Source organism: Clostridium sp. (assembly GCF_050717535.1).
In the GTDB taxonomy this organism is placed as follows: Bacteria; Bacillota; Clostridia; order Clostridiales; family Clostridiaceae; genus Clostridium_AD.
Genome location: NZ_JBOITM010000077.1, coordinates 1 through 57,671 on the forward strand (window position 1 = coordinate 1; position 57,671 = coordinate 57,671).

Genomic DNA, 57,671 nt, shown 5'->3' on the forward strand with positions numbered 1-57,671 from the left:
AGTTTCTATATCTGAGACATATTTATTAAAACATTAATTTCTATTGAACCGCCGTGTACCGAACGGTATGCATGGTGGTGTGAGAGGTCGCTAAATAAATTAATTATTTAGCTCCTACTCGATTGCAATAGAAAGTTTATTACTTGGAGCTACTTCTATATGTATTGGACTTATATTTGGAGTAATCTTATCTAAACTATTTTTTATGCTACTTGCAAAATCCATATCTTTAAATGTAGAAATACCTTTCAAAATTTCATTAAAGGCTGTCTTTATAGTACTATTAGTATTCTCATGTATTTTTGTAATACTAGGTTATAAAAAATATAGAGTAGTAAAGAAAAGTAAACTTATAGATATGATTAATGCTACAAAGAAAAAAGAAGATTTACCAAAGTTCAGATATTTTAAGGGGATTTTAGGAGTACTATTAATTTTAGCTGGCTATTTAGTTGGCATTATGATTAAGAGATGGGAGCTAGATTTGCTGTTTTCATCTATGACAGCACTATTATGTGTTTCGATAGGAACGTACTTTTTCTTTGGAAGTTTCATGTCCATAGTTTTTAATAAGATGATAAAAAATAAAAATATGGTATATAAGAATGTTATGTTAGTAAGTATTTCTAACGTGTACTTTAGATTAAAGGGGAATTATCGTAATCTAGCTATGACAGCAATGTTATGTGCAGCAGCTATAACAGCCTTTGGAGTAAGCTTATCCTTTGAAAAAGTTGCACAAAAGGAAATTATTAAAGAATCTCCATATAGTTTTAGCTATGAAAGTAATGATGAAAAATTAAAAGAAAAAGTAGTGGGAATAATTAATGAATCTAATCATGAGTTAATTGGAATTAATGAAAATAAATTTATCTTAGGAAAGATTGATTATATAAACTATCCTAGCAAAGTAGATTATAATAATGAAGCAATAATAATAAGCTATTCAACATTAAAAAAGAATTTAGAGTTTCTAAATTATAAAGTAACACATAATATTAAGCCTAAGGGATGCGAGGCTGTTTTTATAATAAGTGCAACAACATTAGCATCTCCATTGAATGTCGAGGAAGAAGAAATAAAAATAAAAAATAGAGAGTATGTAATTAAAAACCAAGAAGATATACCTTTTACTGGTATTATAGACAAATTAGGAATGAAAAATATATATATTTTAGAAGATGATGAATATGAAAAGGTTAAGGAAGAATTTAATGAAACATCTTTAAATTGTGTTCAAATAAGTAAAGAGAAAGAGGCAGACCAATTAATATCAAATATAAGGGAAGTCATGTCAAAGGAGAAGGTATATCCACATATTAATAAATACACATGGGATTATTATGCAGTAGAAATATTTCATTTTTTAGGGCTAATAATGTCTGTAATATTTATACTTTCAACCTTTAGTACAATTTATTTTAAAATATTAAAGGATGCATTCATGGATAAAGAGCAGTACAAAACATTGAAAAAAATAGGCATGAGTAAAGCGGAAGTTAAAAAATCTGTATATGCACAAGTTGGAATTTCATTTATTTTACCTGGTATTGTAGGGATACTCCATAGTATTATTGCAATTAAGATGCTAGAACAAATAATGAATTTTTCATTTAATACTCAGTTAATAATTGCACTATGTTTATATTCAATAACAATGATTTTATTCTATTTTTTCATAAGTAATAATTATGTGAATATGGTCTATGAGGAAGGTGATAATAATGCTTAAAAAGATACTTATGATATTAAAAAAAATTATTATTGTGATATTAGCATTGTTAGTAATTATATCTATAGTAGGTCAAGTTCGAAAACATTTAGAAAAGGACTATGTTAATCCTTTAGGTACACTAGTTAAGGTTGATGGTAAAAAAATGCATGTATATTCTGAGGGAGAAGGAAAGAAAACAATTGTTTTATTGCCAGGGTTAGGAAGTATTGCACCTTCAATTGATTTTAAACCTTTAATTAAAGAATTGAAAAAGGACTTTAAAGTAGTCGTTATTGAACCCTTTGGTTATGGGTTTAGCGATGAAACTTCAAAGGAGCGTAGTGTAGAAAATATTGTTGCTGAAACCAGGGCTGCATTGAAGGAAGCGAATATAGCTGCACCATACATACTTATGCCTCACTCTGTATCAGGCATATACGCTCAGTATTATGCAGCAGTTTATCCGAAAGAAGTTGAAGCGATAATTATGATGGATACAACATTAGTTAAAGCATGTCTAGAAGAAGCGGATAAAATTGATTTATCCATGGGTAAAAAGTTTTATATGGCAGCTACTGTAGGAAATTTTTTAGGTATTGATAGGATATACTATAATAATATTTATAAAGATGAAGCTTGTTTTACAAAAGAGGATAAAAATGATTTAGTAAAAATGGGTGTTCAAAATACATTTAACAAAACTATGAAAAATGAAGTTAATATGATATTAAAGAATTGTGAAACAGCGAATAAAACTAAAATGTCAAATGATTTGCCAATATTTAAATTTATTGCAATTAGATCTATGAAAGATATACCTAATGAAAAATATACAAATATAATGAATGAGAATTTAGATGAATTTAAGGAATATACTAATTTTAGCTACTCTGCGCTAGAAGGTAGACATTATATTTTTTATACGAAATCAAAAGAGATTGGAAAAGAAACTCGAAATTTCTTAGGCAAGTATGATAATTAATATTCAACACTATCGCAAATATACAAATCAAAGAAAAAACGTCCAGGTAGATCTAAATATCTTTTATCAGTAATGGCACAAATTTATGATGCCACTGATAATAAATTGGATGTAAGATTGGTTTTTGTTCGTGACCGTAATGATAAAAAGAAATGTATTGGCTTCATTTGTACTGATTTAAGATTAACAGAAGAACAGATTATTGCGCTTTATGGAAAAAGATGGAGTATTGAGGTTTTCTTTAAAAAATGTAAATCCTATTTAAATCTTGGAAAAGAATTTCAAGGTCTTTATTATGATTCAATGATTGCACATACTACAATTGTGATGACCAGATATGTTATGCTAGCTGTAGAAAATAGAAATAATAAGGATGAACGTACCATGGGTGAACTGTTTTTTCTTATCCATGATGAACTTCAGGATGTAAATTTCTCAGAGGTTCTAAGAGGTATTCTCGATATTTTAAAAGAAGTTCTACAGGATCTATTATTTTTAACTGACGATCAAATAGATAGTTTTATTGATAATTTCATTTCAAAACTACCTAAACATTTTACTAAGAAATTTAGTGCTAAAAAAGTAGCTTAAAAGCAAATGTTAATGCTATTTTAAGCTACACAAGCTTTTATTTATAAGGTTTTGCAGGCGCTTTTTTCCTGCGAAGTATGAGTACTTTATATAAAAACTCAAATTAATTTGTTGACATATATAGATTATCTATATATAATAGTATTAACAATAATTATATAGATTATCTATATATAATAATATTTTAAAAAAATATTGCTAATACATAAAAGAGGTGAATCAAATGTCAGCTGATAATCGTTTATATTCTGGAGATATGACTATGCTTATTTTAAAATTACTCCAAAAAAAGGATATGTATGGCTACGAAATGATTGAAACTTTAAAGAATAGTTCAAATAATATGTTTGAATTTAAGGCAGGCACATTGTACCCTTTGCTACACACTTTAGTAAAACAAGAACGTTTAAATTATTATGAAAAAGAAGTTAATGGAAAGGTTCGTAAATATTATAGCTTAACATTACAAGGAAAAAAATTATTACAGGATAATACTTCTTTATGGGAAAAATATGTTGAAACCATGACCTCTGTGCTAGAACTGGGAGTGGATTAATATGAAATCAGAGGAATATTTACGTATCTTAACTAAAAATATCTCTAACAGAAAAATAAGAAAGGAAACTTGTGTGGAAATAAAAAATCATATTGATGACCAAAAAGAAGCCTATATTAAAATGGGATATTCTAATGAAGATGCAGAAAAAGATGCTGTTAAAGACATGGGCGATCCCAAGGTTACTGGTAAGATGTTAAACTCTGTACACCCTGTAACTATTGATTGGATTCAAGTTATCGCATTAATTATAATAACGCTATCCTTGCAATTAGGAAAAACTTTAATAGGATTCAATGGCTCATATTTTTTATCTATGGCATCAATTGACATTTTAAGAATCCTAGGTATATTTTTATCAATATATGCCATAATATGGGTGGGTATTGAAAAATATTTGGATCTTCCCTTTTTTTATGGCAGAAGTCAACGTGGAGGTTCGGGTACTAATGCTGTATTTATATGTTCATTAGGAATCGTAATGATGTCTCATTCTTTTTTACAGACTACAATCTTAATATGTATTTTTGCTTTAATAATAAGTATTGAACGTTACATTATTGAATTCAAAAGAATAAAGAAGGAGCAAAAGTTTTTTGGTCAACAAGGAATAGCTTCTAAGGATTTTAATTATAAAGGTGCAGGATTGTTTAACAATACCATTAAGACAGTCTACACTCAAAATGAATCAATAAAAAAGGGTGATCCACTTATTATAGTCCTTATAGATGGATTCAATCTAATTGTTAAAAAAGTAGAACCTTTATAATAAAAAATAAAACTTTCTATGATGAAAAATAACAACTCATAGAAAGTTTTTGGTGGTAATTGTTAAGTCGTTTTTCATAAGAAGATTGGTAGTAATGCACCTAGAATGATAGCAACCATTCCTGTTCTATCCATTGAAATACCTCCTCTTCTCATTTACCTACAAGTTAATCCTAATTATACCATAGTACCTATAAAATAAATGGTATGATAGTAATTTACAAAAGTTGTATGGCTTTTATCATTTAAAAATGAAAGGCTTTTTGCATGGAACATATGTTATATTTCTATTACTTTGTAAAAGGAGAGGATTAATTTGAAAACGATTGGTTTAATAGGTGGAATGAGTTAACTAATATTATGGTTAATTCTGCTGAAAAATTAATACAAGAGGGAATGAAAAAGGTTGGATTACTTGGAACTAAATTTACTATGGAACAAGATTTTTATAAAAAAGTGTTAAGAATAGTTATTCCGCGCTAAGCAAGCTTCTTTCTAAAAGTAATTGTTGCAAAGATTTCATTTTTAATTTATTATGTTATTTAGTAATGATAATAGTCAATATCATTATTAAATAACATGTAAAGAGAGGTAATTAAAATGGCTTTTGTAAATATGAGCGAATTAGCTTTAACGGATTTTAAAAAGTTTCTTCAAGAAAACAATGTAACTTCACATGAGATAAGAATTAATTTAACAGGTAATGGCTGAAGTGGCCCTGTGTTTAATCTTGTTCTGGATGAACAAAAAGAAGACGATAATGTTGAGAAATTTGGAGATATTAAATTAGTGGTAAAAAAGAGTGTTAATGATGAATTTGGTAGTTTAGTAATAAAATGTGGTGAGGAAAATGGTTTAGGTGGTTTTTCTATCGAACTAGAAAATAAACAAGATGGAGAATGTGCTAGTTGCAGTAGCTGTAGTTAAAAATTTAGTTAACACCTAATATAAAAATATTGGCAAACATAATTTTTAAAAGGATTTAAACACTTGATAAGTAAATGTATCAAGTGTTTTTTTATTTTATAATTGTTGCAAAACTTTAATTTATTGTCATTACTAATTAAAATGTAGAGATTTAAGGTGTTAATTAATGATAAGCAATCTTTAAAAGGTTACATTTAAAATTTAAAAAACAAGAAACCAAAGGGATTGTTTAGTTACACTTTTTAGAGGATTTACTAACAATCGATACCTTTTCTTGCAAGAACACCTTTAGTATAATAATGTTTGATTTCCTTCATTTCTGTGACTAAATCTGCCACATCAATTAATTCCTGTGGTGCATATCTTCCAGTTATTATAAGTTCTAAGCTTTCGGGCTTGCTTTTTATTAAGTTAAGGACACTATCTAAATCTATCAATTTAAAATATAAGGCTATAGTAAGTTCATCTAATATAACTAGATCATATTTATTGTCTCTTATTATATCTTTCACCTTGTTAAGTCCTTCCTTAGCAAGCTTTATATCTTTTTCTGTTGGTGCAGTCTCTATAAAACAATTTTCTCCATACTGAACAATATCTATATTGTCAAAATGTTTCTGAATTTCAACCTCGCTATATTTCATACCTTTTACAAATTGGCCTATAAAAACTTTATTACCACTGCAAACCGATCTTAAGGCTACTCCGAAAGCTGCAGTTGTTTTTCCTTTCCCATTTCCTGTATATATATGTACATATCCTTTCAAAATCATCACTCCTCGTAAATTTAAGTTATCTGATACATTTTAATATGTTTATGCATTTTGCCTAAACATATAGTTTAATCTCTAAATAAGGCTACCATTATATTTTACCATATCTGGTGTTAAATGCACAGTTTATGGTTTCAAAAGGACTTTTCATGTCACTAAAAGGACTGTTGATGCGTTTACTATTGTATTTTATTTTGTCTTTATGTAAGATTGTAACAACAATGGGATAACACTTAAGGAGTTAGAGAATAGTAAATATTGAGGGGATGCAACTATGGAAACCGAGGTAGAAAAGTCAACGATAAATCCAATAAGAAAGCATAAGAAAATTGTTTTAGGTATTATAATTTCTATTTGTACTTTGCTTATTATATACTTTGGGATGGCAATATATTTCATGAATCATTTTTATTTTGGTTCTGAAATAAATAGTATTAATGTTTCAGGTAAAATTGTAGAGGATGTAAATGAACAAATGGCATCTGAGATTCAAAAATATCAGCTAAATATAAAAGAACGAGGCGGTATAAATGAACAAATTAGAGGAGGAAAAATCGGCTTAAGGTATGATGTTAATGGAGGTTTTAGGGAGTTTAAAGATAAACAGAATCCTTATAAATGGATTTCAGCAGTTTTTAATGCAAAAGATTCTAAGATGATAGCAGGAGTTAAATATGATAAAAATTTATTAAAAGAACAAGTGAACAAGCTTTCTTGCTTTGATAGTAGTAAGGGAATTGAACCTAAAAATGCTGGTTATAAGTATACAAGTACAAATAAAGGTTACGTGATTGTCAAAGAAGTCATTGGAAACAAGGGTAACAAAGACATTTTATATAATGATGTTATAGATGCAGTGAGCATGGGCGAAACAAGAATAGATTTGGAGTCAATTAATTACTATGTTAAGCCACAATATACTTCGCAATCTCCAAAGGTCGTTGCCACAAGGAATATGCTTAATAAATATGTATCTTCAAAGATTACCTATACCTTTGGGAAAAATAAAGAAATTTTAGATGGTTCTACTATAAATAAGTGGTTTAAAGTTGATGAGAATAGTAAAATAACATTAAATGAAAAAAAAGTTGAAACCTATATGGAAGTGCTCGCTAGTGAATATAATACGGTTGCTAAGACGAGAAATTTTGCTTCATCATCAGGACAGGTAATTAATATTGATGGTGGTACTTATGGCTGGGCCATTAATAAGGCTAAGGAAATCCAAGATTTAATTTCGATGATAAAGGAAGGAAAATCTATAGCAAAAGAACCTGCATATTATCAAACCGCATTATATCATGGTACTGATGATATTGGAAATACCTATGTGGAAATAGATCTTTCAGAGCAACACTTATGGTTTTATAAAAATGGAGAGCTAATAACACAAGGAGATGTTGTAACAGGTAATGATGGATCCGATAAGACTAGAACACCAACTGGTATTTATCAGATCAATTATAAAGAACGAAATGCAACCCTTAAAGGTGAAGGCTATGCTTCTCCGGTGAATTTTTGGCTGCCGTTTAATGGAGGAATAGGAATTCATGATGCAAGCTGGCAACCTAAATTTGGAGGAGATAGATATAAGACAAATGGATCACATGGTTGCGTAAATTCACCATACAATGTAGCGAAAATAGTATATGAAAATATAGAGGCAGGTACTCCAGTAGTTTGTTATTAGCAGATAGATTTATTTAATTTTAGTATAATAGGTCATTTTTAAGGTATATAAATCTTAAAAATGGCTTTATTCAATCTGCAGAAGAGAACAAATTCTTGATTTGCTTATTATTGTTTAATTATAAATTAATGTTATAATTTGTATATGAGTTGCTTAGAAGTCGTTGTAATTTATATTGATATAGAAATTACTTTCTATATCAATGTATCTTTTTATAAGTTTAATACTAAAGATTATTGATAAATTGTGAGTGTGGAAGTGATAAAAATAATAAGACGGATAGAAAGAGATGAGATTAAAGTATGTGTACAAATAATCAGAAAAAGTTTTGCAACGGTAGCACAAGAATTTAATCTTACAAAAGAGAATTGTCCCGGGAATGCAAGTTTTATGGAAGCTGGAAAATTATACAAGCAGTATGATGAAGGTAGACCAATGTTTGCTTACCTGGATAATGGTATCATTGTAGGTTATTTTTCGCTTAGTAAGAATAATGGTGGAAGTTTTGGACTGAATAATATTGCTGTATTGGTAGAATATCGTTATAAAGGTTATGGCAGAGAAATGATTATTTTTGCAATGGAAAAGGTCAGAGAAATGGGAAGTAATAAAATGACTATTGGAGTAATTGAAGAAAGTACAAAATTAAGGAACTGGTACAGTGGTTTAGGATTTATACATACAGGCACAAGAAAATATAAACATTTGCCCTTCACTGTGGGCTTTATGAAAATTAGACTTTAGCAATAAACTTTTTGAAATTGTTTTATTAACGATGAAAGAATATAAAGATTTTGTTGCATTAGGTTTAAATATGGGTGCTATAGACATAATTGGTGATGATGGGTTAATAAAAGCTGATAAAATTGTACGTTCTGCAGGTGATTATGTTTTTAAAAAGAAATGAATAAAAAGGTATAGGGTTGTCTTTAGTATAAAAGGTGAATCATAAGGACATAATTTTAAGGCTATTACTTTGAAGGGAATGATGACCTTATGATGTTCAATAAAGTAGAAATATGTGGAGTTAATACTTCAAAATTACCTGTAATGAAAGAAAAAGAAAAGAAAGATTTACTACTTAGGATAAAAAACGGTGAGTATGGGTGTAGAGACAAATTTATTGAAGGAAACTTAAGGCTAGTTTTAAGTGTAATAAAACGTTTTAATAATAGGGGTGTAGATGTAGACGATTTATTTCAGGTAGGATGTATTGGTTTAATGAAGTCTATTGATAATTTTGATTTAAGTCTAAATCTTAGGTTTTCGACATATGCAGTTCCCATGATTATTGGGGAAATTAGAAGATACTTAAGGGATGATAATTCTATAAGAGTTAGTAGGTCACTTAGGGATATTGCATATAAAGCCTTACAAGTTAGAGATAGGCTGGTAAATCAAGACAATAAAGAGCCTACTATATCTCAGATTGCAAAAGAACTTGAAATACCGCGTGAGGACGTGGTATTAGCACTAGATGCTATACAAAATCCTGTATCTTTATTTCAACCAATTTATCACGATGGTGGAGACGAAATTTATGTGATGGACCAAATAAGAGATACTAAAAATTCAGATGATAGTTGGATTGAAGATATATCAATTAAAGAGGGATTAAAAAAATTAAAAGATAGAGAAAAGACAATTTTAAACATGAGGTTCTTCGATGGAAAAACACAAATGGAAGTAGCTGATGAAATAGGAATATCACAAGCACAGGTGTCTAGAGTTGAAAAAAATGCCTTAAAACATATGAGAAAGTATATATAGGTCCTGTAGTAGGACCTTTTCTCATAGAGTTATTTTAGAATTTTACCTTAATAATTATTAGTTAACAGAATAAAATTGCATATGATACCTAAATCTCTTTAACATAACTTACTAATTTTATATTATTTTAATAATATAGACTTAAATTACTATGAGTATTTTTTATAATAATGCACAAGATAATAGCATAAAAGAAAATCATAATTAAATAAAAGAGGAGGTAATTTATATGGCAAACAGAACATTAGTACCACAAGCAAGAGAAGGACTAAACAAATTTAAAATGGAAGCAGCTAGTGATGTTGGAGTAACTTTAAAAGATGGATACAATGGAGAATTAACTTCTAGAGAAGCAGGTTCAATTGGCGGACAAATGGTTAAAAAAATGGTAGAAACTTACGAAAACAATTTATAATTAAAAGGGAGCAATTAGCTCCCTTTTTCCATTTTACAAATTAATAAAATATAAATTTTCAAGACGGGATCTTTGTGATACATTATGAATAGTATATTATATAGCTTGCGAATAAAGTAAGCATCAATTAATAGCTACTCTCTTTAAGAGAGTAGCTATTTTATTAGTGCTAGCTTTTATTTTTACCATCTTGGATATTTTTGTACTGCAGAAATCAATTACTAGCGCTACAGCAGTAACATCACTAGCAAAGACAGCGGATGTTATTACGGACAAATCCTATACGGACGAAAATATTAATATTACCATTGAAATGGTTCGTAAATATGATTCAACCATTTACGTTGCAGAGATTCAGGTTGATTTTTTAAATTAAAACTTTTTTTACGACAATTTTTACTTTAGTATAAGTATATAAAGTTAAAGGCATTATAATATAGAATAATTAATAAAGGAGAGGATTTTTATGAGTCAAAATAAAACCATAGCTGAAAACAATCAAAATATTATACCAAGTAGTGGAAATGGTCTGACCCAAAATACGACCGTAAAACAAAAGGATCAAAGCCTTGTTGCTAATAGTTTAGATAGTAAAAATGCTAAAAATGGATTTAAGGTTAATGGAAATGCTGGCATACAAGCTGCTAACCAAGGAACTAGAAACAAAAATTAGATAAATTAAATTACTTAAAAATTTTAAAATGTGAAAATGCAAAAACACAGTAGAATTATACTTTCCTTACTGTGTTTTTGCATATATTTATAAGATACTGAATTACTATAAATGATCAAATTTCATAACATATTTTGGAATTAAAAAAATGATAACAAAAATATGCATTTTAGCCATACTAAGGTATTATATTACTGTGAAGAAATATAATTTAAGGATGGATAAAAATGCCTACAGAAAATAATATACCATATGCTAAATCAATTAACAACTTTATTATAGAGATTAGAATAGTTTAATTAATTGTAAAAATAAAAAGACACCCATGGATGTGTTTTTTTACTTATATGTTTCATTTAAAGTGAATAACAGGACTGCTGATTGATAAAGTCTTAAACACATATCCTTGCTGCTTTAAGTTTTTAATTATTACTGGTAAAGCTTCCACGGTAGTAGTCTTTGGTTTTGAATCGTGAAATAAAATTACAATAGAATGCATGCCCTTAGACTCTCTCATAACATTTTCTATAATAATATCTTTACTTTCTGTCAATTTATCTGAATCTCCCGAATAAACATTCCAATCTATATATTGGTAGCCATTTTTTATTTGTTCTTTGGTTAATTTGTTCATTATATCTTTGCCACCATAGTTATTACTTATTGTATTGTTTGACCCTCCAGGAAATCTTATAAGTGTGGGTTTCGGAATACCAATACCTTCTAAAAAAGAATTCAATTTATCTACGTCTTGATTATAGGCGGTGATAGATGAATATTCTGTTTTGTAATCATGTGAATAAGTATGATTACCTATAACATTTCCTTGATTTATAATTTGTTTGTATACCTCATCGTATCCAGGGTGTCCATTAACGAAAAATGTTGCCAGAATATCGTTATCCTTTAAAATTTTCAGTACTTTGGAAGTGTTTTCGGAAGGACCGTCATCGAAGGTAAGATAGACTTCCTTTTCTTTTACCTTTATTATATTATTAGATTTAGGCTTGGTTGTTCCTAAGAATATATCGATAGTTTTATTCAAATCATTAGTTTTTGTTTTTGATTTGATTATTGAGAATTTATGATCCTTGGCTATAATCTCTAATTGTTTATTTTTATTAATCTCATAAGTAAGTGAAGGTTTAAGATTCTTTATTTCTCCTTTTGATCTATATAATATTAAACTTAATATGATTAGAGCAGTAATGGGAATTAATATAATTATAATTTTTTTTATAATGACCGCCCCCGTATGCAATAAGATACTATATCCTATGTAATTTTAAATCTTGATAAAGTTAGTATATTCAATAACTCTTATTTATGTTCAGGTAATTAAAGACTATTAGTTTATTAATTACCATACACATAAACTTATGCTTTAACACATATAGATACTAGAGGTGTTTATATATGTATAGAACTGTGGTGTGTAAAATATGTGATAATAATAAAGTATTCATTGAAAAAGTTGAACAACAACTATATATGGAGTGCTCAAAATGTAAAAATATAGTAATGAAAGCAGTTTGCTTAGAATCTTGGAATGAAAAAGTTAATAATACATACAAACTTAGAATCAACATGAAGGATGGCAGTTTAATGGAGGCAGATTTAATAGAAAGTGAAGATAATAAGGATAAGTCTAAAACTTTAATGGAAGTAAAAACAAAAATTCATTTAATGTATGTAAAAGAATATGAATTCATAAGGCAGCTTGGAGAAGATGAGTATATAGAAATAAGTAATTTAAATTCATACAAATAAAAAGGAGTCCTGGGGCATCCTTTTTTTGCTTGTGTATAAAATATTGCTATGTAGACTAATCTATAGATATAGGTATTATAATGCCACTAGGTGTACAATAGGGTATATAATAATTTTAAAAGAGGTGATTTAATTGGTTGATATAGCACTACTTGGATGTGGGGGTGGAATGCCTATTCCTGAAAGATATCTGTCTTCACTGCTTATAAATTATAAAGGTAGAAAGATATTGCTAGATTGTGGTGAAGGTACCCAGGTATCCATGAAAATACTGGGTTGGGGCTTTAAGTCAATAGATATAATTTGTATAACTCATGGACATGCGGATCACATTGTGGGACTCCCAGGTATTCTTGCAACTATTGGTAATAGTGGTAGAACTGAACCTATTACAATAATTGGTCCCCAAGGAATTAACGATATTGTGAAGGGGCTGAGAGTTGCAGCACCTTATCTTCCTTATGGAATTAATATTTTAGAGAACCCACAAGGACCATTGAAAATAGAAATTCCAATAAACTCTATAGATAAATCATTAGGAAAATTTAATGATTTAATAATTTCAACACTAGAACTTGATCACTCAACTAATTGTTTGGGTTATAGTTTTTATTTTAGGAGAAGACCAAAATTCGATATTGAAAGTGCAATTAAAAATGAAATTCCTAAAAAATTTTGGAGTAAGCTTCAAAAGAATGAGACTATAACTTATCATGAAAAAACATATTTTCCTGCCATGGTGTTGGGAAAAGAAAGAACAGGAATAAAGCTGAGTTTTACCACGGATACAAGACCAATTCCTGAAATAGAAAATTTTGTTAGTGGAAGTGACTTGTTTATTTGTGAAGGTACCTATGGTAATGATAATGATATTGAAAAAGCCATAAAGAATAAACATATGACCTTTAGAGAGGCAGCACAGGTTGCTTTGAATGGTAAGGTGCAAGAACTCCTACTTACTCATTTTAGCCCATCATTGCATATACCTGAAGAATATAGTGATATAGCAGAGAGTGTTTTTAAAAATACGATTATCGGATATGATAGATTTGTTAAGACTATGTCTTTTGTAGATTAGGAAAAATAAAAATTAGAGGGTATCATATATGTTGTAACTGACAGGCATAAGTACATTTATAAATGTTATATGGAGAATGGAGATGTTAAAATGTTAAATACAAAAATTAAACAGCACTTGCTTAGGGAAGGAGTTCATGAGGATGCTGTAAAATCCTTAGATGAAAAAGGTAAGTGTCTATTTGATATAAATAGTACAAGAGACGTATGTTTTGAGTTTATCGATGAGGGTGTTAAATTTAGCTGCGAACAGTGTGTTTTGGATAATAGTTTGTATCTAATAAAAATTCTGCATTAGAGATAGTAAGCTATTAAAGAGTTATTAATAATATATCAGAAAAAATCTCCCACTTGTAAAAAAAAATGGAGTGTTTTTTTGATATATTATTAGAAAAATTATTTTTCAACTTTAAGGCCTTCTATTTCCAATAGTAGCTTTTGAGTGGGCGTCCTATTGCCTGCAAAACCTACGAAGTTTCCATTTTTACCAATAACTCTATGACATGGTACAATAATAGGCAATTGATTGTTTTTATTTGCTTGCCCAACTGCTCTTACAGCTTTAGGATTTCCTATGGCCTCTGCAATCTGCAAATAATTTCGTGTTTCACCGTAAGGAATATCTTGAAGAGCCTTCCATACCTTTTTTCTGAAGGGTGTGCCTTCTATTGATAGGGGTATGTTGAAGTTTTTTCTTTTTCCTTTGAAATATTCATCTAACTGAACTATAACTTCTTTGCATAGCTCAACATCTTTCTTAATAAATTCATGTTTGTTCTTGTATTCTATCCAATCTTCTTCAAAAATATCTACTTTCTTAACACCAATTTCATCCACAACCACATGAATTAAACCAATAGGGGAATCATAAGTATCATAACCGATTTTCATAAAATCACTCCTCAATTAAATGATGCTCTATATAATTAAAAGGTAACATAAGATTTCTATCCTGTCCATATTATGTTTTTATATGATATATCAAATAAATTATATTTTGAGTTATTTGTATTTTCTTTTTATCTTAAATATGATAAAATGAGAACAAACGTTTGGGGGATGATGAAATGGATGTAATGAGAAAGCTTGAAATATTATCTAATTCAGCAAAGTATGATGCTTCTTGTTCTTCTAGTGGCTCCAATAGAAAGAACACAAAGGGCGGCATAGGAAATGCAGCAACAACGGGTATTTGCCATTCTTGGTCACAGGATGGTAGATGCATTTCACTACTCAAAATTTTGTATACTAATAAATGCATATATGATTGTAAATATTGTATTAATAGAGCCAGCAATGATTTAGAGAGAACTAGTTTCACACCTAAAGAAGTAGTAGACTTAACTATGAATTTCTATAGAAGAAATTATATAGAAGGATTGTTCTTAAGTTCTGGGGTAGAGAGAAGTCCGGATTACACAATGGAAAACCTAGTTAAAATTATAAAAGATTTAAGGCTGATTCATAAATTTAACGGATACATTCATGTAAAGGCTATTCCAGGTGCTGATCCAAAGTTCATTTATGAGGCGGGCTTGTACGCAGATAGACTGAGTGTAAATATAGAATTACCATCAGAAAAAAGCTTAAAGCTTTTAGCACCTCAAAAGAGTAAGGAAGCTATATTAAAACCAATGGGACTTATTACCCAAAGCATAATAGAGTCCGCTGAATATAAGAAAAAAGGATTTAAGGCCCCAAAGTTTACCCCTGGGGGACAAAGTACGCAGATTATGGTTGGTGCAACTAATGAAAGTGATTTACGGGTAATTAGTCTTACAGAAGGGTTATATAATACTTTTGGACTTAAGAGAGTGTACTATTCTGCTTATGTTCCAGTGGTATCAAATATAAATTTACCAGCCATTCAAACTACCCCTCCACTTTTAAAAGAGCATAGAATGTATCAGGCGGACTGGTTATTGAGGTATTATGGATTTAAGGCCAATGAATTATTAGATAAACAAAATCCTAATTTTGATGTAGATCTAGATCCTAAAGCGTTTTGGGCATTAAATAATTTAGACAAATTCCCAGTGGAGGTAAATAATGCTTCCTATGAGACATTACTCAGAGTTCCAGGTATAGGAGTAACATCAGCTTTAAGAATTGTAAGAGCTAGAAGACTTTGTAATCTTTCTTATGATAATCTGAAGAAAATAGGAATTGTGCTTAAAAGAGCTAGATACTTTTTAACCTGTAGTGGAAAATTTTATGGAGATAAGGATATGGAAAGAGAAAGACTTAAAAGCTATTTATTAGATTATGAAAGTTTTGATGAGCCGGAGCAACTAAGTTCATTTACCCAAAGGAGTGATTTGTTTGGTTAGATATATTTATGATGGAAGCTTTGATGGATTTTTGACGGTTATATATAATTGCTATTATGATAGAATTCCTGAAAGCATAGAGTCTGAAAATAGCTATAACATAAACATTTTATATGAGGATATAATGATAGAAACTGATACAGTAAAATCAAATAAAGTATATGTGGCTATATTGGCGAAAATTTCAGAAGATGCACTAATTCATGTGTATCGAGCATTTTTATCTGAGGCACAGGGAATAGAATTAAAATTATTTAAATATATACAAATAGGTTTTAAGATAGGTAGTAAAGTAAATGATTTGCTAACTGATGAAACTGTAAATGAAGTACAAAAATATTCTAGAAAAGTGGGATTTGAAGCACATAGATTTTTAGGATTAGTTAGATTTCAAGAATTCAATAACATCTTGTATGCTTCAATTGAACCTACTTATAATATTCTTGAGTTAATAGGAAATCACTTTAAAGCAAGACTCGCAAATGAAAAATGGGTAATCCATGATGTAAAGAGAAAAATCGGCATAGTTTATGAAAATAATGAATGGATACTTAGGGATTTAAAATTTGAGAAAATGGAAAGTCATGAGGAAAAAGAGTTGTTCTATCAAAATCTTTGGAAGGCCTTTCATAAAAGTATTGCCATAAAGGAAAGAACAAATGAAAGACTTCAGATGCAGCTTATGCCTAAAAAATATTGGAACAATTTAACTGAGATGAAATAATGTCTTAAAATGTTGCTAAACATGATATAATACTTATATGCGCATTTGTTAGAAAATTGTTGATTTAAGAAAGGAACGATAAATATGAAAAAATTAATAGAACACGAAGAAATTGAAACTCCTAGTATAAGTATTGAAAGAAAAAAACGCAAGATGGAAGAAGTTTACAAAACGTTAGAAAAACTAGGTGCTGTTAGTAAAGAGACAGCTAAGACCAGTAAAGAAATTAACAGCAACCTTCCTAAAGAGCCTGTTGTTAATCAAGTAGATTATGTGAAAAAAAACAAGAAAGCTCAATTAAATACACCTTCATTTGTAGGTTCACTGGCAGGGGTTATGTCTAAGGCTAAAATACTTGGAAAAGTATATAGAATTGAAAAGGAAAATCAAGAAGCTAAATGGTACATATTAGGTAAAATAAAAATGATTAATGATATAGATCCAAGAGATATGTAATATTTATAGTCTGTAATAATCACTGTAAACATGCGGAAGGAGAATTTATTATGAAGATATTAGTAATAAACTGTGGTAGTTCCTCTCTAAAATACCAACTTATTAATATGCAAGATGAAAAATCTTTAGCACAAGGACTGATTGAAAGGATTGGTAGTGAAGGCTCTGTTTTGACTCAAAAGGTAGATGGAAGAGAAAAATATATTGTAAAACAAAGTATACAAGATCATAAAGATGCAATTAAATTAGTTCTTTCAACTCTTATAGATGAAACTAATGGAGTAATTAAAAGTGTAGAGGAGATATCTGCAGTAGGTCACAGAGTGGTTCATGGTGGAGAATATTATTCTAAATCTGTATTGATTGATGAAAAAGTAATGAAGGCTATAGAAGATTGCTCAAAACTCGCACCACTTCATAATCCACCAAACATTACCGGAATTAACAGTTGTAAGGCACTTATGCCAAGCACTCCAATGGTGGCAGTGTTTGACACGGCCTTTCATCATAACATGCCAAAATATGCATATATTTATGCACTACCATATGAATTATATGAGAAGCATAAAATAAGAAAATACGGATTTCACGGAACTTCACATAAATATGTGTCCCAGGTAGCTGCACAAATGATGAACAAAGATATTAAAGATTTAAAAATTATTTCCTGTCATTTAGGAAATGGAGCAAGTATCGCTGCGATTAAAGGAGGTATATCCATTGATACAAGTATGGGATTTACACCTCTTGCAGGTATTGCTATGGGCACAAGATCTGGAAATATTGATCCATCAATTATAACTTTTATGATGGAAGAATTATCTTTGTCTCCAGAACAAGTAACAGAAATACTTAATAAAAAATCAGGGGTACTGGGTGTTTCTGGAATAAGCAGTGATTTTAGAGATCTTTGGGAAGCGGCTAAGGACAGTGAAAGAGCACGACTTGCTTTAGACGTTTTTCATTATGAGGTTAAAAGGTTCATCTGTTCTTATGCAGGAGTCCTAGGTGGTGTAGATTGTATTATATTTACTGCAGGTGTTGGAGAAAACTCAGCGAAATCTAGAGAAGCCTGCTGCAAAGGATTAGAATTTTTAGGGGTTAAAATAGATCAAGAAAAAAATAATGTTATAGGCAAGGTGGCAGAAATAAGTACATCAAATTCAAAAGTAAAAGTTTTTGTTATACCTACCAATGAAGAGTTAATGATAGCGAGAGATACAAGGGAAGTTGTTAATTCATAATGTATAAGGCACATTTAAACAAATAATAAATCAGTAAGCTAGTCTGTTTTTTCGAATTTGTCTTATTTAAAGAAGCCTCTACAATTATCATCAGTTGTAGAGGCTTCCTTGATTTTTTTTATTTATTTTTCTAAAATTCTTCAGTTTCTAATTTGAATCCTTCTATTGTAATATCTTCATCGATTTCAATAAGGAGACAGCGTTTACCGTCTTTATTTTTAACTTGTTTAACAGAATTAAGATCTTTAGGGGTTAACGTAATATTTGCCATTTCACTAGTAATCTTAATAGATTTTGAATTGAATTCAGGTACAATATTATTTATTTTAAAATTATATTTGCTACCACAAGTTTCTTCAAAAACAGTTTCAATATCGCATGCAATCTCTGCACCACAATTATTAAGAATATTTTTAATATCTTCAATTCCAAGAGTAGGAGATTCACCTTCTTCAGCTTGCTCAGAAAGTTCGTGTATATTAACATAAATGTCTTGCATAAGTTCGGGTTTTATTTTGTCTCCAATTATGGATTTTAATATATCACCGAAGCAGTTTTTTTCATCTTCAGCAGTGAATTTAAAGCCACAATTAAGAACATTCTCAATGAAGGTGGAGTTTAACTCTTTAGGTTTTGAGGCATAATATAAAATTTTATTAACGTCCGTATACCCACTGGTAAGACTAGGAAACATAAATCCTTCTAATGGAGAATTAAGATTAATAACTGAATCTAAAGTTGAATTTGCTTTAAATTCTTTATCAGTATAGTCAAATTTTAGAGTTCTTTTTGGAACATCTATTTTATTTACACTTGAAAGAATGAAATTAAAAGCTTGAACTGCATCATCTATGCTTTCATCTGCAGACATATTTCTATGGCTAGAACCTAGCCAATATTCAGCTTTAATAAAAGTAATAACCACATCAGTTTCATATTTATAATTAGTTGCAATTTTTTTAATGAATTTATTAAGGGAGTCTTGAATTTCGTTTTTATCATCTGATTTCAGAGCGGCTCCTAAGATTTTTTGAGTGCTATTATCTTCTTCTATATTTTCAAATTCCAAATCAAAAATTTTAGTGTCAATAGCACCAGTAAGAACTTTCTTGAAATTAGCTAGAAAAAGCTCTTTTTTATCCATATCCATTCTATCAAAATAATCAAATTCTGAATGAATAACTGGCTCAAAATCAATTTGTACATTATCTTTTTTTAAATAAACACTATAAATTTCTTGAATTTTCAACATTCCACTATCCAATTTAAATTCTTTTCGTATGTCTGTCAATTCTTTTTTATTCATGGTTAAACCTCTTTTCATTGTTATTTTATTTTAGGCACATTTAAGAAAATATACTTAAAATTGCTGACTCCATATTTTCTTTAATATGTTTAAAATTATAACACAAAATTAGGTAATGAAATTACAAATTTCCTGTATTGATTAATAATAACTATTGACAAAGTATTATTAGCATGTTATATTATAAATATAATAAGCGCAACTTATCATATATTTAGTAAAATCTTTAAACAAAGCTTGATACCCCCAACAAATTGAAAATAAGAGAGTGGGGTGAGGTCATAAAAATATATAAAAACTATGAGTAAACTAAGAATTAAATGATGATTGCCATTGCAATCGGCTAAGAAGCCATTAAAGTAATTACTTAGAAATACAAGAGATAGCATACCGTAATAATTTAAGTTTAAGTTCGTAACTCAATACTGATTTAATGATTAAGATAAAAAACGGAAATATAGTTTAAGGAGAAAAATATTGTTAAATATATTAAAAAAAAGTAGAAGTTAGAATCTAATTCGCTGTGAATTAAGAATTCTAACTTCTATTTGTTTTATATTATTTTATTTTAATAATTATCAGTAAACCAGTTAATTAATTTTTTAGCTATGCTTATACTGTCAGGAGTTACTGGCATTTTGGTAGAGCTATACCAATCAGCATGTTCAATTTCTTTTCCATCTACTTGTATTTCTCCACTTGCATACTCGGCAGTAAATCCTATCATTAAAGAATTAGGGAAAGGCCAAGGTTGATTTCCAAAATATTTTATATTTTTTACAGTAATTCCAGTTTCCTCACGAACTTCACGAACAACACAATCCTCAAAAGTCTCTCCAACTTCTACAAATCCAGCAACAACACTATATAAATCCACAGCAGATTGAGTGTTATGAGCAAGGAGCAATTTACCTTCTCGTACAACGGCTACAATTATGGCTGGTGAAATTCTAGGGTAATTTACAAGTCCACATTTGGGACATTTTTTAGCCCTTTCTTCCGATAAATTCACTGCGAATGTACCACATCTTCCACAATATTTATGATCATTATTAAAGTTTACTATTTGGATAGCTCTACCTCCTATCCAAAACATCTCATCAGATAAATGATGAGTTAGTGCTTTAAACTTGCTGAAATACATATTGTTTGGGATAATAGCTTCTTTTGACAATTCTCCACAAAAGCAATTTTTGCCATTTATAGACCCGAAATATTGAATATTATTTAGTTCTAAATTTTTCAGATCTTTAATAGCGGGTATTATGGCTTTATTGTCTACAGATTTAACTAATAGCTCATCCTTGCAAAACAAAAAATACATATCTTCCTTTGACTCAGGCAAAATTGCAGCTACTGCTGGTATAAAGTTTGTGATATTTTCCTCGTTATGCATTAGTATCATATCTCCAATCTAAAGTTTTATATTTTGAATTAATAGTGTGTTTGTTTTTATTTACATTTTATTAATTGCATATAATTATATCATATATGCAAAGTCTTTAATATTCTAAAATTTATATTCAATTTATAATTATGGGGTTCTTTTAGAATTGTATATATGTTAAAATTAGATATATGTTAAAATGTAATGATAAAATTATTTAACAAAATTATAGAGTGATTTTAAGCCGTTTTTGTATAATTCAAGGAGGTATTATTATGGGTCTTAAACAATTGCCTAGTATTCCATATTGTAGTCTAGGTATTATGGCATTAGAAAGTAGTTCAGAATTGGGGAATAGAATTAATGAAATTTTAATGAAAAAACGCAATGATTATATGAATGGATCTATAAATCCAGTCATGGGTGGCGATGGATCTTTCCTTATAAATATGACTGATACTAGATTTTCAAATGGTGAAGGGAAGATTATTATAGAGGATACGGTTAGAGGAAAAGATATATTCATATTATGCGATGTAGGAAACTATAATTGTACCTACACAATGTATGGCTTTGAGAACCACAAAAGTCCAGATGATCATTTTCAAGATATAAAAAGAGTTTTATCTGCATTAGGTGGAAAAGCAAGGAGAATAACTGTAATAATGCCATTACTCTATGCAAGTAGACAACATAGAAGAAAACGTAGAGAATCACTTGATTGTGCCATAGCACTTCAAGAATTAGAAAGATTAGGGGTTAATGATATTATAACCTTTGATGTTCATGATCCGAATGTTCAGAATGCAATACCACTTATATCCTTTGATAATTTATATCCCACTTATGAAATAGTTAAAACTATTTTAGAAGAAGAACCTGAACTATTAGTTGATAAAGCAAAGGTGCTGGTAATAAGTCCAGATACCGGTGCAATGGATAGAGCAGTTTATTACTCTAGTGTGATTGGTCTTGATATTGGACTATTTTATAAAAGGAGAGATCATTCAAAAGTAGTAAATGGTAAAAATCCAATAGTCCAGCATGAATATATGGGCAGAGAGGTTGAAGGGCAGGATGTGTTAATAGTTGACGATATGATAGCATCTGGTGAATCAATTTTTGATATAGTATTGGAACTTAAAAAACGAAAAGCAAAAAGAATATTTGTTACTGCAACTTTTGCATTGTTTACTGAAGGTATTGAAAAATTCAATAAATTTTATGAAGAAGGTTTAATTGAAAGAATATATTCAACAAATTTAACTTATATTCCCAAAGAAGTTAAGGAAGCTAAATGGTTTCGTGAAGTTGATATGTCCGGATTTATAGCTAGTGTAATAAATAACATGAATTATGATAAATCTATAGCTCCACTAATGGATGCTACTAAGGGTATAAAAGATTTATTGAGCAAAAGATCATTATAAGTAGTTGTAATTTACAAAATTAATAGAGTAGTACATATATAAAGACTATCATGGTAAAATAATTATTTTACTATGATAGTCTTTATACTTGTTCAAAATATCATACTAGCTTTGAATCTTAGATATAAAAATTTTAATTTAAACTTAGTTTACATACTAATTATTATGTAAACTAAGTTTAAATGTAAACCTGCAGAAAATTATTATTTAATATTAAAAAAACAATATATGTGATATATTGAAATAGAAAACATAGCATATTATATTAATAATTAAAAATTAAGTGACATATGTCATTTTTTTATGTAATTAATTTTGATATAATAAATCATGTTTTAATAACATTACTTAATTTACTATATTTTATGAAATCAATATAAGTATAAGGAGGGTTCAATATGATACCAACAGCACATATTGAAGTAAAAGAAGAAGGGGTTATAGCAAAAACAGTATTAATGCCAGGAGATCCATTGCGTGCAAAATTTATTGCAGAAACATTTTTACAAAATGTAGAAATGTTTAATAATGTACGAAATATATTTGGATACACAGGTACATACAAGGGACGTAGAATTTCTGTAATGGCTAGTGGTATGGGGATGCCTAGTATTGGTATCTATTCTTACGAATTATTTAATTTTTATGGGGTAGAAAATATTATTCGCATTGGTTCATGTGGTTCTTATACCGCTGATTTAAATTTATATGATGTAATCCTCTGTACTGATGCTTGGAGTGAATCTACATACGCAAAAGTTCAAAGTGGCTATGAATATGATACAATTGCTGCATCACTTACTTTAAATAATAAATTAGAGAAAATCGCAAATGATTTAGAAATTAAAGTTCATAAACTTAGAGTCCATTCATCTGATGTATTTTATCGTGAAAATTTTGAGGACTACAAAGATATTTATGAAAAGCATGGTTGTTCTTCAGTAGAAATGGAATCATTTGCACTATTTCATAATGCAAATATATTGGGTAAGAAAGCAGCTTGTTTATTAACAGTTTCAGATAATTTAGTAACTCATGAATTAACTACTTCTGAAGAAAGACAAGAATCTTTTACTAGTATGATGAAAATAGCATTAGAAATGGCAGAATAGTCAACTGCCAGCTACCTTAAAGGGTAGTGGCTTTACACTTAAATTTATAAAAATAAAATTTTTGTTTTTACAAACTAATAAGAGGTCAGATTTTTAGATTATATCTAAAAATCTGACCTCTTATTTTTGATAATATAAACTACTAAATACTTCTAAGTCGTGTTATACTTGTATAAAAGGGAAATTATGTAAATAAAGGAGTGCTGGGATGTGATAAATAAAGGATTATATAAAGAAAAAGAGATTCATGAATCTGTGGATCTGTGTGATTGTGATGGAAAAATAAATGAGGAAAGCATTGGTTGGTCTAGAAATCCAGTGTTTAATTGCAATATTAAAGGCTCGTGGTTACGAAAGAAGAAATGGAATTATTGGTCTATAACAAATAATGAATGCCTTTTCTCAGTTACTATATCTAACATTGACTATCTAGGTATGGCATTTGTATATTTTCTAGATTTTAAAACAAAAGAGTTTGTTGAAAAAACAATTATGACTCCTTTGGGTAGGGGATATTCAATGCCCAATAGAGTATCAGAGACTGTAACATTTAAAAATTCTAAAATAGAATTATATTTTATAGGGGAAGAAAAGGGTACTCAAATTGTTGCAAAATGTAATGATTTTATGGGCAAATTAATGGAGGCTAATTTTAATGTAATTTACCCTAAAGGGCATGAGACTTTAAATGTTGTAGTACCATTTAGTAAAAATTCATTTCAATTTACCTCAAAACATGAATCTCTTCCCGTGGACGGAATGCTGAAAATTGGTGAAAAGGTATATTCTTTTGATTCAGATAATACATTTGCTTGCCTTGATTTTGGAAGAGGTATATGGCCGTATAGTGTTAGATGGAACTGGGCTAATGCTTCAGGAATGATAAAAGATAAACGAATAGGGTTTAATCTAGGTGGAAAGTGGACAGATGGGACAGGCATGACAGAAAACTGCATTATTGTTGATGGTAAAATAACAAAACTCAGTGAAGATGTACTATTTGAATATGATAGCAAAAATTTTATGAAATCATGGATTATTAAGACATCTATTACAAATAGAATAAACCTTACATTTGTACCTTTTTATGAAAGAATAGCAAAATCAAATCTTGTTGTTTTAAAATCAGAAGTGCATCAAATGATTGGCCATTTTTCAGGTAGTATTGATACAGATGTCGGAGAGTGCATTATTATAGATTCTCTTATAGGTTGCTGTGAGGAACATCTTGGTAAATGGTAATAAATCAAATTTTTCATTAATATTTAGAAAAAATTAACAAGTATATTTAATATTAAATTGGTTATCATAATAGTGTAGGGTACAAAACAACTGAGCCAATGCTTATATGTTCATTCAATGAATATATAAACCAGCCAAAGTTTCATTACAAATTTCAAATATTAATTTATATTGAAACAGAGGGCGATTTTATACGGTTGGGAAAAGCCGTAATATAGTCGATATAGTAAAACATTTATTATATTATAGTTCCAACCTATCGTATAAAGTCAAGCGAAGATCACATTGGGTGTTGTAATGAGTTTATATAGCCAAGAGGTTATATATAGTTGTGTAAATATCTTCTATGGTCGAACGAAACATCATCAGTGGTAGTGATTTGTTTAATTAGGGTCGAAAGATGTTAACTATATAATAAATTATCTATGTTGGTGCTAGGTAAGTTGTTTTGTACCCCCATATTAAAAATTTTATGATGAATTTAAATACTAAAAGGAGTAGCAATTATTGCTACTCCTTTTTTCAAGCTAAGTTGTCATCACCTGATAAATGGCATGTGTTTTATCCAAATTAAATTCTTACACGTTTACTTTTCGTTTTAAACTTAAGACTTTATAGGCTTCAATAATTAGTACTATTGCAAGAATGAATAACAAAACTGCAAAAGAGTCAAGAATAAAATTCTTATTTTCACTGAATATATGTTACTTAATTAGTGGGAATAATGCTGAAAGTGATACTGCAAACATAAAATCATAGGAATTACAGACATAATAGTTTTCTGAAACTTCCTATATTAATTTAGTAGGTTTATATATAATATATTAAATTGAAATAGAAAATATGAATAAATATTAGGTACTACCTACATGGCAAGTGACTAAATCAATAAAACTTATAAATAATTGTAATTTTATTGATATATATATAGTCTTTGACGGAGATTGGAGATATATTATATAGTATGATATAATATATCTAGAGTAGGAACTATTCTAAGTAAGGAGTGCATTATGAGAAAAGTTTATAAAGACCCAAAAACTTTAGCAACAGCTTTAAGAGATTTAGTAGATTTTTATTTAGATGGTGTAATTACATATGAAAAACTAAAAGAAAAAATAAATATTTTAATTGATGCAAATGAGGAAAGGCTTTACAAGAATGGCAATATGTCTTTAAAAATATCTAATATAATAGGCAATTCTGGGGTAGCAATTATTAATAAGGTATTTACAGAAAGACAAAGTTAATTAAATAAAAGCAATGTTAACCGTACATCATATAGAGTGTGCGGTTTTTATTTACAGAATAATAATTTTCTTGTATATATTCCTAGAAAATTATATAATGTATTAAATGTTAAAATGTTTAAATAGTAAGGAGTGATAAAATGGCTAAGAATAAACCAGCTTTTCCGTCAAGTAACAATAAATCCTCAAATGATCAGGAATCTAAGGGAGATAACAAAACACCTTTGCCAACAGCAAAAAAAGCCATAAGGGGTAACTCTAGGGGTCAATAAATAATAGTAAAGATTTAAAAAGAGCAGTAGTAACTGACTTTATGTAAGTTACTACTGCTCTTATTTTTTAGTCATTATTTCTAATTAGACTTGTCTGCCATCCACCTTTTCTATATAGGTAATATCCGTATAGACATATAATTAAATTACTAGAGCTCATGGAAATCCATATGCCTGTCGAACCCACCGATGTAAAATATTTAAAAAGCAATATCATAGGAAGTCTTACAAACCATAATCTACTTATCTCCATATTCATGGAGTATTTTGTATGACCAGAGCCTTGAAATATTCCTTGGAATACACTAAATATACCCATTAATGGCATTGAAAAAGAAATGTATATTAAATATATGATTGCCTGAGCTATAACGTCATTATCGTCCTTAGAACGTATAAAAAAATTTACAATTGGCTTGTCTTGCCAAATCAACACAATACATCCTACAATTGAAAGGCTTATGGTAAGTTTTAAGGCCTTGGTGAAGGCTTCTTTAACGCGATCTAATTGACCTGAGCCAAGATTTTGCCCTACAATAGCTGTTAATGAAGCACCTATACCCATTGCCGGTTGCATAATAAGTGATGTAATTCTATTTACCATACCAAAGGCAGCAAGCGTTGAGGTGCCATAGGATACAATAAAACCATTAAGTATTATAAAACCAAGAGCAGAACCAGTTTGTCCAATAGCGGATGGTATGGCAATCTTAAATAGTTTCTTTAATATGTGTTTATCAAAAGTAAAATTTTTAAAGTTGGGTTTTATTTTTGAAGCGGATTTATGAAGTATGTACAATCCAGCGCTTGCAAGAAGAACTTTTGATATAATAGTAGCTACAGGAGCGCCTGCAATACCCATATTAAATTTAAATATAAATATAGGGTCTAATATAGCATTTATAATAACACTTATAGAACTTAATATAGTAGGTGTTAGAGTATTCCCTTGTGCACTCATAATTGCATTAAAACAAAAGAATAAAAATGTAAATGGCATGTCTAAAAATGTAATTTTTAAAAAAATTTCGCTATAATAAGCTAAATCGCCTTTGGCGCCCATTAGATTAATTATAATTGGGCTTAAGAAATATCCTACAAGGGAAAAGCAAATTGCGCACACAACAGAAATTGCAATAAGCTGAGACGCATAATTGGAGGCTTTATCGTATTTTGATGCACCAATAAATTGAGATAAAATTGCTGTTCCTGCAATAAATAATCCAATTCCTATAGAAATGAATAGAAACATAACTGGCCATACAAAAGATATTGCTGCAAACTGTATTGAACCTAGTTTACTTACCCAAATTCCATCAATTAAACTGTATAGAGTCTGAATTAAATTACTAAGCATTATTGGTGCTGCCAAGGTTATTATTACTTTATACATTGGACCTTGCAGTATAAGATTCTTCCTTTCGTTCATATCCATAAATTAATCCCCCATTTTAGTAAAAAATGATATAATAGTAACGACATTATATATCATATGGTTTTTAAAATAAAGTATGAAGAGTGAAATGATTAATTTATTTACACTATAATTTAAAATAAAGAGAGGTTTTATTAATTTTACGTAGAATACTTTACGTGGACTACTTTAAGACAAATACTTAGGTAGAGAAGATGGATTAATATACAATAATTTTGTTTTTTTTAGAGGAGGAAATTTATGAATTTCAAGATAAGAAGTAATAAAAGTAAGATATTGAGCATTTTTCTTGCGACAATTTTAGTTATGACAGAGTTGTTTTTGTTCGTGCCGAACGTGCAAACGTTTGCCCTAAGTGGCAAAACAAAGGTAATTATTCATTATGCTAAAACCCCAAGCAGTAATTTAAAATGGAATATGTGGTTATGGCCTGATAAAAAAGATGGAAGTGTGTTTGATTTTACTGGCAAGGATGAATTTGGTCAAGTTTGTGAAGCTGAGTTTGATGGAGACCTTAATAAAATAGGATTTAGTGTGCGCACAGACGAATGGAAAAAAGACATTACGGATGATAGATTTATTGAAAAATTCAATAAGGGTGTTGGGGAAGTTTGGCTTAAAGGAGGCGACTCTAAAGTGTACTATTCTGCAGCTGAAGCAGCTGGTAAAAAGGCTACACAGGTTTCTGGGGTGCCTGGAATTATTTTAGGTAAAACAGCTAAATTCACTAGCGCAAAATTAGATGAAATGACTAGTATAAGCATAGAAACTAATTTGGCATTCCCATTTAGCACAAGCGGAGATGAAGGAATTATAGTTAAGGGCGATGGCAAGATTTTACCCGTGAAAAAGGTTACAAGCGATGAAGTAATTGATGGGACTACAACAATTGCCAAAATAGAGCTAAGTGAAAATGTGAACCTAGGACAAAAACTTACAGTATCTAAGGTAGGTTTTGCAGAAAAAGAAGTAGTGCTTGGGGATGTAATGAAAAGTGCTAGTTTTGATAAAATGTTTTATTATGAAGGAAATGATTTAGGTAATACTTATTCTAAAAATAAAACAAGCTTTAGGGTATGGGCACCAACTGCAACAGAAGTAAAGCTTGTAGCATATAAAAATTGGAATGATAAGATTGGTATTGACACAATTATGAAAAAAGGCGAAAAAGGAACATGGACTTTTGATTTAGATGGAGATCAAAAGAATTTATTTTATACATATAAAGTTAACATTGGTGGAGTATGGAACGAGGCTGTAGATCCTTATGCTCGTTCCGTAGCTGCAAATGGAGATAAGGGTGCTGTAATCGACTTAACAGAATCAAATCCTGTAGTATGGAAGCCAAGTGAAAAGCCTAATTTTACAAATTTAAATGATGCAATTATATATGAACTACATGTAAGAGATTTTTCTATAGACAAAAACAGTGGCATGCTAAATAAGGGTAAGTTTCTAGCATTTACAGAGAAAGGAACAAAGGGGACTGATGGTACGCCTACAGGTGTTGATTATTTAAAGGATTTAGGTGTAACACACGTAGAACTTATGCCAATATTTGATTATGCTAGTGTGGATGAAACTTCAAGTAAGATACAATATAACTGGGGGTACGATCCTAAAAACTACAATTCACCTGAAGGAAGTTATTCAACTGATCCATATCACCCAGATGCGAGAGTTAAGGAATTGAAGCGTGCAATACAATCTCTTCATGACAATGGAATGAGGGTAAATATGGACGTGGTTTATAATCATATGTACAGTAGTGTTAATTCTAATTTCAATAAATTAGTACCAGGATATTTTTTTAGATACAATGAAGATGGTTCTGATTCAAATGAAAGTGGTTGTGGAAATACAATAGCTTCAGAGAATTCAATGGCAAGAAAGTTTATTGTTGATTCCGTGATGTATTGGGCAAAAGAATATAATTTAGATGGATTTAGATTTGATCTCATGGGTCTTATTGATATAAAGACAATGAATGAAGTTAGAAAAAGCCTAAGTAGTTTAAATCCATCCATACTTGTTATTGGAGAGGGGTGGAATATGGAAACTACTCTTTTAGAAGATACAAGTGCAACGCAGAAAAATGCCAGTAAAATGCCTCAAATATCAATTTTTAACGATACTATTAGAGATGGAATAAAAGGTAGTGTATTCGATGCAAAAGCTAAGGGTTTTGTTAATGGAAAGGCTAATGAAGAGATAGACATAAAAAAAGGAATAGTGGGAGGAATAGATTACTCAAGTGATATAACCACTTGGGGGAAAATAGCCCCAGTTCAATCTATTACTTATGTTGAATCCCACGATAATAACACATTATGGGATAAACTCCTTCTAACTAACCCAAAAGATACTGCTGAAACAAGATTAAAAATGCACAAAATGGCAGATTCAATGATTCTTACTTCACAAGGAATCCCGTTTTTCCAAGCGGGACAGGAATTTTTAAGAACAAAAGGTGGAAATAACAACTCCTATAAGTCCAATGATACTGTAAATAAAATTGATTGGGCATTAAAATCTAAAAACATTGACACTGTTAATTATTTCAAAGGTTTAATAAAATTAAGAGAGGCACATCCTGCCTTCAGAATGACTACGGCGGACATGATTAAGCAAAATTTGAAATTTTTAATAGTTCCTGAAAATGTGGTTGCATATGACATAGCCCACAATGCTAATATGGATACATGGTCTGACATCGTAGTTGCCTTCAATGCAAATAAAAAAGATGTAGTAGTTAAATTATCTAAAAAAGCCACTTGGAATATTGTAGTGAATGGAGAAAAAGCAGGAGTTAAAACTATAAAACAATTTAAAGGCGATAAATTAGTAGTTCCTGCATTAAGTACTATTGTAATTTATGATGCACAAGAAAATATATTTATGACATTAAGCTTTTGGATTTATACTATATTAATTTTAGCTGGAATTGCAAGCATAATATGGTTTATAAGGAACAGAAAAAAAGCATAGGATTATAACACATTGTTTTTTTTACAAGGTCTTTATATTAAAATATAAGGACCTTGTAATAGTTTATTCATTATCAAGGAGATGCTAAAATGTTAAAAATATTACTTTTTATATCAATTTTAATTATTATAGCTATTTTTATTATAGGGTGGCATTTTTCTAGTATAATTATACATCCTAAGGTTGCAAAGTATAATTATACTTATGATTATGAAGTGGAAAAAGGGGAGATTGAAGTAAAAACATTAAATGACTTGGAAAAACAAGAAGTATATATAGATTCTCAGTATGGCTATAAAATTCACGGATTTTTCTTTCCTAATAAAGATTCAAAAAAAATCATAATCTTGTGTCATGGAATAACCTGGAGTTTATATGGTTCTGTTAAATATATGGATATTTTTTTAAAAAGAGGTTTTGCTGTCTTTATTTATGATCATAGAAATCATGGCCTAAGTGGAGGAGGGGACACTTCTTTTGGGTATTATGAAAAGTTTGATCTGAGAAAATGTACAGATTGGCTATATAACAAATTAGGAAGTGATATAACGGTAGGTTTGCATGGCGAGTCTATGGGGGCTGGTACAGTTCTTCAAAATATTGCAATAGACCCACGAATTAAGTTTTGTATAGATGACTGTGGATACTCTGATGCACAAGATTTATTTAAACATAGATTAGAAAAAGATTATAATATTAGAAAATTTCCTTTGGTGAAATTAGCGAGTAAAATCAGTAAAATGAGAGTTGGATGGGATTTTAAGGATGTATCACCTATAACTACTTTATCTAAAATAGAAATACCAATATTGTTTATTCATGGTGAAGAGGATGATTATGTACCAACTTATATGTGTAAACAAATGTACTCTGTAAAAAAGGGCTATAAAGAGATATATATTGTTCCCGGTGCCGGTCATGCAGAAGCATATTGGAAGAACAAAGATAAATATGAAAAAAAAGTTGATGGATTTTTGAAAGCTATAAATATAATATAAGCTGGGATAGCTATGCAATTTCCACTGAAGTTTGAACAATTTCACAGTAGTGTGATATACTGAGACTACAAGTAAAATTATAAATAACGTACCACCTTTATTAGGGTGGTTTTTATATTGTAGAAAGGGAGGTTTTTGTTTAATGTTTCAGTTACCACAGAATGATATGAAGTATTTATACACAACAAACTATTCTAAAGATGAAGAAAGTCTATGCAAAATGGAAACAAAGTGCCTCTTTAATAAGCCTCTTGATGGAAAGCACATATTTTCTGATATTTATGTAGAGCCATCAAGAAGTCCTTTTATAAAAAAATGCATTTCCATAATGTATACTGGAGACACAATGAAGCAAATTATTGATCAAATTGTTATGGACAAACTTACTAGTACAGATTATAAGGTTGCTTATATCAATGCTGCTGATGAAATCATGGGTTTTCATGAAGGACGTAGTATTGAATTCGAAGTGGGATTTAATATACTTGGAGAAGCTGAAATGAAAAATCCTAAAATCACCTTTGGTATTACAAAAATAGATAATAAATGGATGTTTGGTGAAATTGAAAGCAATACGTCAGACTGGTTATTTCATAACAAAAAACCTTTTTCATATTCTAATGCTCTAAAGGTGAATGTTTGTAGAGCACTAGTTAACATAGCAGTAGGTAATAATCTAGATTTAAGCGTTGTAGACCCCTGTTGTGGAATCGGAACTGTACTAATTGAAGCTATTTCAATGGGAATTAACATTAGCGGGTATGAGATAAATCCCTTTATAGGTAAAAATGCCAAAACAAACCTTAGATATTTTGGATATGAAGACGTGATAACTATTGGTGACATGAATGATATTAAACATAAGTATAACGTGGCCATAGTTGATCTTCCATATGGAATATTTACACAAATTACCACAGGTGAGCAGTTAGCTATTATGGATAGTGCTCGTAGAATAGCTGATAAAATGGTGATTATTACATTTGATGACATGGAGCAGCAAATAACCTCCGTTGGGTTCAATATAGATGATAGATGTACTGTTTCTAAAGGAACCTTTATAAGACATATATTTATTTGCAGTTAACAATTCCTTGATTTGCGGTCAGCGGGTCTTGTAGAATAAGTGTGAACTGAGGACAAGCGAAAGGATTGAGTCAATAGACAAAATGCAGGGAGGGATTAATTATGGCAAAAAAAAATAGTACAAACAACAATCTTTTATATAATACCAAGGCAAATGCTTCACCACAAATATACTCTCTATTCATAAAATTAGTAAACGAGGATAAAGAAAAATTAGCACAATTAGTGATAAAAGTTGATTATTTATTAGAATATGCAAGTTCTTGCATAAAGCAAAAGGACTTTGATGGAGCTAAGGAAGGTCTAAAAATGGCTGAAAGTAGAATAGATATTTTGAAAGGCGAAAAAGTAGATACGAAACATCTAGAATATCTATATGCTGGAATAGCTAAAAAGGCAAAAATATAATGGAGTAAGCATATTTGATTACATTTAAATATGCTTACTCCATTTTTTTTATTTTAGTGTTTATTTATGTCCTTTAATTTAATAGTTTCTTACCTGATTTTTTTCCCTGAAATCCTATCTACTATAAAAACTATTGCAGCTACTATAAGTAACGTATTAATCATACCGCCGCCAATTTTAAATATAAGACCCAAAGCCCAAAAGAATACAACTATTCCGCCTAACCAACGTAAAAATCCCATATAAAACACTACCTTTCACATATGAATTTATTAACTATATGTTCCAACATTATATCAATAAACTCATATATTTACAATAAGTTAGTGCTTTCTATGATTTTAAAAAAAATGGCTAATCTTAGTCTATTTTTAGTACAATACTTTAGGAGATTCGTTTTCTTCCAAAGACCATATCTACTATGAAAACTATAGCAGCAACTACAAGCAACAGATGTATCATACTTCCTCCAATTTTGAATATAAGTCCTAAGGCCCAAAAGAATACAACTATTCCGCCTAACCAGCGTAAAAACCCCATATATTACACTACCTTTCACATATATATTTATTTGCTAGATCTATATATATTATAATAACCCCAATTTAGTTAAAATATGCGAAATGTTTTATATATAAATTAGCTCTAGTGCTAGAAGATACCGATGTAAGTATGCGGCCTTAAAAAAGTTAGTAAGTATTCTAGTTTAATTTTGTTGTATAATATAATTAAACATAGGGTAGGGTGATGAGATGTTTTTTAATAGTAAAAAGCGAAAAGAAGTAAAGGAAAACGAAGCGAGGCTTATGAGAATTAACGACTTCGAGGTAAGGTATGTAACAACTAGAGACCCATATAAATATGGTGAATCTATAATAGGAAAGAGCTGTGTAATACATATTAACGATGGTGATTTTAGCATAACTAGTGGAAATAAGATTATTTTCGCACATTCCATAGAAGGATTACAATGCTCTGAATTATTAAGTCAAGAAGGAGTAATACTCACTTATGTTGAGGATAAAACTGGAGAAAATATAGAGGTTATGGCTTATTATAAGTACCATAGAAAATAAATAGAATAAGGATAGCAAAAGCGATGAAATAGAAAACGTAAATAGCAATGCATCACAGTCAACCATATAGTTCATCTAAGGCATCATAGCAGTCACAGGAATACGAATTATGATGTTAATGTTAAGCTCTGTGACCACGTTGACTAGCACTGTTATTATACCTATGGAATTTTAACATTCACGTACCATCGCCCAAAAATCAAGTTATTGTTCAAGCAATAACTGATAGAACTCGAAAAACTCTATATGTATTCCAACCAATTTAAAAACCTGGAATCAATTTATATGTTTTAATTATAGACATATAAGGATATAATATTATTAACTTGTAAATTAATGAAAGATTAAGGTAAATTGATATAGTTTGTAGTTATTTTAAATAATAAAATTTTCATTGTAGAAAGGTGAAGTTAAAATGAGTAAAATTGCACTTATTACGGACAGTACTTCAGATGTTGATAAGGAAATGATCCAAAAGTATGACCTAAAAGTACTTCCTCTAAGAATAATATATAAAGATAAAGAGTACATTGACAGAGTAACTATTACCCCAAAAGAGGTATATGATAATTTTGTATATGAAATTCCCTCAACGTCATTACCTTCAATGCAGGATATGGAAGACATGTATCTAAAGCTTGAGAAAGAGGGTTATACTCATGCAATAGCTGTTATTATATCTTCAAATTTATCAGGCACATACAATACATTGAGATTGGTAAGTGAAGGCCATTCATCTATAAATACCTGCGTTTTTGATTCTAAATCTCTAACTATTGGTGAAGCAGCCATTGTTGAAGAATGTGGAGAAATGATAAAAGACGGGAAAACTTTTGAGCAAATTGTAGAAGATCTTCCTGAAATACAAAGTAGAGTTACGGTTTATTATGCAGTGGATACTCTTAAATATCTAATCAAAGGCGGGAGAATCGGAAAAGTTTCCGGTACTATTGGTGAAATATTAAATATAAAACCTATAATTTCCATTAATAACGAGGGTGTATACTATACTTATGCAAAGGCAAAGGGGAAAAAGAAAGCCATAAGCAAGCTAGTAGATATAGCACGAGAGGCTCTTGAGCTAAATCCTTGTAAAATTTGGGTTATGCATGGGGGTGCTTATGAAGAGGTGAAGGCTTTTTCTGAAACAATTGCGGCACTTCCCAACATTACGAGATTATCATTTGGAGAAATAAGCCCAGTAGCGGGAGTTCATACGGGCCCTGGTTTACTTGGGATTATTGTAGTAAAAGACCCCGTGAAAAAAACAAACAATATATAACTTTAATAAAAATATGTCTAAAAAAGAAAATATTAAGGAGTGTCCTAATGAAAATTGAAGATATAATGTCAGGAGATTTTTCTGAATATCCTGAAGATACACAAAAAATTATGAAAGAATATACTGAAAATCTACGAGAAGCTATAAAACAAGAATTAATAAAGGATATATCCTTTAACATGCTTAAGGATATAGATAAAAGTAAGGATTATTTCATGAATGTTCTAACCGATATATTGGATAATGGGTATAAAGGTCTAAATAAAATGTCTACTCGGTCACTTATAGATAAATATTTGGAAAAGAAAAATGAACAAGATTTTTTTCTTTTATTAGAAAAAGTTAATGAACAAGACTAATACTAAAATATCTTTGGAATTATCTATACAAAAGCCATAAATCTTTTGATTTAATGGCCTTTTGTAGTTTAATAAATTCTTATTTTTAAAGACAAAAACAAATTAATAGCAGCAATGAATGCGGCAACAATAAAAACATATTGGTATCCCATAGTTGTCCATAATATACCGCCTACAAAAGGTATTGACATAGCAATTACATGATCAAAACTGGTACCTGCAGAAAGAGTAGGGATAACATCCTCAGGGCATATAGCAATTTTTTTTATATATGTAGACCTTGCCATTTCTACTACACTTAGTGAATTATCTATAACATAGCAGGCTGCAATAATAACTACAGCAATACTTGGAGATGCTAAATAATCTGCAAAGGAATACCCCATACAAATTACTATAAGAACTATTGCTTCTAGTGAAAGAACAAATCTTTCACCTTTTTTGTCTATAGCATTGCCAACAATGGTCCTTGTGAAAATGCTTAATACAGCTATTATTAATCCGAGTATTGCGAAAGTAGGAGGATCAACATTGTACTCTTTAATAAGTACCCAGGGTGCAAAGGTTAAAAAAATCTGCTTTCTTGCACCATTAACTACACTAAGACAATAATATAGTGTATATTTTTTCTTGAAAACAAGAGTTACCTTTTGTTTTTTAGGCTTTTTAGATTTCATTAGTCCAAGAAAAAAAGCAGCGAAAATGTAAAATACTGAGGCTAGCACAAAGGCTATTTGATAGGTAAGATTAAAGTACTTAAATCCAAACCACACAATTGCGTAGCCAACAATAGTTGCAATTAAGTTATATGCACTATATCTTCCTAGTCTTGCACCGTAATTTCCATGTTCAGAAAGATTCATTCCTATGCCAGCAGATAATGGCATAAAAATATGTGTACCAAGGCTTAGTAACATCATCCATAAAAGCATAGATGCAAAAGAGGGAGAAAACAAACCTAGACCAAGCATTCCTAGTGCAGCAAATATCATCCCTACTATTGCTATTTTTATGTCACCAAGAAATGCTAGTACTCCGAGTACTACAACTATTAAAGCTCCTGGTAACTCACGAGGAAATTCTACAATACCTCTAGCAGAAGCTGTTAATTTATATGTATCGCTTAAAAAATTATTAAACACAGTTGTGTTAATACCACTTGCTATTCCAGTAAAAAGTCCTACTATTAAAAATAACTTAAAATCTCTATCGTTATTGAATTTGCTACATAAGTTTAAAAATTTTTCTTTCAACTTTTGTTTTTTTACTAACTTATCATCATTAAGTTTTTTTTCACTATCTATCAACCTTATAACCCCCCATTCATTCTAACTGGATTAAGTATATTATAAAAAATATTAGAATTCAATAAATAACATTATTTAATAGAAAGTCAAATTAAGATGACTAGTAATTAATAACTATTTCTCCACTTAGAATTGTATCTTTAGCATCAGTCCAAGTAGCTTCAATTAAAAGATTTGTTTTTAATCCTGTTTTATAATTAAATGAAATCTCTTTATCATGGACCATATGATAGTTCTCGTAAACAGTCAAATTTTTGTTGGCTTTGTCTCTAATAATAATTGTCCAAGTTCCATTTTGAGGTTGATAAATTTTAGCGGTAATAGTTAAGGTGGACCAAAAGGTATTACTAACTCCGGTTTCATAAAACCCTTTTCCATTGTAAATATTCATTGTGAAACTTTGTTGAATACTATCATTATTTGTTACAGCCTCTTCACTAGATTCTGAAATTTTATTTTTTATACTATTTACAAATTTTTTCATGAATTTTCTCCTTATTTATTATTTTCTAGCAAATTTTAAAAAATAAAATACTAAGCTTTTTTTAAAAAAGTTTATTATGTTCTTATTATATGTAAGTATAGACGAAATGTTATTCTTATAAAAATGCTTTTTCTACAAAAGTACAGTTAATAATTACTTATAATATTAAGTGAAATATAGTTCATATAAAATAAGGTAAATATTAAAATTAATATTTTGAAAGAAATAAATCGTAAAGAATGCTATAATTATATTTTGAATTAAATATCGAGATTTAAGATTAAAGTAAAAGAAGGTGGAAATAATGACGGATAATAAATATTTACCAATTAGTATGAGTGATATTATAGATAGAGGTTGGACTGAGTTAGATTTTATTATAGTTACTGGTGATGCATATGTAGATCATCATAGTTTTGGAACAGCAATAATTTCAAGAGTTCTAGAAAGCGAGGGCTATAAAGTAGGAATAATAGCTCAACCTGATTGGAAGGATACAGAAGACTTCAAGAAACTTGGCAAACCAAGGCTAGGATTCTTAGTTAATGCTGGTAATATGGATTCTATGGTTAATCATTATACCGTAAGCAAGAAAGTAAGAGAAAAAGATTTGTATTCTCCTGGTGCAAAGATGGGCCTTAGGCCTGACAGAGCAACAATAGTATACTGCAATAAAATAAGAGAAGCATATAAAGGTATTCCTCTTATTATTGGAGGAATAGAGGCAAGTTTAAGACGGTTTGCACATTATGATTATTGGAGTGACAAGGTAAGAAAGTCTATGCTAATAGATAGTGGAGCGGATTTACTAATATTTGGCATGGGAGAGAAACAAGTTGTTAACGTTGCAAATAAATTAAATGAAGGTATAGATATAAAAGACATTACTGGCATTCTTGGAACTTGTTATGTAACAGAGAATATAGAAAATATAGGTGACCATGTTGAAATAGCATCTTATAAGGAAGTTTGCAATGATAAGAAAAAATATGCAGAGGCTTTTAAAATACAGTATGATGAGCAAGACCCTATTAGGGGTGGTGTTATAGTACAAAAGCATACTAATAAGTATCTTGTACAAAACAAACCAGAAATGCCTCTTACTAGGGAAGAATTAGATGTTGTTTATGGTTTGCCCTACCAAAGAAATTATCATCCTATGTATGAAAAGCTTGGTGGAATTCCAGCTATAGAGGAAGTTCAGTTCAGTTTAGTTAGTTCAAGAGGATGTTTTGGTAGCTGTGCTTTTTGCGCCATAACCTTTCATCAAGGTAGAATTGTGCAAAGTAGAAGTGAAAAATCGTTAATTGATGAAGCGGTAGAAATTACAAAATTAAAGGGATATAAAGGATATATCCATGATGTAGGAGGGCCTACTGCCAATTTTAGAAAGCCGGCATGCGATAAACAATTAAAAGTAGGTGCTTGCAAAGATAAGCAATGTTTACATCCTGCCCCATGCAAAAATTTAAATGTTGATCATATGGAGTATTTAAACGTACTTCGATCGCTTAGAGAATTACCAAATGTTAAAAGAGTTTTTGTACGTTCAGGATTACGTTATGACTATATTATGGCAGACAAAAATGATACCTTCTTTAATGAACTTATTGAGCACCATGTTAGTGGTCAGCTAAAAGTTGCACCAGAGCATGTTTCTCACAAAGTTTTAAAATTCATGGGCAAACCAGCTGGGAAAACTTATGATAAATTCAGAGAAAAATTTTATAAGGCTACTGAAAAAATAGGAAAGAAACAATATCTTATTCCTTATTTAATGTCTAGCCACCCAGGATGCAACATGAGTTCAGCTGTAGAACTAGCTGAATATCTTAGGGATACTAATTATCAACCTGAACAAGTTCAAGATTTTTATCCAACCCCTGGAACACCATCAACAACCATGTTTTATACAGGGCTTGATCCAGAAACACTACAAGAAGTTCATGTACCTAAAACAAAGCATGAAAAAGCTATGCAAAGAGCATTGCTTCAATATAGAGATCCTATGAAATATGATTTAGTATATTCAGCCTTAATAGAAGCAAACAGGGAAGATTTAATTGGTTACGGACCTAAGTGTTTAATAAAACCAAGGGGTCAAAAAAATATGGAACATTTAAATACATCAAATACAAAACCAAAACAGCAAAAGGGCAGAGAAAAAGGAAAAACTGTAAAAAGTAAGCCTAAAGATAATTCTGTAGATAAAAACTATACAAAGAAAAACAAACCTACAATAGCTGGGAATAAGGTAACTTTTGGAAGCAGACAGGAAAACAAAAATAAAGCAAAAAACAATAAAAGAAAATAGTGTACTATAATAAATACCTACATCCATGTCATGGATGTAGGTATTTATTAATTTAAAGTAGCAAATCACTATTCCTTTAAAATAATTGGAATCTTACTATACCTCAACTTTAACTATTTTGTTAATACCTTCTTCTTCTACTAGTTCACTTTTGCTGATGCCTTTTCTAAAATATCTAATTTGTTTATATTTAACTTTGTTCATCTCAAAATCTAAAACATCGATTCTATCGCCTTTATAAATAACAGCTTCTTTACTACCTTTTAAAAACACGTGTACTTCCATAATTTTATTTTTAGCCGCAAAGCAGCTACTCCTTTCATTTCATAATGCTAAAAAAGCATATACTAGTATCTAATTTATTATGTCTCTAAATTATAATGCCATTGCTTATATTTATCAAGGTGAAATTCCTAAGAAATTTAATAATAGTTAACCATTTATTTATTAGTGAATATAATATTAATAAATAATAGTAGGTGATTAAAATGTACATTAAGAGTATTTTAAAATTAATGGGAAGAATAGAAATGAAAATATCTTTTTATTGAAGATCTAATATAGATTTATTCTAAAAGGAGATAACAAAATGATTTATAAAGAGTATTTATTGGATACTAATATTGTAATAAAAGTGTGGAATAAATATCCTACCTTGTTGGATTCTATTGAAAATATTGATTTTATTGATTTTAAAATTTCTGAAGATATTGCAGGAGAATTATCCGTGAAAGAGTATGTAAAATTTAAGGAAGAATTTGTACTCTCAAATAAGTTTTTAAAATTATTAGGGCATATTATTACCAATAGCAGTCTTAATTTAAACGAAGAGAGCATACAAAATGATTTCATTAAATATGAAAAGAATAAAAATATATATTTTGTAAATGGAGATAAAATTTCTATTAATGACTTTAGTCTAATTGATTTATGTGAAAAGAATAAAGAATATACACTTGTTACGGAAGATAAAAGAATGCTGCGAAGTGCAAAAATTATATTAGATTCTTCAAGGGTTTTAAACTTTCAAGAATTCTTAGATGAGTTAAAGGAGCTAAATGTTTTATAATATTCCAACAGAATAAGAGGCTGTAAACTATTAAATTACAGCCTCTTATACTATTTAAGATTATTTTCTAAATATTGTTTAAAACTAGAATCCCATAATTCATAAAACTCAGTATCAATCTCACTAACTACTAATAAAAATTGGTCCAATACACCTAAATTGTTTAAACCTTTCATTAGATGTCGGGGGTAATTTACTTTTTTTGAATAATTATTTTTAGGATCGATTACTGTAATTGAAAAATCTTCTTTTAAGTACAAATCTTTACACCTAATATCTACCCTTTTAAAATTAAGCTTCTTAAATTCTCTAATAAGGTCCACTAGATTATGTGAAATTTCTTTGGTGATACCATGTTTCTTGATATACTTATCTAGCCGCTCTCCATTTGCTAAATCTCGTACGATGTAGTAATCTCCATGTTCATAAACTTTAGGGAAATATTTGCTCTTTCTAGTTTTCATAAAAATACTATATTCTTTGCCACAGATTTTTTTATCTTTGAAAATCTTAATTACTCTTTGGTTAGGGAGCAAATATACTATTCCATTATGACCAGACCCTAAAAATTCTGATGTTCTAATCATTTTTTCTACTCTACTATTTAACCTAATATAATAATTACCGTCTTCATTCATTTTATCATCTTCTTTATAGTTATATTACTATATTATATGATGAAAATTTGTAAGTATTTCTTATATATAAAAAAAAGTGTAAAAACTACTTTTTTTCTAAATAAGTTTTATTATCCAACGCCATTTTTATTGCATCCTTAATATTACTTATAAATTTGTTTTTGTAAGAAATAAAGCTTCTTCCATCTTGAATTATTTTACCAGTATTTTGAGGGGGTTCTTTAATCTTAAAAACAATACTATTAAGAGCTTCAAGTCTTTTAATTAATTCAGCATTATATTTTTGGAATTCATCTACTGAACTACTAGCACTTTCTTGTGCACTATTTAAATTAATTAAGGTTTCAGAATATTGGAGTCCTTTAAATATACCCTTATAATAGGATAATTCAATAAAATCGCGAGTTCTAGGGGACGTAGTTTGTTTTAGTAATGATTCTATGTAGAAATCTTCCATTTCTTCCTTCTTAAAGCCACTTTTAACTGCTCTATTCATAATTCTATCGGCTATTGCTTTAATTTTGATATTAGTAAAAGTCATAATTACCCTCCATTGATTAATTCATCTTGTGTTTATATTAATTAACAATAACGTAAACCACTCTAATCTTATCAAAATAAGTGCCATGAGTAAACAGTAAAAGCCTTAGCAATTAAAATATATGCTAAGGCTTTTGGTATATATATAAGATATATTATATTTTAATTTCTAATAAACCATTCCCATTTAGCTTATAATCTTTTTTATACACTAATAAATCTACTGCTACGTTCTTCTCATTTTGTATTTGAAGAAGGCCCGCATTAAATTTAATGTTCAGAAGTGCACCTCTAAAAGTTATTTTAAAGGAGCACGATTTCCAGTGCTCTGGAATAATTGGATTTAAGATTAGTTTATTATCTATAACTCTAAGTCCTCCAAAACCATGTACTACTGCCATCCATGTACCTGCCATACTTGTGGAATGACAACCATCCTTTGTGTCATTGTTATAATTGTCAAGATCAAGTCTGGATGTCCTTAAATACATTTCATAAGCTTTATCATAATTACCTATTTTTGCAGCCAAAATAGTATGAATGCAAGGGGATAAGGAGGATTCGTGAACTGTTCGTTGTTCGTAGAAATCGAAATTCTTTTTAATTGTATCAGTATCATAATCCTGTTCAAATAAGTAAATGCCTTGAAGTACATCTGCTTGTTTGATAAAGCAAGACCGTAATATTCTATCCCATGACCATTTTTGATTTATTGGCAGATTATTTTTATCCAGGTCCTTTACTAATATCTGTTCTTTATCCATATATCCATCTTGTTGAAGGAAAATCCCAAGTTCCTTATCATATGGATAGTACATATTTTCAATAATATTCTTCCAAGTAATCATTTCATCGTCCTTAAAATTAAGCTTTTTCTTAAGCTCGCTTAATCTTTCAGGCTCATTTTTATTTAGATAATTTATAACCTTTAATGTATATTCTAAAGTCCAAGTAGCAATTCGATTGGTATACCAGTTATTATTTACATTGTTCTCATATTCATTAGGTCCAGTAACACCTAGAATCACATACTTATTTTTACATTTAGAGAAAGTCGCTCTTTGAGCCCAAAATCTTGATATGGCTGCAAGTACCTCAAAACTAAATTCACCAAGGCAAGACTTGTCTCCAGTATAGTTAACGTAATTATATGTAGCATAAGCTATGGCTCCATTTCTGTGAATTTCTTCAAAGGTTATTTCCCACTCATTATGACATTCCTCGCCATTCATTGTTACCATTGGATACAATGCTGCTCCATTTGTAAATCCTAACTTCTCAGCATTCTCTATGGCTTTGTCTAACTGTTTATATCTATATAATAACAGATTCCTTGAAACTTTTTCCTCAGAAGTACTTAGGTAGAAGGGGATGCAGTAAGCTTCAGTATCCCAGTATGTGCTTCCACCATATTTTTCACCAGTGAAACCTTTTGGTCCTATATTTAGTCTATGATCTTCCCCGGTATAGGTCTGATTTAATTGAAATATATTAAATCGAATACCTTGTTGTGCAGAAATATCACCTTGTATAACTATATCGCTTTCCTTCCACTTTTCTTTCCAAGCATCAGCTTGCTCTTTTAATAACATTTCAAATCCGTCTTTTTTAGCTTGGCTAGAAAGTTCTTTTGTTATTTCGATTAATTTGGATATATCATAATATCTTGATGAAGTATTAGCCACATATTTATAAATTACAACTTCGTCATTTTCTTCACAATTAACTAAAGCGGTACTGGCAACATATTTTTCACTTTGATTTAGTGCTATAGCAGGTTTAATTATTTTATCATTCACAGTTATTTCATAGTTCATATATGTGCAGATATGAAAATCTAATTTTTTGGTTTTTAATAGCAAATATCCTGCGTAAGGATTAATTTCTTTGGAAATCTCATCCCAAAACTTTTCATCATAATTGGAATCAAAGTTTATAACATCTCCATCAAGGTAAGGTGTTAATTCTAATTTGCCACTAAAATTCAATGGCTTTATAGAATACTTTATTACTCCTATTTCCCCACGAATCATACTAATAAATCTTTTAGCATTTACTTCAATCTTATTACCATTTGAAAGTGTAGCTTTAAAACTTCTTTGTAAATAACCCTTTTGCATATTCAAAACTCTTTCAAATTCTATTACAGTGCATTTAGCAAGATCTAAAGAAACGTCATTAATTTTAATGTTAATACCAATCCAATTTGTTGAGTTTAAAACCTTAGCAAAATATTCTGGATATCCATTTTTCCACCAACCTACTCTTGTTTTGTCTGGATAATAAACACCAGCTATATAATTCCCCTGTAAAGATGAACCACTATATTCTTCCTCAAAATTTGCTCTTTGTCCCATATAACCGTTTCCTAAGCTAAATATACTTTCAGATATTTCATTTTTATCTGCATTAAATCCTTGCTCAATAATATTCCATTCATCTAATTTATAATAGTGTTCCATTAAAACCCTCCTGTTGTTCTATGGGGTACAAAACAATTATTAATTGTTTTTCCTCCTAGTTATTCTACTGATTAATTAATAATTATTAATTAACAATTATTAATTAATCTGCTTGTTATAGTTCTAATTTATCAAAAGTCATATTATTAAATCCTGAAAGGACTAAATGAGCTTTTCTCAATACATCTTTAGAACCTATTCCAACACAATACATTCCTGCATTAATGGCAGCTTCAACTCCGGCTTCAGCATCTTCAAAAACAATACACTGACTTGGCAATACTTTAAGAGCCTGCGCACCTTTTAAGAAAACTTCTGGGTTTGGTTTTGCTTTAGACACTTTTGTGCCATCAATTATGGCATCAAAGTAATCCGTTAGATTTAACTTGTCAAGAATAAGCATAGAATTCTTACTTGCAGAACCTAATGCTACTTTTATGCCATTATCCTTCACACTTTTTAAAAAGCCAATAACCCCAGGTAAAATATCATCAGGAGTTAATTTGGAAATATATTCAACATACCAATTGTTCTTCTTTTGTGCCAGTTCAATTTTTGTATCATCATTCAATGTAATATTACCTATCTCCAATATGATTTGCAATGACTGCATTCTGCTTACACCTTTTAACCTCTCATTGTCTTGAAGCGAAAAATCAATATTAAGTTCTTCTGCTAATCTCCTCCATGCTAAATAATGATATTTTGCCGTATCAACTAATACTCCATCTAAATCAAAAATAAATGCTTTAATGTTGTGCATAGCGTCCTCCTTTATATTTATGTAAATTACTATAGTAATAAAAGTCATTACTTAATGGTTTTGAATAAAATGTTTTGGCCTTATACATAGAATTTAAAATTATAATTCCACGGAATAAAAATATTAACAAAACAAATTAACCCTACTTTAATATAATAATATAAAAAACATGATTTGTGAATGCGTTTGCACAAAATAATTTCTATTATTTTTTATTAGTGAAAACCTTGTCTCATTAAAAACAAATTAGTATGCATTCAATGATTTCAGTGGTGCATCAAAAAAACGTGAGAAAAGTAGATATAATAACAAAAGTAAAACAATATTTTATTGACAGAAGATTAATCAAAAGATTATAATTAAGTTGAATAATTTTGCAATCGGTTGCACAATGGAATCCTAATAAGTTTAAATATAGTTAGGCATATTTCAAAAAAAATTATTGTGTCACTTTTTTATCCCATATTATGTCTAGTATTTATATAAGCTATCCTTGCACAAAATTACATTTAATAATATAATTAGTATACAACATTTTTAGAAAGTAGGAAGTGAAGTTTTCATGTCAGTAACTATAAGAGAAGTAGCAAAGCTTGCAAATGTATCACCATCTACAGTTTCAAGAGTAATTGCGGATAATCCTAAAATTAGTGATGCTACAAAACAAAAGGTTTATAAGGCAATGAAGGAAATAAATTATCATCCTAATGCAATAGCTAGGAGTCTTGTTAGTAAAACAACAAAAACTATAGGACTTATTTTACCTAACACAGATGAAGATTTATTTGTTAACCCATTTTTCATTCAAATTATGAGAGGCATAAGTCATTATGCTCAAAAAAAAGGATATTATATTATGTATACCTACAGTAATAATGAAGATCAAGAAGTAGAATATATAGCAAGTTTAATGAATAGTAGAAGAGTTGACGGTATTATTTTACCAGTAGTAAGGAAGAATGATAAATGTATCGCATATTTAAAAGAATCAGATTATCCTTTTGTAGTAATTGGTAAACCAGAAGATACTGAAGGGCTTTTATGGGTTGATAATGATAATTTTCATGCAATGTACAGTGTTGTTAATTACCTTATACAAAAGGGTGAGAGAAAAATTGCATTTATAGGTGGATCACCTACGCTTAATGTTACTATAAATAGATTAGAAGGTTATAAAAAAGCAATGGAGAATATTGGTGTTAAAATAGATGAAAATATGATTCAAGTAGCAGAATTTACAGAAGCTAGCGGCTATGATGCTATGAAAAAGATTTTGGAAAACTCAAATCCTACAGCAGTTGTCACTACTGATGATTTGATTGCCTTTGGCGCATCTAAAGCAATAAATGAAATGTCACAAAATAACATCTCAATTGTTGGTTTTAATAATACCCCATTAACTGCTTATAGAAACCCGTCACTATCCTCAGTGGATATTAATTCTGAAGAATTAGGTTATTTTGCAGTTAAACTATTAATTAATAAATTGGAAAATGAAAAGGAATATATAACTAATTATATTATTGATACAAAATTAGTTGAAAGAGAATCAACTAAATAACTCTAGGTTTCTAGAGTTATTTTTTAAGTGCACTTGCATAGTATGAATAGAAAGCTCTTACTATATTTTTTTATTATTTTTAAGGAGAGAGATTAGATAATGGATGAAGTATTAGAAAGCAACAACTTCACTTATAATGGGAATGATTTAGGTGCAGTTTATACTACTCATGGCACTACTTTTAAAGTTTGGGCACCTAATGCGGAAGAAATTTCAGTAGTTGTGTATGAGACTTTCAATGCTGAGATAAAGCAAAAACATGTCATGAATAAAGGGGAAAAAGGGCTTTGGTTTCTTACTCTTCATGGTGATTTTAAAAATAAGTATTATAATTATTTAGTAACAAATTCTGGGATAGAAAAGGAAACACAAGATATATATGCCAAAGCTGCAAATGCCAATGGTAAAAAGGGTATGATTGTGGATTTTAATTCTATAAATCCACACAATTGGAAAAATCATAAAAGACCTCTACCAATTAATAGAACTGAGCTAGTAATTTATGAACTTCATGTTAGAGATTTTTCAGTATCAGAAGACTCAGGAATTAAAAACAAAGGAAAATATTTAGCTTTTACTGAAAAAAACACTAAAACCTCTAAAGGTGTTGTTACAGGACTGGACCACCTTAAAGATCTTGGAATAACTCATGTTCATCTATTACCTGTTTATGATTTTGCAACTGTGGATGAAACGGTAGGTGGATATAATTGGGGATATGATCCTTATTTATTTAATGTTCCCGAGGGTTCTTATGCTACGGATGCCCAAGATGGCACAGTAAGAATTAGAGAGTTTAAAACTATGATTCAAACACTACATGAAAATGGTATCTGCGTAATCATGGATGTTGTATATAATCACACTTTTGATTTTGAAAATTCACCAATGGAAGTCACAGTTCCAGGATATTATTATAGAAGAGATTGTAACGGAAATTATACTAATGGTTCTGGTTGTGGTAATGAAACTGCTTCAGAGAGACCTATGATGAGAAAATTCATTGTAGATAGTATCGCATTTTGGGCAGAGGAATATAAAATAGATGGATTTAGGTTTGATTTAATGGCTCTTCATGATATTGATACAATGAAAGAGGTTATTAAGCAAGCAAAAATTATTAACCCTAATATTGTTATTTATGGTGAACCATGGACAGGTGGCCCATCTTCATTACCATCATCGTTACAACTATTAAAAGGTAGCCAAAAAGGTATGCAGGTATCACTCTTTAATGATGCTTTGAGAAATTCCATAAAGGGAGACAATGACGGTAGCCAGGTGGGATTTGTAAATGGCGGAGTAGGTTTTGAACTAGAAGTGAAAAAAGGAATTGTTGGTGGTATTAAATATAATGACAAAATATATGATTTCGCGAAAGAACCTGGAGAATCCATAAATTATGTAAGTGCTCATGATAATTTATGTTTATATGATAAATTTGAAAAAAGCAATCCTAATAATACGCCTTTAGAAAGAGAAAAAATGAATAGATTGGCTTTATCTATAATACTTACTTCTCAAGGAATACCTTTTATTCAAGGTGGGACGGAAATATTAAGGACTAAGCAAGGAAATCATAATAGCTATAATGCTGGTGATACTGTGAATGAAATATGTTGGAATAGGAAATCTGAGTTTACAGAAACTTATGAATATATAAAGGGTTTAATTGCATTAAGGAAAAGCCAAAAAGTTATGACCTTAGACAATGCTTATGAGGTAAGAAAGTCTTTAGTATTTCTTGATGCACCTTGTAATTGTATAGCTTATGAGTTAACATCTACCTTCAAAAACGAGTATAATAAATTAATTATAGTTCATAATGCTAACAATAAAGATATAAAAGTACTTTTACCAGATTGTTATGATTGGAGAGTTTTAGCCAATGAATATGAAGTTGACAAAGCGGGTGTAAATAAAGGACCTAAGACTTGTGTTAATGAAGTAAGTGTGCCACCTATTTCTACTTATATATTATGTAGAGGGTGTTAAAACACTATAGGATAACCTGGAAATATTTAAGTTTGGAGGACATAGAAACAAATGATTTATTTTCAAATATTTTTTTCTTTCTTAATATTTATAGCTGCCAACATTTATGTTGGTAAAAAAGGGTGGTTACTTATAAACACAGTAATACCTAAAATTAGTATTTATTTATATTGGGCAATGTTTGTTTTTATTGCGTTGTCTTTTATAATAGCGAGACTTAGTAAGGATAAAGCACCACATTTTGTTGAAAAATTTCTTAACATTTTAGGAGGATACTGGCTTGCAGCATTTTTATATTTTATAATATTATTAGGAGTTATTGATATTGTAAAATTAATTTTAGGTATTAAAAATTTTTCATTTCTAAGTACCAAGGTTTTGCAAAAAATATATTTTATGTCTAATATAGGAGCGATTATCATTGTAGCTGTTTTGCTAATATATGGAACCTACAATGCCACAAATATTAAAACAACTAAGTATACAATAAAAATCAACAAGGATGCAGGCTCATTAAAAAAGCTAAATATCATTATGCTTTCAGATTTGCACCTTGGTGACATTGTGGATAAACAGAGACTTTCAAAGATGGTAATCAAAATAAACGAATTAAACCCAGATATTGTAATATTTGCTGGAGATATTATTGATGATTATATAGAGCCATTTATAGATCAAGACATGGGATCAGAATTCAAAAAAATACAATCTAAATACGGTGTTTATGCTACTTTTGGTAATCATGAGTATTATGGAGGTTCAATAGATAAGATTGCTTATGAATATGAAAATTCCGCTGGTTTTAATTTGTTAAGGGATAAAACGGTAAAAATTAATGATAGTTTTTATATTGTGGGCAGAGAGGATTTATCTTATGAGAGATACAGTAAAACAAAACGAAAAAAAATAGAAGAGCTACTTAAAGGTGCAGATAAAAGTTTACCTGTTATTATAATTGATCATCAACCAGTAAAATTTAGTGAGGGAGAAGCAGCGGGGGTTGACCTGCAATTTTCAGGCCATACCCATGGAGGTCAATTACTACCAGCTAATATTGTAACTAAAAAGTTATTTGAAAATGATTTTGGATTACTTACAAAGGGAACTTATAATGTTGTGGTATCCAGCGGGGTTGGAACTTGGGGACCTCCTATAAGAATAGGAACATCCTCAGAAATTGTTCAAGTAGAACTAGAGTTTAAATAATTAAATTACTTATATAACTGACTTAAAATAGAAAAACCTGCACTCATAAGAGATGCAGGTTTTTCTATTTTATTTTAATTAATATTAAGAATTATTCATTGATTTGATGAAAACACAAACCTAAGGCTCTATCTCAATATAAGCTATCGCCTTTTTGTTAAATAAATATTTTTTACCCATTGTATTAACCTCATGGGGTCTGGAGTTTTCAAAATTGTAAAACCAACTTTTAAACAGATCAGCTTCAGATTGTTTTAAATCAAGTAATTCTTTGTCACCACTAATAAAAGAAATCGTTAACATTTTATGCCCTCCCTTTCAAGTACAGAATATTCTGTACTGTTATATATTCTCTGCTTGAAAGAAATTTCCTCTATTTATAGGACTATTTTAAAAAAATATTTTTTAGTAAGTGATATTGTCTAAAATAAACTTATAGTTAAAAATTTAACAATCTTATTATAAAAAAAAGAAATCTTCACTACAGTGGCAACAGTGATAGATTTGCTCTTTTGTTGTTAGTCTAAACATTCTAAACATTCATTAATTACATCTTCTGTAATTTCAACTAATTCATCTTTTTTCATAAAAACACCTCCTTGTTTGTATATAAGATCAAAAACAATTATTAATTATTAATTGTTTATACCTTAAATTTAACTTTAAATCAGCTTATAACAAAATAACCTATGCTATAAGTGTTATCAGTACATTATTTAATAAAAATTTTAATAAGGGATTCATTAAGAAATTTTGGAATGAAGAGGGTAAGAATTAAAGAATTGAAATTTTTAAATTCATGTCTTCTCTTGTTAAGTGATTAATGATCCGATTTTTCGCTACGTATTGGCAAATAGTTTGTAATCTTTAAAATATGTTGTTTCTACTAGGTAACTCTATTATTATATACCATAGTATGAAATAATGCAAGGTGAATTTAAAATAAAATTGGAAAAATTAAAACATCTTAGTATAAAATTTAAAAAATCAAGTTACCATTAAATATTAAAAATAATGATAACTTGATTTATAATTTGAAAGTGGTTACTTTTATTTTGATATAATGGCTTGGACTCTTCCGACCTGCCCATCTTCTAGCATAACCTTTATACCCCTATGGTGAACAGCTGAGTTGGTTAACAACCTTTTCACTACACCTCTAGTAAGTGTAGTTGTTCTTTGATCTTTTTTTAATACAACATCTACAGTAATGCCTATAGATATATTACTTCTTACTTGTCCTCTATTATCATTTTGTGTAATCATGCGCTTGTAGTCTCCTTCAATAAAATTACTTTAAAGCATATTTTTAATCTTTGATAAAATCTAATTTATATTAGCTTTATATACAAAGAATACTCTAATTACTATTGGTTTGTCAAAATTTATTTAAGCTAATTAGTTTTTTATAGTAAAAAGATCATTCGAAAAAATCGCTAATATACAAAAAATATGTGTAAGTAGGAGAATAAAAAACACTTGAAAGGAAAACATATTGTAGAAAATACTTTTTTAGAAAGGAGATATTTCCATGGTCAACGTATTGGCTTTCATCCCTGATAATCTTATAAATCCAATTATATCCTCTACTTCTATTATAATTGGTGCTATTTTAGGTGGCATTTTTAGTTATATTATAAATAAAAAATTTACTAGTAGAGCTATCGAAACACAAAGTAATATTGAAAAAGCTAGAAGGGAGTATCAGGAAGAAAATAAAGCTATGAAGCTTAGTGAGAATGCTACTATTATTAGATTAGATATATGCACCACACTATTTCAGAGCTTAAGAATGTTAAAAGAATTTAGTAGTGGGAATAAAACCACTATTTATCCAGTACCTATTAACTTTAATTATGCTAAAGCCATTGCAGCCCTGGAAAAAAAATTAAATTTAAAAGAACTAAGTTATATTTATCAATTATATGTAATTATAGAAAAATTGCATAATGATACTAAAGAATATTATTATGATGAAAAGCATTATACTTTAATAAAAGAAGATTACGAGATGTTTATTAAAAAACTTTATGGGAACAATTTTTCAAAAGCATTAAGTTTTGATACCGACAAGGCAACCTATGATGATTTATATAATAATGAAATTATAAAACCAGGCTATAAAAGTGTACTAATTAAGCTAGACAATATTACTTATTAATGTTTTTTCAATAAAATAGTAATATATTTCAGAAATATAAAGTACATTTGCATATAAACACTTATGCATTTCAATATTATGTTGAAATTTTCGCCGAATTGAGATAAAATGTTTAGTAGGGAAAACAACAAGTTGAGTATGAGTATAAAATTAAAAATGTAGAAATTATAAATTAAAACATAAATTCTATAGTATTTAACATTCTTTGATTTGCTGTACGAGGAGGAAAATTTATGTCAACTAATAATATTGAAATGATGAAAAAAATTATTGAAGAAAAGAAGAGAATAAGTTCTGAGCAGGGTGGAGTTTCAAGACCAGATAAAGTAATTGGTAAAAAAATGAAAGCTGCAAGGAGCACTAAGAAAACTGGCGGTTTATTTGATAAATAAAAATATAACTACATTGGAACCTTATTAAATAATAAATATACATATAATCCTACTAAAATTAGTAAAAAGCAAGCCTCTTAATTTTGAGGCTTGCTTTTGCTGTATTGTACCTTTTATTCACTATTATAATTAATTTGTATTAATTGTCCTGGTTAAGTATGAATTGCAAATTTCATATGATAAAATATAATTATAGTCTACTAGTAATTATTATAAAAATATGGGAGGTAGCATAGTATGAACAAAGTAATTGATGTTATAAATAACAGAATGTCATTAAGAAAATATAGTAATAAATCAATTGAAAAAGAACACCTGGATACTATAATAGAAAGTGCAATGAGAGCACCCACAGCTGGAAATATGATGATGTACTCTATTATTGTAGTTGAGGATGAAGAAAAAAAGCTTAAGCTAAGTAAGACCTGTGATAATCAGCCTTTTATTGCTAAAGCTCCTCTAGTTATGATTTTTTTAGCCGATATGAAAAGGTGGTATGATTATTTTGAATATGCAGGTGTAAGGAGTTATAGTGAAAAACATAATATTAAATTCGAAGGTCCTAACAAAGGAAGCTTTTTATTAGCAGCAAATGATGCAATTATTGCAGCACAAAATGCAGTAATCGCAGCGGAATCTTTAAATATAGGTTCATGTTATATAGGCGATATAATGGAGAATTATGAGAACCATAAGGAACTGTTAAATCTACCGGATTTGGTATTTCCAGTGGCGATGTTGTGTTTTGGATATTATCCAGAAGATACAAAACGAATCAAGACTACTAGATTTGATAAGGAATATATAGTATTTAAAGATGAATATAAAACTTTAACATCTAAAGAATTTGATGATATGTACATGGATCTAAATGAGAAGGTAACCAAGGTAAATAAATTTCAGGCAGAAAATATTGGCCAGCATTTATATGCTAAAAAGATATCCTCAGACTTCATGAAAGAAATGGGTAGGTCTATAGATGTAGCCCTTAAACAGTGGAATGTCGAAGAACTTTAGATTTTCCTATTGCGGGAATGACCATAGTAAGTAAAAGATTAATTGATAGAGATTATAATATTGTAATTTAAAAGAGGAGTGAGTGTATGAGTAGTATCGCAGGAGAAGGTTGCGAAATAAGAGTTCCATTAAATGAGAGAAGGCCACTAGCGGAAATAGAACGTAGTCTTATTACAACTTATAGAAGACATATTTGGGCAAAATTTACTAAGGCTATAGTAGATTATAAATTAGTTTCTAAAGGTGATAAAATTGCTGTGGCTATCTCTGGTGGTAAGGATAGTTTAATAATGGCTAAATTATTTCAAGAGTTACAACATTACGGAAGTGTTAAATTTGAGTTAGAGTTTATTGCAATGGACCCTGGGTATCATGAAAATATAAAAGAACTATTAATTGATAACTGTAAGTATTTAAATATCCCAGTGAATATATTTGAATCAAGTGTTTTTCATATAATTGATACCATTGCAAAGAATTATCCTTGCTACATGTGTGCTAAAATGCGTAGGGGTGCCTTATATGCAAAAGCAAAAGAGTTAGGTTGTAATAAACTTGCACTTGGTCACCATTTCAACGATGTAGTTGAAACCACTATGTTAAATATTCTATATTCAGGAAACTTTAAAACTATGCTTCCAAAATTAAAATCGCAAAATTTTGAAAATATGGAATTGATTCGTCCTCTTTATTATATTGAAGAACAGTATATTGAAGATTTCATACAAACCAGTGGTATTTGGCCACTAAATTGTGCTTGTATGGTTGCAGCTAAAAAGATAGGAAACAAGCGTCATGAAATTAAAGATTTAGTTAAAGAGTTAAAGAAAAACTTTAGTGAAGTAGATAAATCTATTTTTAGAGCAGCACAAAATGTAAATATGGATTCTATTTTAGGGTGGCAAAAGGATGGAGAAAATTATTCGTATTTAGATTTTTATGATAAAAATGTGGAATAATAAACAGCAGTGGAACTATTATTAAGTTCTACTGCTATTTTTTTTATAGAATTTTAAAAGTATTTTAAATTTACTAATACATTTTGTTTTTATGTATATTTTAGCAAATTTAAGAAATGCTTTAGAGAGGTTCTACAACAGTGTTGTATATAAGTATTAAATTATGTTACATATTTTTTTGTATCAAACTTATGAGGAGGTATAATAATGAAAAAGAAAACTGTAATTTATGTTTTAATTGTAATAAGTATTATAATTGGTATTTTTTTAATAAATAAAAAACAGAAGGATAGTAGAATTATAACAATAAAAACTTCAATAGCTTCGGTAGGCGAACTTAAATCCTATATATCGACCACCGCAACGGTTAGTTCAAAGAAAAGTAAAGAGTATTTTGGTCTTCAGTCTAAAATCAAAAAGGTTAATGTAGCACTTGGTGACAAAGTCAAAATTGGTGATGTCCTAGTAACTTATGAAACTATAGATTTAGCTTCTACAGTAAGCCAAGCACAAATTCAATATGATAATGCAATCCTCCAAAAAAAAGATTTGTACAATCAAAATGATGATATTGAAAGTAAAATTTCAGATTTTAGTAATGAGATTGCAACATTAGAAAAAAGTTCTAATCCAACGGATAAAGCAAAATTAGAAAGCATAAAACAACAGAAAAGCGCCTTATCACCTTTATCAGCAGAGAAATTAAAACAAGCAGATAATTCTGTAAAGCTAGCAGAATTATCCTTAAATTCTGCTAAACAAAAACTATCGGAAAATAAAAGCTCAATTATATCTACCAGTGCAGGAGTTGTAACCACACTTAAGGCAATAGAGGGTGCAGTAGGAAATGGTATGGAAGCAGTGGTAATAGTTCAAGATATAGAAAATTTAAAGGTTGTAGCCTTCCTTGGAAAATACGATGCAAGTAAAGTTAAAATTGGTCAAGAAGTAATAATTAAAAATGGAGATAAAACCTTTAAAGGAAATGTTTCATTTATAGACCCTGCTGCAAATAAAACAGTGGGAGTAACAGGAAGTGAAACAACTTTAGCGGTGGAAATATCTATTTTAGATAAAACTCCAGATTTGAAGATTGATTTTGATGTAGATGTAGATATATTAGTAGGTAAAGTTGCCAGTGCTATCAAAATACCATCAGAAGCATTAAAGATAGAAAAAGGTGGTAAAAATTTAGTATACGTGGTTGAAGAAAATGTAGTTCGTGAAAGAAAGGTAACTATTGGATCTCAGTCAGATACTGAAGTTCAAATAACTAAAGGAATTAAAAAGGGAGAAAAGATTATCTTGAACCCTTCAACCTCAATTTTGGAAGGCACAATTGTAAAAGAGTCAACAAATTAAAGTAAAAGATAACTGTTTTGTAGCCTAGGCAGTAAAGGAGGAATATAATGTTAGAGGTAAAAAATCTTATAAAAATATACAAAACTGGTGAGCTTGAATTCACAGCCCTTAAAAATATTAATCTTAAAATTGAAAAGGGAGAGTTTACAGCAATAATGGGAGCTTCTGGCTCAGGAAAATCTACTTTGATGAATATACTTGGCTGTCTTGATAAAATGAATAGTGGAAAGTATATTTTGAATGGTCGTGATATTTCAATTCTTAGCGATAATGAACTTGCCTATATTAGAAATAAAGAAATAGGATTTGTATTCCAATCATTTAATCTTATTCCAAGAATTAGCTTGCTCGACAATGTTCAGCTTCCAATGATGTACGCGGGTGTACCTGCGAGGCAGCGCAAAGAAAAAGCTCTCTATGCACTTGAAAAAGTAGGACTATCAGATAGGGTAAAGCATCTGCCAAATGAAATATCAGGGGGACAAAAACAAAGAGCTGCAATTGCAAGGGCCATAGTTAACTCTCCAGCAGTGATTATGGCAGATGAGCCTACAGGGAACCTTGATTCTAAATCCTCAGAGGATATAATGAAGATATTTGAAGATTTAAATAATGAAGGAGCTACAATCTTAATGGTAACGCATGAAACTGATATTGCAAACCATACGAATAGAATAGTAAGGTTTAGAGACGGTGAAATTATATCAGATTCTATTGTTAAGCATAGAATCGTTATATAAAAGGAGCTGAAAGTATGAATATATTTGAAAGTATAAAAACAGCCTTAGAGAGTATAAAGGCTAATAAAATGCGTTCTTTCCTTACTATGCTTGGAATAATAATTGGTATAAGTTCAGTTATAACAATTGTATCTCTTGGTCAAGGAGGCCAGAAGGCTATCACAGGTGAATTTGCAAAATTGGGAGCCTCTTCTGTTACGGTTAAAGTAAGTGGAGAAAATGCTCAATCAACAGATTATATAACCCTTGAGGATGTTAAACAAATAAAACAAAAGATCGACAGTATTAAATATGCAAGTCCTACCTTTCAACTTCAAGGCACTGTTTTTTCTGATAAGAAGAGCAAAAATGCCTTTATGAGGGGAGGGTCTCCAGATCTTGCATATATAAATAACACTGAAATTATTTTTGGAAGATATTTCAATGAAAAGGAATATGAGCAAGGCGAAGCAGTGGGTATAATTGACGAAACTGATGCCATTACTTTATTTGGTTATCCGGATGTGGTAGGTCAGAGTATTAAAGTAGGTCAAAATGCATTAATGAAAAAAATGACTATTGTAGGCGTTGAGAAAGGAATAACGTCGCCTTTTGGTAATGGCGGAAATTC

63 protein-coding genes (1 of these 63 running past the window's edge) are annotated in these 57,671 nt (G+C 29.6%); 45 read left to right on the top strand and 18 right to left on the bottom strand.

Annotated features, from left to right (window positions below; translation table 11 throughout):
• The first annotated feature begins 205 nt into the window (after window positions 1-205).
• From ACREVU_RS14885 to ACREVU_RS14915, 8 genes are all read left to right on the top strand, one after another.
• Entirely contained in the window at window positions 206-1,732 is a 1,527-nt protein-coding gene (locus ACREVU_RS14885) for an ABC transporter permease (protein ID WP_431552394.1), read from the top strand.
• On the top strand, window positions 1,725-2,696 hold the full coding sequence (locus ACREVU_RS14890; protein WP_431552395.1) for an alpha/beta fold hydrolase: 972 nt from the start codon (window positions 1,725-1,727) through the stop codon (window positions 2,694-2,696). The genes ACREVU_RS14885 and ACREVU_RS14890 overlap by 8 nt, the downstream gene beginning before the upstream one ends.
• 72 nt (window positions 2,697-2,768) lie before the next feature.
• The gene (locus ACREVU_RS14895; protein ID WP_431552396.1) at window positions 2,769-3,287 is read left to right on the top strand and encodes a hypothetical protein; all 519 of its coding nucleotides are present in this window, start codon (window positions 2,769-2,771) and stop codon (window positions 3,285-3,287) included.
• Window positions 3,288-3,510: 223 nt separating this feature from the next.
• Complete coding sequence (locus ACREVU_RS14900; protein WP_431552397.1) at window positions 3,511-3,843, top strand: PadR family transcriptional regulator; 333 nt, start codon at window positions 3,511-3,513, stop codon at window positions 3,841-3,843.
• 1 nt (window position 3,844) lies between these two features.
• Window positions 3,845-4,612 carry a permease prefix domain 1-containing protein gene (locus tag ACREVU_RS14905; RefSeq protein ID WP_431552398.1) on the top strand — a complete coding sequence of 256 codons (768 nt, stop codon included), beginning with the start codon at window positions 3,845-3,847 and terminating at the stop codon, window positions 4,610-4,612.
• 359 nt (window positions 4,613-4,971) lie between these two features.
• Window positions 4,972-5,094, top strand: a complete 123-nt coding sequence (locus ACREVU_RS14910; RefSeq protein WP_431552399.1) for a hypothetical protein — start codon at window positions 4,972-4,974, stop codon at window positions 5,092-5,094.
• Window positions 5,095-5,211: 117 nt separating this feature from the next.
• The gene (locus ACREVU_RS21360; protein WP_503417260.1) at window positions 5,212-5,322 is read left to right on the top strand and encodes an iron-sulfur cluster assembly accessory protein; all 111 of its coding nucleotides are present in this window, start codon (window positions 5,212-5,214) and stop codon (window positions 5,320-5,322) included.
• Between the two features lie 9 nt (window positions 5,323-5,331).
• Complete coding sequence (locus ACREVU_RS14915; RefSeq protein ID WP_431552400.1) at window positions 5,332-5,538, top strand: hypothetical protein; 207 nt, start codon at window positions 5,332-5,334, stop codon at window positions 5,536-5,538.
• Window positions 5,539-5,792: 254 nt separating this feature from the next.
• On the opposite strand, the gene cobO is transcribed toward ACREVU_RS14915, so the two are convergent.
• Window positions 5,793-6,305, bottom strand: a complete 513-nt coding sequence (gene cobO, locus ACREVU_RS14920; RefSeq protein WP_431552401.1) for a cob(I)yrinic acid a,c-diamide adenosyltransferase — start codon at window positions 6,303-6,305, stop codon at window positions 5,793-5,795.
• 280 nt (window positions 6,306-6,585) lie between these two features.
• Here cobO and ACREVU_RS14925 point away from each other — a divergent pair, with 280 nt between their 5' ends.
• The 5 genes from ACREVU_RS14925 to ACREVU_RS14945 all read left to right on the top strand — a co-directional run bounded on the left by ACREVU_RS14925 (window position 6,586) and on the right by ACREVU_RS14945 (window position 10,186).
• The gene (locus ACREVU_RS14925; RefSeq protein ID WP_431552402.1) at window positions 6,586-8,001 is read left to right on the top strand and encodes a L,D-transpeptidase family protein; all 1,416 of its coding nucleotides are present in this window, start codon (window positions 6,586-6,588) and stop codon (window positions 7,999-8,001) included.
• Between the two features lie 258 nt (window positions 8,002-8,259).
• Entirely contained in the window at window positions 8,260-8,745 is a 486-nt protein-coding gene (locus ACREVU_RS14930; protein WP_431552403.1) for a GNAT family N-acetyltransferase, read from the top strand.
• A gap of 31 nt (window positions 8,746-8,776) precedes the next feature.
• Window positions 8,777-8,908 carry a hypothetical protein gene (locus ACREVU_RS14935; protein WP_431552404.1) on the top strand — a complete coding sequence of 44 codons (132 nt, stop codon included), beginning with the start codon at window positions 8,777-8,779 and terminating at the stop codon, window positions 8,906-8,908.
• A gap of 89 nt (window positions 8,909-8,997) precedes the next feature.
• Window positions 8,998-9,771: an RNA polymerase sporulation sigma factor SigG gene (sigG, locus tag ACREVU_RS14940; RefSeq protein ID WP_431552405.1), complete on the top strand. Its 774-nt coding sequence runs from the start codon at window positions 8,998-9,000 to the stop codon at window positions 9,769-9,771.
• Between the two features lie 229 nt (window positions 9,772-10,000).
• A complete protein-coding gene (locus ACREVU_RS14945) occupies window positions 10,001-10,186 on the top strand; it encodes an alpha/beta-type small acid-soluble spore protein (protein WP_431552406.1) in 186 nt (61 codons plus the stop codon).
• 123 nt (window positions 10,187-10,309) lie between these two features.
• Here the strand turns inward: ACREVU_RS14945 and ACREVU_RS14950 are convergent, their stop codons facing one another.
• Window positions 10,310-10,462, bottom strand: a complete 153-nt coding sequence (locus ACREVU_RS14950; protein ID WP_431552407.1) for a hypothetical protein — start codon at window positions 10,460-10,462, stop codon at window positions 10,310-10,312.
• Window positions 10,463-10,652: 190 nt separating this feature from the next.
• On the opposite strand from ACREVU_RS14950, the gene ACREVU_RS14955 reads away from it, so the two are divergent.
• Window positions 10,653-10,859 (top strand): hypothetical protein, encoded by a 207-nt coding sequence (locus ACREVU_RS14955; RefSeq protein WP_431552408.1) that lies wholly within the window; start codon window positions 10,653-10,655, stop codon window positions 10,857-10,859.
• Window positions 10,860-11,211: 352 nt separating this feature from the next.
• Here ACREVU_RS14955 and ACREVU_RS14960 read toward each other — a convergent pair whose 3' ends face one another.
• Entirely contained in the window at window positions 11,212-12,120 is a 909-nt protein-coding gene (locus ACREVU_RS14960; protein ID WP_431552409.1) for a polysaccharide deacetylase family protein, read from the bottom strand.
• A gap of 155 nt (window positions 12,121-12,275) precedes the next feature.
• Here ACREVU_RS14960 and ACREVU_RS14965 point away from each other — a divergent pair, with 155 nt between their 5' ends.
• From ACREVU_RS14965 to ACREVU_RS14975, 3 genes are all read left to right on the top strand, one after another.
• On the top strand, window positions 12,276-12,629 hold the full coding sequence (locus ACREVU_RS14965) for a hypothetical protein (protein ID WP_431552410.1): 354 nt from the start codon (window positions 12,276-12,278) through the stop codon (window positions 12,627-12,629).
• Window positions 12,630-12,762: 133 nt separating this feature from the next.
• Window positions 12,763-13,707: a ribonuclease Z gene (locus tag ACREVU_RS14970; RefSeq protein ID WP_431552411.1), complete on the top strand. Its 945-nt coding sequence runs from the start codon at window positions 12,763-12,765 to the stop codon at window positions 13,705-13,707.
• Window positions 13,708-13,776: 69 nt separating this feature from the next.
• Window positions 13,777-14,004 carry a hypothetical protein gene (locus ACREVU_RS14975; protein ID WP_431552412.1) on the top strand — a complete coding sequence of 76 codons (228 nt, stop codon included), beginning with the start codon at window positions 13,777-13,779 and terminating at the stop codon, window positions 14,002-14,004.
• A 98-nt stretch (window positions 14,005-14,102) separates the two neighbouring features.
• On the opposite strand, the gene ACREVU_RS14980 is transcribed toward ACREVU_RS14975, so the two are convergent.
• Complete coding sequence (locus ACREVU_RS14980) at window positions 14,103-14,597, bottom strand: methylated-DNA--[protein]-cysteine S-methyltransferase (protein WP_431552413.1); 495 nt, start codon at window positions 14,595-14,597, stop codon at window positions 14,103-14,105.
• A 176-nt stretch (window positions 14,598-14,773) separates the two neighbouring features.
• Between ACREVU_RS14980 and ACREVU_RS14985 the strand changes: the two genes are divergently transcribed.
• The 4 genes from ACREVU_RS14985 (at window position 14,774) to ACREVU_RS15000 (ending at window position 18,460) form a co-directional block, all read left to right on the top strand.
• Entirely contained in the window at window positions 14,774-16,036 is a 1,263-nt protein-coding gene (locus ACREVU_RS14985) for a putative DNA modification/repair radical SAM protein (protein ID WP_431552414.1), read from the top strand.
• Window positions 16,029-16,760, top strand: coding sequence for a TIGR03915 family putative DNA repair protein (locus ACREVU_RS14990; RefSeq protein WP_431552415.1), 732 nt, complete (start codon window positions 16,029-16,031; stop codon window positions 16,758-16,760). Before ACREVU_RS14985 ends, ACREVU_RS14990 begins: the two co-directional genes overlap by 8 nt.
• A gap of 84 nt (window positions 16,761-16,844) precedes the next feature.
• A complete protein-coding gene (locus ACREVU_RS14995; RefSeq protein WP_431552416.1) occupies window positions 16,845-17,216 on the top strand; it encodes a hypothetical protein in 372 nt (123 codons plus the stop codon).
• A 50-nt stretch (window positions 17,217-17,266) separates the two neighbouring features.
• On the top strand, window positions 17,267-18,460 hold the full coding sequence (locus ACREVU_RS15000) for an acetate/propionate family kinase (RefSeq protein ID WP_431552417.1): 1,194 nt from the start codon (window positions 17,267-17,269) through the stop codon (window positions 18,458-18,460).
• 130 nt (window positions 18,461-18,590) lie between these two features.
• On the opposite strand, the gene ACREVU_RS15005 is transcribed toward ACREVU_RS15000, so the two are convergent.
• Both ACREVU_RS15005 and nudC read right to left on the bottom strand, forming a co-directional pair.
• Window positions 18,591-19,766, bottom strand: coding sequence for a DUF4317 family protein (locus ACREVU_RS15005; protein WP_431552418.1), 1,176 nt, complete (start codon window positions 19,764-19,766; stop codon window positions 18,591-18,593).
• A gap of 568 nt (window positions 19,767-20,334) precedes the next feature.
• Window positions 20,335-21,162, bottom strand: coding sequence for an NAD(+) diphosphatase (nudC, locus tag ACREVU_RS15010; RefSeq protein WP_431552419.1), 828 nt, complete (start codon window positions 21,160-21,162; stop codon window positions 20,335-20,337).
• Between the two features lie 266 nt (window positions 21,163-21,428).
• Here nudC and ACREVU_RS15015 point away from each other — a divergent pair, with 266 nt between their 5' ends.
• The 5 genes from ACREVU_RS15015 to ACREVU_RS15035 all read left to right on the top strand — a co-directional run bounded on the left by ACREVU_RS15015 (window position 21,429) and on the right by ACREVU_RS15035 (window position 26,459).
• The gene (locus tag ACREVU_RS15015) at window positions 21,429-22,583 is read left to right on the top strand and encodes a ribose-phosphate pyrophosphokinase (protein ID WP_431552420.1); all 1,155 of its coding nucleotides are present in this window, start codon (window positions 21,429-21,431) and stop codon (window positions 22,581-22,583) included.
• A 398-nt stretch (window positions 22,584-22,981) separates the two neighbouring features.
• Window positions 22,982-23,695 carry a purine-nucleoside phosphorylase gene (gene deoD / locus ACREVU_RS15020; RefSeq protein WP_431552421.1) on the top strand — a complete coding sequence of 238 codons (714 nt, stop codon included), beginning with the start codon at window positions 22,982-22,984 and terminating at the stop codon, window positions 23,693-23,695.
• 210 nt (window positions 23,696-23,905) lie between these two features.
• On the top strand, window positions 23,906-24,937 hold the full coding sequence (locus tag ACREVU_RS15025) for a DUF2804 domain-containing protein (protein WP_431552422.1): 1,032 nt from the start codon (window positions 23,906-23,908) through the stop codon (window positions 24,935-24,937).
• A 1,013-nt stretch (window positions 24,938-25,950) separates the two neighbouring features.
• Window positions 25,951-26,187 (top strand): TIGR04540 family protein, encoded by a 237-nt coding sequence (locus ACREVU_RS15030; RefSeq protein WP_431552423.1) that lies wholly within the window; start codon window positions 25,951-25,953, stop codon window positions 26,185-26,187.
• 140 nt (window positions 26,188-26,327) lie between these two features.
• A complete protein-coding gene (locus ACREVU_RS15035) occupies window positions 26,328-26,459 on the top strand; it encodes a hypothetical protein (protein ID WP_263628353.1) in 132 nt (43 codons plus the stop codon).
• Between the two features lie 67 nt (window positions 26,460-26,526).
• Here the strand turns inward: ACREVU_RS15035 and ACREVU_RS15040 are convergent, their stop codons facing one another.
• On the bottom strand, window positions 26,527-27,894 hold the full coding sequence (locus tag ACREVU_RS15040; RefSeq protein ID WP_431552424.1) for an MATE family efflux transporter: 1,368 nt from the start codon (window positions 27,892-27,894) through the stop codon (window positions 26,527-26,529).
• 240 nt (window positions 27,895-28,134) lie between these two features.
• Here ACREVU_RS15040 and pulA (ACREVU_RS15045) point away from each other — a divergent pair, with 240 nt between their 5' ends.
• The 4 genes from pulA (ACREVU_RS15045) (at window position 28,135) to ACREVU_RS15060 (ending at window position 33,374) form a co-directional block, all read left to right on the top strand.
• Complete coding sequence (pulA, locus tag ACREVU_RS15045; protein ID WP_431552425.1) at window positions 28,135-30,882, top strand: type I pullulanase; 2,748 nt, start codon at window positions 28,135-28,137, stop codon at window positions 30,880-30,882.
• 89 nt (window positions 30,883-30,971) lie between these two features.
• Entirely contained in the window at window positions 30,972-31,880 is a 909-nt protein-coding gene (locus ACREVU_RS15050) for an alpha/beta hydrolase (RefSeq protein ID WP_431552426.1), read from the top strand.
• A 142-nt stretch (window positions 31,881-32,022) separates the two neighbouring features.
• Window positions 32,023-32,967, top strand: a complete 945-nt coding sequence (locus ACREVU_RS15055; RefSeq protein WP_431552427.1) for a TRM11 family SAM-dependent methyltransferase — start codon at window positions 32,023-32,025, stop codon at window positions 32,965-32,967.
• A gap of 101 nt (window positions 32,968-33,068) precedes the next feature.
• Window positions 33,069-33,374, top strand: coding sequence for a hypothetical protein (locus ACREVU_RS15060; protein ID WP_431552428.1), 306 nt, complete (start codon window positions 33,069-33,071; stop codon window positions 33,372-33,374).
• 89 nt (window positions 33,375-33,463) lie between these two features.
• On the opposite strand, the gene ACREVU_RS15065 is transcribed toward ACREVU_RS15060, so the two are convergent.
• Window positions 33,464-33,616: a lmo0937 family membrane protein gene (locus ACREVU_RS15065; RefSeq protein ID WP_125001701.1), complete on the bottom strand. Its 153-nt coding sequence runs from the start codon at window positions 33,614-33,616 to the stop codon at window positions 33,464-33,466.
• Window positions 33,617-33,758: 142 nt separating this feature from the next.
• Entirely contained in the window at window positions 33,759-33,914 is a 156-nt protein-coding gene (locus tag ACREVU_RS15070; protein WP_431552429.1) for a lmo0937 family membrane protein, read from the bottom strand.
• Window positions 33,915-34,126: 212 nt separating this feature from the next.
• Between ACREVU_RS15070 and ACREVU_RS15075 the strand changes: the two genes are divergently transcribed.
• The 3 genes from ACREVU_RS15075 (at window position 34,127) to ACREVU_RS15085 (ending at window position 36,091) form a co-directional block, all read left to right on the top strand.
• Window positions 34,127-34,450, top strand: coding sequence for a hypothetical protein (locus ACREVU_RS15075; RefSeq protein WP_431552430.1), 324 nt, complete (start codon window positions 34,127-34,129; stop codon window positions 34,448-34,450).
• Between the two features lie 415 nt (window positions 34,451-34,865).
• Window positions 34,866-35,732, top strand: coding sequence for a DegV family protein (locus ACREVU_RS15080; RefSeq protein WP_431552431.1), 867 nt, complete (start codon window positions 34,866-34,868; stop codon window positions 35,730-35,732).
• A 47-nt stretch (window positions 35,733-35,779) separates the two neighbouring features.
• The gene (locus ACREVU_RS15085) at window positions 35,780-36,091 is read left to right on the top strand and encodes a hypothetical protein (protein WP_431552432.1); all 312 of its coding nucleotides are present in this window, start codon (window positions 35,780-35,782) and stop codon (window positions 36,089-36,091) included.
• 68 nt (window positions 36,092-36,159) lie between these two features.
• Here ACREVU_RS15085 and ACREVU_RS15090 read toward each other — a convergent pair whose 3' ends face one another.
• Both ACREVU_RS15090 and ACREVU_RS15095 read right to left on the bottom strand, forming a co-directional pair.
• A complete protein-coding gene (locus ACREVU_RS15090; RefSeq protein ID WP_431552433.1) occupies window positions 36,160-37,398 on the bottom strand; it encodes an MFS transporter in 1,239 nt (412 codons plus the stop codon).
• Window positions 37,399-37,498: 100 nt separating this feature from the next.
• The gene (locus tag ACREVU_RS15095) at window positions 37,499-37,882 is read right to left on the bottom strand and encodes a hypothetical protein (protein ID WP_431552434.1); all 384 of its coding nucleotides are present in this window, start codon (window positions 37,880-37,882) and stop codon (window positions 37,499-37,501) included.
• A gap of 304 nt (window positions 37,883-38,186) precedes the next feature.
• On the opposite strand from ACREVU_RS15095, the gene ACREVU_RS15100 reads away from it, so the two are divergent.
• Window positions 38,187-40,196 (top strand): YgiQ family radical SAM protein, encoded by a 2,010-nt coding sequence (locus ACREVU_RS15100; RefSeq protein ID WP_431552435.1) that lies wholly within the window; start codon window positions 38,187-38,189, stop codon window positions 40,194-40,196.
• A 96-nt stretch (window positions 40,197-40,292) separates the two neighbouring features.
• Here ACREVU_RS15100 and ACREVU_RS15105 read toward each other — a convergent pair whose 3' ends face one another.
• Window positions 40,293-40,481: a hypothetical protein gene (locus ACREVU_RS15105; protein ID WP_431552436.1), complete on the bottom strand. Its 189-nt coding sequence runs from the start codon at window positions 40,479-40,481 to the stop codon at window positions 40,293-40,295.
• 304 nt (window positions 40,482-40,785) lie between these two features.
• Between ACREVU_RS15105 and ACREVU_RS15110 the strand changes: the two genes are divergently transcribed.
• Window positions 40,786-41,265, top strand: a complete 480-nt coding sequence (locus ACREVU_RS15110; protein ID WP_431552437.1) for a PIN domain-containing protein — start codon at window positions 40,786-40,788, stop codon at window positions 41,263-41,265.
• Between the two features lie 50 nt (window positions 41,266-41,315).
• Here ACREVU_RS15110 and ACREVU_RS15115 read toward each other — a convergent pair whose 3' ends face one another.
• The 4 genes from ACREVU_RS15115 to pgmB all read right to left on the bottom strand — a co-directional run bounded on the left by ACREVU_RS15115 (window position 41,316) and on the right by pgmB (window position 45,668).
• Complete coding sequence (locus ACREVU_RS15115; RefSeq protein ID WP_431552438.1) at window positions 41,316-41,903, bottom strand: protein kinase; 588 nt, start codon at window positions 41,901-41,903, stop codon at window positions 41,316-41,318.
• An 85-nt stretch (window positions 41,904-41,988) separates the two neighbouring features.
• Window positions 41,989-42,444, bottom strand: coding sequence for a hypothetical protein (locus ACREVU_RS15120; RefSeq protein WP_431552439.1), 456 nt, complete (start codon window positions 42,442-42,444; stop codon window positions 41,989-41,991).
• A 154-nt stretch (window positions 42,445-42,598) separates the two neighbouring features.
• Window positions 42,599-44,905 (bottom strand): family 65 glycosyl hydrolase domain-containing protein, encoded by a 2,307-nt coding sequence (locus ACREVU_RS15125; protein WP_431552440.1) that lies wholly within the window; start codon window positions 44,903-44,905, stop codon window positions 42,599-42,601.
• Between the two features lie 115 nt (window positions 44,906-45,020).
• Window positions 45,021-45,668 carry a beta-phosphoglucomutase gene (gene pgmB / locus ACREVU_RS15130; RefSeq protein ID WP_431552441.1) on the bottom strand — a complete coding sequence of 216 codons (648 nt, stop codon included), beginning with the start codon at window positions 45,666-45,668 and terminating at the stop codon, window positions 45,021-45,023.
• Between the two features lie 562 nt (window positions 45,669-46,230).
• Between pgmB and ACREVU_RS15135 the strand changes: the two genes are divergently transcribed.
• The 3 genes from ACREVU_RS15135 (at window position 46,231) to ACREVU_RS15145 (ending at window position 50,430) form a co-directional block, all read left to right on the top strand.
• Window positions 46,231-47,229: a LacI family DNA-binding transcriptional regulator gene (locus ACREVU_RS15135; RefSeq protein WP_431552442.1), complete on the top strand. Its 999-nt coding sequence runs from the start codon at window positions 46,231-46,233 to the stop codon at window positions 47,227-47,229.
• Between the two features lie 99 nt (window positions 47,230-47,328).
• A complete protein-coding gene (pulA, locus tag ACREVU_RS15140; RefSeq protein WP_431552443.1) occupies window positions 47,329-49,224 on the top strand; it encodes a type I pullulanase in 1,896 nt (631 codons plus the stop codon).
• A gap of 51 nt (window positions 49,225-49,275) precedes the next feature.
• The gene (locus ACREVU_RS15145) at window positions 49,276-50,430 is read left to right on the top strand and encodes a metallophosphoesterase (RefSeq protein ID WP_431552444.1); all 1,155 of its coding nucleotides are present in this window, start codon (window positions 49,276-49,278) and stop codon (window positions 50,428-50,430) included.
• Window positions 50,431-50,550: 120 nt separating this feature from the next.
• Here the strand turns inward: ACREVU_RS15145 and ACREVU_RS15150 are convergent, their stop codons facing one another.
• Window positions 50,551-50,733: a hypothetical protein gene (locus ACREVU_RS15150; protein ID WP_125001750.1), complete on the bottom strand. Its 183-nt coding sequence runs from the start codon at window positions 50,731-50,733 to the stop codon at window positions 50,551-50,553.
• A 747-nt stretch (window positions 50,734-51,480) separates the two neighbouring features.
• Window positions 51,481-51,696, bottom strand: a complete 216-nt coding sequence (locus tag ACREVU_RS15155; RefSeq protein WP_431552445.1) for a YwbE family protein — start codon at window positions 51,694-51,696, stop codon at window positions 51,481-51,483.
• A gap of 265 nt (window positions 51,697-51,961) precedes the next feature.
• Here ACREVU_RS15155 and ACREVU_RS15160 point away from each other — a divergent pair, with 265 nt between their 5' ends.
• The 7 genes from ACREVU_RS15160 to ACREVU_RS15190 form a co-directional block, all read left to right on the top strand.
• Window positions 51,962-52,591 carry a hypothetical protein gene (locus tag ACREVU_RS15160; protein ID WP_431552446.1) on the top strand — a complete coding sequence of 210 codons (630 nt, stop codon included), beginning with the start codon at window positions 51,962-51,964 and terminating at the stop codon, window positions 52,589-52,591.
• Between the two features lie 233 nt (window positions 52,592-52,824).
• Complete coding sequence (locus tag ACREVU_RS15165; RefSeq protein ID WP_431552447.1) at window positions 52,825-52,983, top strand: hypothetical protein; 159 nt, start codon at window positions 52,825-52,827, stop codon at window positions 52,981-52,983.
• Between the two features lie 237 nt (window positions 52,984-53,220).
• Window positions 53,221-54,000 carry a nitroreductase family protein gene (locus tag ACREVU_RS15170; RefSeq protein ID WP_431552448.1) on the top strand — a complete coding sequence of 260 codons (780 nt, stop codon included), beginning with the start codon at window positions 53,221-53,223 and terminating at the stop codon, window positions 53,998-54,000.
• 86 nt (window positions 54,001-54,086) lie between these two features.
• Entirely contained in the window at window positions 54,087-54,959 is an 873-nt protein-coding gene (locus ACREVU_RS15175; RefSeq protein WP_431552449.1) for a tRNA 2-thiocytidine biosynthesis TtcA family protein, read from the top strand.
• 207 nt (window positions 54,960-55,166) lie between these two features.
• Window positions 55,167-56,321, top strand: a complete 1,155-nt coding sequence (locus ACREVU_RS15180; RefSeq protein ID WP_431552450.1) for an efflux RND transporter periplasmic adaptor subunit — start codon at window positions 55,167-55,169, stop codon at window positions 56,319-56,321.
• Window positions 56,322-56,368: 47 nt separating this feature from the next.
• Window positions 56,369-57,061, top strand: coding sequence for an ABC transporter ATP-binding protein (locus ACREVU_RS15185; protein ID WP_431552451.1), 693 nt, complete (start codon window positions 56,369-56,371; stop codon window positions 57,059-57,061).
• A gap of 14 nt (window positions 57,062-57,075) precedes the next feature.
• On the top strand, window positions 57,076-57,671 hold the beginning of the coding sequence (locus tag ACREVU_RS15190; protein ID WP_431552452.1) for an ABC transporter permease. It continues 616 nt past the right edge of the window; only the first 596 of its 1,212 coding nucleotides appear in the window; its start codon is at window positions 57,076-57,078; its stop codon lies beyond the right edge, outside the window.

What these genes read in the sequence shown, in the direction of transcription:
- ACREVU_RS15115 (WP_431552438.1), bottom strand. Translation starts at nt 41,903, where the DNA reads ATGAATGAAGACGGTAATTATTATATTAGGTTAAATAGTAGAGTAGAA.
- ACREVU_RS15000 (WP_431552417.1), top strand. Translation starts at nt 17,267, where the DNA reads ATGAAGATATTAGTAATAAACTGTGGTAGTTCCTCTCTAAAATACCAA.
- ACREVU_RS14895 (WP_431552396.1), top strand. Translation starts at nt 2,769, where the DNA reads ATGGCACAAATTTATGATGCCACTGATAATAAATTGGATGTAAGATTG.
- ACREVU_RS15065 (WP_125001701.1), bottom strand. Translation starts at nt 33,616, where the DNA reads ATGGGATTTTTACGTTGGTTAGGCGGAATAGTTGTATTCTTTTGGGCT.
- ACREVU_RS14985 (WP_431552414.1), top strand. Translation starts at nt 14,774, where the DNA reads ATGGATGTAATGAGAAAGCTTGAAATATTATCTAATTCAGCAAAGTAT.
- ACREVU_RS15075 (WP_431552430.1), top strand. Translation starts at nt 34,127, where the DNA reads ATGTTTTTTAATAGTAAAAAGCGAAAAGAAGTAAAGGAAAACGAAGCG.
- ACREVU_RS14890 (WP_431552395.1), top strand. Translation starts at nt 1,725, where the DNA reads ATGCTTAAAAAGATACTTATGATATTAAAAAAAATTATTATTGTGATA.
- ACREVU_RS15100 (WP_431552435.1), top strand. Translation starts at nt 38,187, where the DNA reads ATGACGGATAATAAATATTTACCAATTAGTATGAGTGATATTATAGAT.
- ACREVU_RS14900 (WP_431552397.1), top strand. Translation starts at nt 3,511, where the DNA reads ATGTCAGCTGATAATCGTTTATATTCTGGAGATATGACTATGCTTATT.
- ACREVU_RS21360 (WP_503417260.1), top strand. Translation starts at nt 5,212, where the DNA reads ATGGCTTTTGTAAATATGAGCGAATTAGCTTTAACGGATTTTAAAAAG.
- ACREVU_RS15145 (WP_431552444.1), top strand. Translation starts at nt 49,276, where the DNA reads ATGATTTATTTTCAAATATTTTTTTCTTTCTTAATATTTATAGCTGCC.
- ACREVU_RS15050 (WP_431552426.1), top strand. Translation starts at nt 30,972, where the DNA reads ATGTTAAAAATATTACTTTTTATATCAATTTTAATTATTATAGCTATT.
- ACREVU_RS15180 (WP_431552450.1), top strand. Translation starts at nt 55,167, where the DNA reads ATGAAAAAGAAAACTGTAATTTATGTTTTAATTGTAATAAGTATTATA.
- ACREVU_RS14885 (WP_431552394.1), top strand. Translation starts at nt 206, where the DNA reads ATGCTACTTGCAAAATCCATATCTTTAAATGTAGAAATACCTTTCAAA.
- sigG (WP_431552405.1), top strand. Translation starts at nt 8,998, where the DNA reads ATGATGTTCAATAAAGTAGAAATATGTGGAGTTAATACTTCAAAATTA.
- ACREVU_RS15070 (WP_431552429.1), bottom strand. Translation starts at nt 33,914, where the DNA reads ATGGGGTTTTTACGCTGGTTAGGCGGAATAGTTGTATTCTTTTGGGCC.
- ACREVU_RS15150 (WP_125001750.1), bottom strand. Translation starts at nt 50,733, where the DNA reads ATGTTAACGATTTCTTTTATTAGTGGTGACAAAGAATTACTTGATTTA.
- ACREVU_RS14910 (WP_431552399.1), top strand. Translation starts at nt 4,972, where the DNA reads ATGGTTAATTCTGCTGAAAAATTAATACAAGAGGGAATGAAAAAGGTT.
- ACREVU_RS14955 (WP_431552408.1), top strand. Translation starts at nt 10,653, where the DNA reads ATGAGTCAAAATAAAACCATAGCTGAAAACAATCAAAATATTATACCA.
- ACREVU_RS15170 (WP_431552448.1), top strand. Translation starts at nt 53,221, where the DNA reads ATGAACAAAGTAATTGATGTTATAAATAACAGAATGTCATTAAGAAAA.
- ACREVU_RS15125 (WP_431552440.1), bottom strand. Translation starts at nt 44,905, where the DNA reads ATGGAACACTATTATAAATTAGATGAATGGAATATTATTGAGCAAGGA.
- ACREVU_RS14925 (WP_431552402.1), top strand. Translation starts at nt 6,586, where the DNA reads ATGGAAACCGAGGTAGAAAAGTCAACGATAAATCCAATAAGAAAGCAT.
- ACREVU_RS15055 (WP_431552427.1), top strand. Translation starts at nt 32,023, where the DNA reads ATGTTTCAGTTACCACAGAATGATATGAAGTATTTATACACAACAAAC.
- pulA (WP_431552425.1), top strand. Translation starts at nt 28,135, where the DNA reads ATGAATTTCAAGATAAGAAGTAATAAAAGTAAGATATTGAGCATTTTT.
- ACREVU_RS14965 (WP_431552410.1), top strand. Translation starts at nt 12,276, where the DNA reads ATGTATAGAACTGTGGTGTGTAAAATATGTGATAATAATAAAGTATTC.
- pgmB (WP_431552441.1), bottom strand. Translation starts at nt 45,668, where the DNA reads ATGCACAACATTAAAGCATTTATTTTTGATTTAGATGGAGTATTAGTT.
- ACREVU_RS14945 (WP_431552406.1), top strand. Translation starts at nt 10,001, where the DNA reads ATGGCAAACAGAACATTAGTACCACAAGCAAGAGAAGGACTAAACAAA.
- ACREVU_RS14980 (WP_431552413.1), bottom strand. Translation starts at nt 14,597, where the DNA reads ATGAAAATCGGTTATGATACTTATGATTCCCCTATTGGTTTAATTCAT.
- ACREVU_RS15015 (WP_431552420.1), top strand. Translation starts at nt 21,429, where the DNA reads ATGGGTCTTAAACAATTGCCTAGTATTCCATATTGTAGTCTAGGTATT.
- ACREVU_RS15060 (WP_431552428.1), top strand. Translation starts at nt 33,069, where the DNA reads ATGGCAAAAAAAAATAGTACAAACAACAATCTTTTATATAATACCAAG.
- ACREVU_RS14975 (WP_431552412.1), top strand. Translation starts at nt 13,777, where the DNA reads ATGGAGAATGGAGATGTTAAAATGTTAAATACAAAAATTAAACAGCAC.
- ACREVU_RS15110 (WP_431552437.1), top strand. Translation starts at nt 40,786, where the DNA reads ATGATTTATAAAGAGTATTTATTGGATACTAATATTGTAATAAAAGTG.
- ACREVU_RS15030 (WP_431552423.1), top strand. Translation starts at nt 25,951, where the DNA reads ATGAGAAAAGTTTATAAAGACCCAAAAACTTTAGCAACAGCTTTAAGA.
- pulA (WP_431552443.1), top strand. Translation starts at nt 47,329, where the DNA reads ATGGATGAAGTATTAGAAAGCAACAACTTCACTTATAATGGGAATGAT.
- ACREVU_RS15175 (WP_431552449.1), top strand. Translation starts at nt 54,087, where the DNA reads ATGAGTAGTATCGCAGGAGAAGGTTGCGAAATAAGAGTTCCATTAAAT.
- ACREVU_RS15105 (WP_431552436.1), bottom strand. Translation starts at nt 40,481, where the DNA reads ATGGAAGTACACGTGTTTTTAAAAGGTAGTAAAGAAGCTGTTATTTAT.
- ACREVU_RS15120 (WP_431552439.1), bottom strand. Translation starts at nt 42,444, where the DNA reads ATGACTTTTACTAATATCAAAATTAAAGCAATAGCCGATAGAATTATG.
- ACREVU_RS15005 (WP_431552418.1), bottom strand. Translation starts at nt 19,766, where the DNA reads ATGAATAAAAAAGAATTGACAGACATACGAAAAGAATTTAAATTGGAT.
- ACREVU_RS15155 (WP_431552445.1), bottom strand. Translation starts at nt 51,696, where the DNA reads ATGATTACACAAAATGATAATAGAGGACAAGTAAGAAGTAATATATCT.
- ACREVU_RS15165 (WP_431552447.1), top strand. Translation starts at nt 52,825, where the DNA reads ATGTCAACTAATAATATTGAAATGATGAAAAAAATTATTGAAGAAAAG.
- nudC (WP_431552419.1), bottom strand. Translation starts at nt 21,162, where the DNA reads ATGCATAACGAGGAAAATATCACAAACTTTATACCAGCAGTAGCTGCA.
- ACREVU_RS15040 (WP_431552424.1), bottom strand. Translation starts at nt 27,894, where the DNA reads ATGGATATGAACGAAAGGAAGAATCTTATACTGCAAGGTCCAATGTAT.
- deoD (WP_431552421.1), top strand. Translation starts at nt 22,982, where the DNA reads ATGATACCAACAGCACATATTGAAGTAAAAGAAGAAGGGGTTATAGCA.
- ACREVU_RS14905 (WP_431552398.1), top strand. Translation starts at nt 3,845, where the DNA reads ATGAAATCAGAGGAATATTTACGTATCTTAACTAAAAATATCTCTAAC.
- ACREVU_RS15080 (WP_431552431.1), top strand. Translation starts at nt 34,866, where the DNA reads ATGAGTAAAATTGCACTTATTACGGACAGTACTTCAGATGTTGATAAG.
- ACREVU_RS14995 (WP_431552416.1), top strand. Translation starts at nt 16,845, where the DNA reads ATGAAAAAATTAATAGAACACGAAGAAATTGAAACTCCTAGTATAAGT.
- ACREVU_RS15160 (WP_431552446.1), top strand. Translation starts at nt 51,962, where the DNA reads ATGGTCAACGTATTGGCTTTCATCCCTGATAATCTTATAAATCCAATT.
- ACREVU_RS15135 (WP_431552442.1), top strand. Translation starts at nt 46,231, where the DNA reads ATGTCAGTAACTATAAGAGAAGTAGCAAAGCTTGCAAATGTATCACCA.
- ACREVU_RS14935 (WP_431552404.1), top strand. Translation starts at nt 8,777, where the DNA reads ATGAAAGAATATAAAGATTTTGTTGCATTAGGTTTAAATATGGGTGCT.
- ACREVU_RS15095 (WP_431552434.1), bottom strand. Translation starts at nt 37,882, where the DNA reads ATGAAAAAATTTGTAAATAGTATAAAAAATAAAATTTCAGAATCTAGT.
- ACREVU_RS15035 (WP_263628353.1), top strand. Translation starts at nt 26,328, where the DNA reads ATGGCTAAGAATAAACCAGCTTTTCCGTCAAGTAACAATAAATCCTCA.
- ACREVU_RS15185 (WP_431552451.1), top strand. Translation starts at nt 56,369, where the DNA reads ATGTTAGAGGTAAAAAATCTTATAAAAATATACAAAACTGGTGAGCTT.
- ACREVU_RS15085 (WP_431552432.1), top strand. Translation starts at nt 35,780, where the DNA reads ATGAAAATTGAAGATATAATGTCAGGAGATTTTTCTGAATATCCTGAA.